Origin of the sequence: Sorangium sp. So ce185, assembly GCF_051526825.1 — a bacterium.
In the GTDB taxonomy this organism is placed as follows: domain Bacteria; phylum Myxococcota_A; class Polyangia; order Polyangiales; family Polyangiaceae; genus Sorangium; species Sorangium cellulosum_D.
The window spans coordinates 4,899,287-4,956,957 of the sequence record NZ_CP150316.1 but is presented as its reverse complement, the minus strand read 5'-3'; the positions used below and the strand labels follow the sequence as shown (position 1 = coordinate 4,956,957).

The window sequence follows — 57,671 nt, the reverse complement described above, 5'->3', positions numbered from 1 at the left end:
GTTCGCGGCGGGGCTCTCTCCGCTGCCCCTGGGTTCGCCGCCGGTGCCCCCGGGCCGCCCGGCGGCGCACGCGGGTCCGGCGGGGCACGGGGGCCCGCTGCACGTCGGCGCGGCGCACGCGAACGGGCCTGCGGGCGCGGTCGCGCCGATGCCCGAGCAGCGACCGCGCCCGGCTCCGGCGAAGGGAGGCTCGTTCGTCCGCGTGGCGCTGCTCACGCTGGTCGTCCTGGGCCTCGCCGCGGCGGCGTTCCTGCTGGTCCAGCGCTCCGGCGGCCTGCGGCTCGGTTCGCTGACGTTGCCCTTCGCGCGCCCCAGCGCGTCCGGGCCGGCGCCGGCTGCGCCCGATACCTCTGCCGGCGCGGCGGCGCCGGACGCGGCGACGGCGGCGGCGCCCGCGCCGGCCGTAACGCCCGTGAGCGGCGCCGTCGCCGACGCCGCCGCCCCGACCGAGGCGGCCGAGCTGGCCGCCGACGCCGCCGCCCCGGCCGACACGGTCGCCGACGCCGCGGTCCCCGCCGACGCCGCGGTCCCCGCCGACGCCGCGGTCCCCGCCGACGCCGCGGCCCCCGCCGATGCCGCCGCGCCGCTCCCGAGCGGGCAGCCGGCGTACGGGCCCGGCGGCGCCGCGCCCGCGCCGGCGACGCCGTATCCGTCGCCTCCGGTCGCCCCCGCGCCGCGCGCTCCGGGGACGGTGCCGCCGCCCGTCACGGGGTCGGCCGCGCAGCAGCCTCCGGTGCAGCCTGCATGGCGGCCGAACCCGCCCCGCCCCACGCCGCCTCCGCCGCGGCCGGCTGGGCCGGCCTCGCCGCCCCCTCTCGACCTGGCGCCACGGTAGCGCCGCCCGATCGGGCGCGGCTCAGCTCTTCGCCAGCGCCGCGTGTCCGCGCGGCGCCACGCGCCTCGCCGCGGCGGGCGCGCTCAGTCCTTCTTCGCCCTGTCGGCCTGCGGCCTCTCGGGGACCGGCGTCGCGCGGGACGCAGGCTTGTCGGGGACCGGCGTCGCGCGGGACGCAGGCTTGTCGGGGACCGGCGTCGCGCGGGACGCGGCTTTCTTCAGGGACGACTCCGCGAGCGACACGAGCATTGCGAGGTTCACCGGCTTCGAGAGCAGGAAGATCGCGTGCCGCCGGAGCGCGCGGATGCGCGCCTGCTGCGACTCGTCGGCGGTGACGACGAAGACGGGCGTGTCCCGGTTCAGCGCTCCCTTGGCCGAGAGCGACTCGAGCACGCTGAAGCCGTCGACCCCCGGCATGTGCAGGTCGAGCACCACGAGATCGAATTTGCGCGCGCCGAGCCGCCGCAGCGCCGGCGCCCCGCCGTTCGCCTCCTCGACGTCGCCGAGCGGGCGGAGCGCGCGGGCAAACATGCCTCGGATCGCGGTGTCGTCATCGATGACGAGGATGCACGTCACAGCATGAAGATGTTTGCACGGATACGGAAGCGTTGGAAGCCCGCGGCCCGCTCTCCGCACCGCGCGGCGCGAGCGTCCACAACGCTTCGCGCCCGGGAGTGATTCGCGCGTCCGCCGCGCGCCGCCGCATGAAAGCGCTCGGTCGCGCTCGCGCCAAAGCGCTCGGTCGCGCTCGCGCCAAAGCGCTCGGTCGCGCTCGCGCCAAAGCGCTCGGTCGCGCTCGCGCCAAAGCGCTCGGTCGCGCTCGCGCCAAAGCGCTCGGTCGCGCTCGCGCTAAGGCGCTCGGTCGCGCTCGCGCTCGGAGCCGCGGGCGCGATGTGCGCACGGCCAAGACGGACACACCGTCATCCCAGATCCTGGGCTCCGTGGCTTCGGGCGAGGCGTGGACGCCACGGACGGGCTGCGGTAAACGCGAAGCAAGACCTCACCCGCACCGCAAAGGAACGATCCATGGGCAAGTTCACCATCACGAACGAGATCAACTGCAACGTCGACACCTTTTGGAAGCTGTTCCTGGACAAGACCTTCAACGAGGAGCTTTACCGGAAGGAGCTCGGATTTCCCGAGTACACCATCACGGAGCAGGTCGAGACGGAGACGGAGATCATCCGGAGGTCGGCCGGGAAGCCGAAGATGAATTTGCCAGGTCCCGTGGAGAAGCTGCTCGGCTCCGGCTTCCGCTATACCGAGGAAGGCAAGCTGAACAAGGCCACCAAGGTGTGGACCTTCAAGCTGACGCCAAGCACCCTGGCCGACAAGATGCGCAACGAGGGCGTGGTGCGCGTCGAGGCGATCGGCGACAACAAGGTGCGTCGGATCGCCGAGATCTTCATCGAAGCGAAGGTGTTCGGCGTCGGCGGCCTGCTCGAGAGCAGCGCTGAGAAGGAGCTGCGGCAGGGGTGGGAAGAGAGCGCCGTCTTCATGAACAAGTGGATCGCTCAGGGCAGAGCGGTCCAGTAGCTCGGCCCGCCAGACGCGCCGAGCTAGCCGCCCACGTACCGGCCGGTCGGCCGCAGCGCGCTGTCGCCGCCAGGCACCCAAACGCAGGCACCGCCGGCGAGCGATCCCCGCGAGCGGCCGTCCTCTCCGCCCACCCCGCGCCTGGATGAACAGGCGACGTGCACGTCCAGAGTCAAAGCGCGCGATCTTCTGTATTGCCGCTTGCTGAGGCAGCTCACGTGAACCAGGGCCACGGCATGGTGCACGTGGTCATCATCGGTGCCGGCTTCGGCGGTCTCTACGCGGCGCGGACGCTCCGGCGCGAGCCGGTGCGGGTGACCGTGATCGACCGGCGGAACCACCACACGTTCCAGCCCCTCCTGTATCAGGTCGCGACCGCGGGCCTGAACGCGAGCGACATCGCCGCGCCCATCCGGCGCGTGCTCCGCAAGCAGAAGAACACGAGCGTGCTCCTCGCCGAGGTGACGGCGATCGATCCGGCGCGCAAGCGGGTGATCTTCGAGGACGGCGAGATCGGCTACGACAAGCTGATCGTGGCCGCCGGGGCGTCGCACTCCTATTTCGGGCACGACGAGTGGGCGCCGTTCGCGCCCGGGCTGAAGACCGTCGAGGATGCGCTGGAGATACGGCGGCGCGTCCTCCTCGCCTTCGAGGCGGCCGAGCGCGAGACCGATCCGGCGCGGCGGAAGGCCTGGATGACGTTCGTGGTGGTCGGCGCGGGCCCGACCGGCGTGGAGCTCGCCGGGGCGCTCTCGGAGCTCGCGCGGCACACGCTCGTGCGCGAGTTCCGGCGCATCAACCCGCGCGACGCGCGCATCGTCGTCGTCGAGGGCGCCGGGCAGGTGCTGCCGTCGTACGTCCCCGAGCTCGGCGAGAAGGCGCGCGCGCAGCTCGTGGCGCTCAACGTGGAGGTGCGGACGCGCTGCCTCGTCACCGGGATCGACGAGGACGGGGTCTCGATCGGCGACGAGCGGATCGAGGCGAAGACCGTGCTCTGGGGGGCCGGCGTGGCCGCCTCGCCCCTCGCCCGGAGCCTCGGGGTGCCGCTCGACCGGGCAGGGCGCGTGCTGGTGGAGCCGGACCTGACCGTGCCCGGCCACGAGGACGTCTACGTCATCGGCGACCTCGCGTCGCTGAAGCAGGAGGACGGGAAGCCGGTGCCAGGCGTGGCGCCGGCGGCGATCCAGGAGGGGCGCCACGCCGCGCGCAACGTCGCGCGCGCCGTTCGGGGGCAGCCGCGGCTGCCGTTCCGGTACCGCGACAAGGGCTCGATGGCGACGATCGGGCGGGCCGCCGCGGTCGCCGACTTCGGCAAGGTGAAGCTCTCCGGGTTCCTGGCGTGGCTCGCGTGGCTCTTCGTCCACGTCCTGTTCCTCATCGGCTTCCGCAGCCGGTTCCTGGTGCTGTTCTCGTGGGCCCTGTCGTACCTGACCTACGAGCGCGCCTCGCGGCTGATCACGGGAGAGACCCCGCGGCTCCTCGAGGATCACCCCGCGCCGTCACTCGAGCCGCGCAGGGACGGCGGCGCGCTCGGGGCCCAGCCGCTGGAGCACGCGCGCACACGCGCCTAGGCGCCGCCCGACGCGCCCACCGCGGCGCCGCCCCGACGCGCCCGCCGCGCGGCCCGCTCCGCCCGGGACCGCGCGCGGAAGAGCGGCGTCCTGCGCTCGTCTGGACCTTTGCGCGCGAGCTGCGTTAGCGTCGTAGACCATGCACATCCATCCCGGACAGGGCGGCTCCGCGCACCCCTCGCGAGCCCTCCTCGCCAGCGCAGCATCCCTCGCCGCACTCCTGCTCAGCGCACCCGCCGCCTTCGCGCAGTCGGCGGACGACCCTGCCGGCGCGCAGCCGCAGGCCGCGCCCTATGGCGCCCCCCCGCCGTACGGCGCACCTGCCTCCTACGGGCAGCAGCCCGGCTATTACCCGCCGCCTGGGTACCCCCCTCCCGGGTACGCCCCGCCGCCCGGATACGCCCAGACCTCCACCGGGTACCCGGTCGGCCCGAGGATCATGAACTACGAGGAGGGGCAGGCCGTCCCCGAGGGCTACCACGTCGAGGAGAGGGCGCGCCGCGGCCTGGTCATCGGCGGCGCCGTGACGTTCGGCGTCACGTACCTCCTCTCGGCCATGGTCGGGCTCGTCGCGGAGAGCGCGGATCGCGCGACCGGCGGCACCGGGGAGAGCTACATCCCGCTCTACATCCCCGTCGCCGGGCCGTTCATCACGATCGGCACCGCCGACGCGAAGGGCGGCGGGATCTTCGTCCTCATGGTCGACGGGCTGGCGCAGGCCGCCGGCGTCGGCATGTTCATCGGCGGCCTCGCCGCGCCGCAGCAGAAGCTCGTCCGCAACGACGTCTCCCTCTCCGTGAAGCCGATCGTCACCGGCGACACCCTCGGGCTCGGCGTCTCCGGCTCGCTCTGAGCGCGCGCCGCCGCCCCGGCGTCACGGCGCGACCGGCGGCGTCTCGTCCATCGTCTTGACGGCGCGCTTGGCCCGGCGGCGCACGTCGACGTGCAGCGACTCGTCGAAGTTGATGGCCGAGAACGCGGCGCGCGCCTCGATGTTCTTGCCGAGGGCGGCGTAGGCCTCGGCCTCGTTCCAGCGCAGCTTCCAGTCGCGCTTCGAGAGATCCGAGAGCTTCGCGGCGTCGGCGATGATCTCCTGGTACCGCTGCTGCTTGCCGAGCTCGCTCCAGTACTCGGCGCGGAGGTCGTCGTCCCCGGGCGCGAGCGCGACAGCCGCGGCGAAGCCGGCGAGCGCGTCGTCGATCCGGCCCGCGACGAGCTCGGCGCGGGCGAGCGAGCGGCGCGCGCCCGCGCTGTCGGGGTGCGCGGCGACGAAGGCGGCGAGCGCGGGGATCGCCTCGTTGACCTTCAGGATGTCGGCGGGGTCGCTCGGCCAGAACCGGAGCGAGAGCGCGGCGAGATCGCCGGGGTCGCTCTCGAGCGCGCGCTCGATCGCGGCGGGCGCCTCCTCGCCGCGGCCGGCCTGGGAGAGGCATTTCGCGAGCTCGACCCACGCGCCCGACGACGACGGCGCCGTCTTCACGAACGCCTCGGCCGCGGCGAGCGCCTCGTCGGTGCGCCCGAGCGCGCGCAGGGCGGCGATCCGCGCGAGGTGCGCCCGCTCGACGCGGTCGCCCTCGCCCGCGACGGCGACGGCGCGGTCGGCGGCGGCCAGCGCGATGTCGTGGCGGAGCTCGCGCTCGTGGTAGGCGAGCTGCTCGAGGTAGAAGGCGCTGTCGCGCGGCGCCGCGTCCCACTGGCCGGTCAGGTAGTCGAGCACCGCGTCGGAGCGCACGTAGACGAGCGAGGCCGCGTCGCGCGGGTTCTCGTAGATCGGCACGAGGACCCCGAGCTGCACCATCGCGTCGAGCGCCGGCTGGCAGTCGGGCTTCGCCTCGAGCGCGAGCACCATCTCGTCGAGGGCGGCGTCCTTCTTCTGCATCGCCAGGTGCACCTGCCCGACCGCCACGTGGTAGTCGGCGTCCCCCTGGAACGTCTTCCGGATCGCCTGGAAGCTCTTCAGCGCCGCGGGGTGGTCGCCCATGTTGGCCTGCGCCGAGGCGAGGTTCAGCCGCGCGGCGTGGTCGTCGGGGTCCATGGTGACGATGCGCTTGAGCGCCGAGATCGCCTTCTCGTAGTCGCGCTCGCCGAAGGCCTTCTGCGCGCGCTCCCAGACCGGCGCCTTGTCGAGGAAGGCCTCGAGCTGCGAGACGAGCGCGCTGTTCTGCTTGCGCCAGACGCCGCTCTTGCCGGCCTCGGAGTTCGTGAGGAAGTCCTTGATCCACTTGCGGGCGGCGTCGATGCTGAGCCCTTTGTCGGCGAGCCCCTCGAACTCGCCCCGGGGCACCGGCATGCGCGCGGGGAGCCCCTGCCGGCGCGCCGTGTTCTCGTCCAGGCCGATCAGCACCCAGTCGCTTTGCTCGCTCATGATCCTAGGACGGTAGCCGCCGTGCCCCGCCGGGATCAAGCGACGTCTCGGCGCAGCGCGCCCGCGCGAGAGGCGCGTCAGGAGTAGAGCCAGGCCAAGAGGACGAACGCCATGAAGGCCGCCGCGGCGACCGCGAGGGCGAGCGCGCGCGGCACCCCGAGGAGCATCGGCCGGAGGCTGGCCTGGAACGCGACCGAGTCCACGGAGCTCGGCGGGATCGGCGGCGCGTCAGGGCCGGACGCGCCGCCCGGGGCGGCGACGGCGGCGGCCGGCGCGCCCGCAGCGCCGCCGCTCGCGCTGGCCGCGATCGCGAGCTGCGGGGCCGCGACGGCCGGCGCCGCGACGGCGTCGAGGGGCGCCGCAGGAGGGGGCGCGCCGAGGTCCGGGGGCCGCGGCGCCGCGGGGGACCCGAGGTGCTCGAGGCCGAGCTGGGCAAGGATGGCTTGCTGCTCGTTGCCCCACGCGACCGGCAGCGCGGTCGCCTCGGGCGCGAGCGTGAGCGGCGCCGACATCACCTTGTGCATCGCCCGCTCGAGCGCGAGCGCCTCGTCGAGGCGGCGCGACGCGCTCTCCGCGCCGGCGCTCGCGGAGAGGCGCAGCGCGTCGGCGGCCACCTCGGACACGTGCGCCGCCACCTTGGCCAGCGCCAGCTTGCGCTCGGCCTGCGCCACGGCGAAGCGCGCCTCCTCGCGGAACCGGATCGCCTCGGTCGTGAGCCGATCGACCTCGGCGTGGAGCTGCCTCGCGCCCTCTGGCGCGCCGCGGGCCAGAGGAGCAGCCCCGGCGTCGTGCCCCACGGAGAACGCGGCCGCGGCGGTGATCGAGGGCGGCGGCTCGGCGTACGTCGGCGTCGCCCCGGACATCGGGCGCGGCTCGGCGTCCTGCGCGGTGATGGAGCCGTACGAGGGCTGGCTGCCGCGCTGCCGCCCGCCGCTCGAGCTGCTGGACGCCGGGTCGCCGCGCCCGCGGCCGTTGCTCCCGACGACGACGGTCTTCTCGTCGGCCGTCTCGGAGGGCAGCGCCCCGCGCCGCCGCGAGCTGACGTACGCCGTGTCCGTGCCGCGCGAGCCAGGGATCGCCGTGAGCGGCGACGGCGTGACGGCGTCGCCCGCCTCGACGTCGGTCGGATCGTCCTCGCGGCCGGGCGCCGCGCCGCTCGGGCGGAGCCGGTCGGGGGCGCTCGCCCCCCGGTCCCGCGCGGCGGCGGGCCGGCGCGGGATCGCCGTCGCGGCCGAGAGCGAGGGGCGCGGCGCCTTGGCCATCCCGGCGAAGCCGCCGGAGACTGCGCGCTCGAACCAGCGCATCTGCCTCATGGCGTTGCGCCGCACGAACCGGCCGAGCGCCTCCTCGTTCCCCTCGAGGTACCCGTGGCTGCGCAGCCAGCCCTCGAGCCGCGCGAAGATCTCGTCCGCGCTCTGGAAGCGCGAGGCCGGGTCCCGCTCGAGACAGCCCATGACGATCGCCACGAGCTCCTTGTCGATCTTCGGCCGGAGCTCCCGCAGGTCGGCCGCGGGCTGCGTCGTCATGTTGCGCAAGAGCTCGTAGTCGCTCGACGACGGCCACGGGTGCTTGCCCGAGAAGAGCTCGAACAGCACGACGCCGAGCGAGAACAGATCGGAGCGCCTGTCGGCGGAGCCCCCGCGGGCCTGCTCCGGCGCCATGTACGTCGTCACGCGCCGGCGCGCCCCGACGGCCGTGGTCATCACGCGGAGCGACGATTTGGCGAGCCCGAAGTCGGCGATCTTCACCTCGCCCTGGAACCCGACGAGCACGTTGCCCGGCGTGAGATCGCGGTGCACGAGGTTGAGCAGCTCGCCGCTCGGCGCGCGGAGCTCGTGCGCCGCGCCGAGCCCGCGGCAGAGCGTCGCGCCGATGTAGACGACGAGCCGCTCGGAGAAGACCTCGCCCGTGTCGAAGACGGTCTTCATGAGCCGCGCGAGGCTCACGCCTTGCACGAGCTCGACGGCGAAGTACGAGCCCTGCTCGTCGGTCCCCCAGCCGGCGACCTCGACGACGTTCGGGTGCTTGAGCGCCGCGGTGGTGCGCACCTCGTCGAAGAACCGCGTGGCCACCGCCGTGTCCCCGGCGTAGTGCGGGTGCAGCCGCTTGACGGCGAGCAGCTCCCCTGGCCGGTGCGGACCTACCGACCTGCAGAGATCAACGCGGGTGGTCGCTCCGGACGCGATCTCTGCAAGGAACTGAAGCGAGAGCGCGGCCGGCGCGGGCTCGGGGAGCCGAGACATGCACGGTGAAGTCTAGCGGGCGACAACCCCGACCGGAAAGAGCCTCAGACGCCGGCGCGCGCCGCGGCGATGGCGGCGGGGACGCCGGAGGGGGTGGCCTTGAGGTGCACGTCCAGGTGGTCATCCTTGGTCTTCAGCGCACGAACACCGAGCACCGGCGCGCAGATGCGCAGCGCCCGCGCGACCGTCGGATTGCCGCCCACGGCGGGAATCTTGAGCAGATCCAGGGTGATCCTGTCGTCCTTGCCCTCGATCAGCGCGGCGGGCCGGTTGGGGATGAAGGAGACGAGGTTGCCGGGCTTGTTGAGATCGATCGCCCCCGAGTTGATAAGCCCGGCGATGGGCGAGCTCTCGTCCCCCATCACGTGGAGCTTGAGGTCGGCGATCCGCAGGCCGACCCGGATGGCGTCCGCGCGCACGTCGAGCTCCTCGGCGTAGACGGCGAACGAGGCCCGGATCGGCGCGCCCATGGCCTTCACGGTGAGCGCGAGGCGCAGGCCGGGGGGCGCGGCCTCGATCACGATGTCCTTGGGCGCGCGCTTCCCGCCGCTGAGCTCCCGCGCCAGATAGCGCAGCGCATCGATCGGGACGCCGAAGCGCAGGCCGAGCGCGCCGCGCAGCGCCCTCACGACCTCCTCGGGGTGAGCCTTGAGGTAGTCGCCGGCGTGGCGGAGCAGCACCTTCGGGTTGGGCTTGGGCATCGTTGGGGCAGCTACGATTGCCCGGAGTCAGGCCCGCGCGCAAGGGGCGAGCGCGATCCGGCGCGGGGTGCGTCGGGGGCCGGAGAGGCCGCTGTTCTAACGGGGCCGACTCGGTCACACTCGGGCGCGATGCAGACCAGGATCCTTCTTGTCATGGCGACAACAGCGCTCGCGATCGGCTGCGGATCGGCCGACGCGACGCTCGGGTGGACGCCGAGCGACGAGCCGCCGGGCGGCTCCTCGAGCGAGGGCGGCGGCGATGGCCAGGGCGGCGGCGACGACGACGGCGGGGGCGACGACGGCCGGGGCGGCGACGACGGCGGGGGCGACGACGGCGGCGGGGGCGACGACGGCCAGGGGGGTAACGGCGGCCACCTCGCGAGCGGCGGGGGCGGCGGTTCATCGAGCGGCGGCGGGCCGCTGGGCGCCCTGTGCGACCTGCCGCCGCGGTGCGATGCCGAGCCGCCGGATCCGGGCGAGGAGCTCGCGTGGGATCACGTGTCGTCGTACATCATCGCCGGAGCTGGGAGCCCCAACCACCGCGGGCGCGATCTCTTCCTGACCCCGGATGACCCGCAGTGGATCATCGGCAAGTTCGCCTACGGGGTCACGGACAAGGATCTGAAGGGCGAGCGGGTCGACATCTACCTGCTCCGCGGCTGCGGCGGCGCGTGGGAGCGCCTCGGCGCGGCGACCACGACGGAAGCGGACTCGACGCACCCCGAGGTCGAGGGCGTGAGCGACGCCGGCGGCCGCGTCTACTTCCAGATCCCGGCGGCGCAGCGGCTCGGCGTGGGCAGGCACCGGATCCACATGGTCGTCCGCGGCGACCTGTCGAGCGCCGATCTCTTCATCGAGGTCGTCCCCCGCGGCGCCCCGATGTTCGTGAGCGACGTCGACGGGACGCTGACCGGCACGGAGACGGAGGAGTTCACCTCGCTCCTGCTCGGCCAGCTGCCCGACGCGCACCCGCACGCCGCGGCGGCGTTCCACCGGCTCGTGGAGAAGGGCTACCGCCCGATGTACCTGACGGCGCGACCGGAATGGCTCGTCCAGCGCACCCGCGATTTCCTCGAGGCCTACGGCTTCCCGCCCGGCGTCGTGCACACCACCCTCGGCCTGACCGGCGCGATCGGCGACGCCGCCGCGGAGTACAAGACGGCCGAGCTGGAGCAGCTCTTCGAGCGGAGGGAAATGGTGCCCGCGTGGGCGTTCGGCAACACGGAGACCGACGCGGAGGCCTACCACAACGCCGGCGTGACGCCCCTCACGCGGCGCGTGTTCTACCAGTTCGACGACGACCTCCTCGGAGGCCGACGCATCGACGACTACGGCGATCTGCTCGCCGAGATCGACGAGCTCCCCAGCCTCTGCGACTGATCCGGCGCGTCAGCCGGGCGCCTGCTCGGTCTGGGCGCCGCCCGCCGGCGGCTCCGAGGCGGCCGAGGCGCCGGCCGGCGCCTCGACGCGACCACCGATCGACCGGAGGAGCTCGCTCACCGCGGCGTGGGTGCGATCGCGCAGGTCGTTCACCCGCGCCCCCTCGCGCCCGTCCGGGCGCACGGCGATCGGCGCGCCGACCCGGACGCGGACGATCCGCATCGTGCCGTCGCCCATGTCGATCGCCCCCTTCTTCATGAGCAGGTGCGTGCCCTCGATGACGACCGGCACCACGGGCACGCCGGCGCGGACGGCGGCATAGAAGCCGCCGTTCTTGAACTGCCGGAGCACGCCGTCCTCGCTCCGCGTCCCCTCCGGGAACACGAGCAGCGGCTTGCCGTTCCGGAGCACCTGCTCGAATCGCGCGATCGCCTCGACCGCGGCGCGCGAGCCGACCGTGCGATCCACCGGCACGTGGCCCGCGAGCTTGAGGTGCCAGCCGAGGAACGGGATCTTCATGAGCGAGCGCTTGGCCGCCCACTTGAAGTCGCCCGGCAGCACCGCGCCGAGCACCAGGATGTCGAGCACGCTCTGGTGGTTCGAGCAGTAGACGAAGACCCCGGGGGGGACGTTCTCGAGGCCGCTCGCCTGGATCTCGATGTCGAGCCCGCGCGCGCTCGCCTGGCACCAGCGGCGCATCGCCCAGAGGCTCGCCGAGCGCTGCGGCGTGAGCGGGCCCAGCGTCAGCGACACCGTGCCGTAAGCCATGGTCCTGAGGGAGAAAGGGACCCAGTGGCGCGTCGCCAGCCAGGCGCTCTTGAGATCCATCCTACGGCGCTTACCACTCTCCATATCGGGCGAAAACGCGTAGGGTGTTGCGCACCCGCGCCGCGCGCCGGCGTCTTCGCACGGCGTTTCGAGCGCGCCTCTGGGCCGCTTCCCCGCCGCTCTGCCGGACGAGGCGGGTGACGCGCGGCGGCTCGCCGGTCCGGCCCGGGCGCGCGTCGCGCGACGCGGTCGCCCGAGCGGCGCCCTCGCGGCTTACGGCTCGAGCGGCGGCGTGAGCAGGCCCCAGCCGAGCGTGACCGGCCGCCCGGCGCGCTCGAACTTGACGGTGTACAGGCCTGTCTCCTCGGCGCTCTGCACCACCGCGGGGCGCAGCGCGCCGACCCACTCGGCCCAAACGCTCGCCCCGAGCTTGAGGCGCGGCTTGACCGGGATCGGGCGCAGCGCCGACTCGTCGGCGAGCAGGGCGGCGCCGCCGTAACCGAGGGCGAACCACCGCGCCGAGCTGCTGGGCAGCGACGTCAGGACGGCGCCCGACTCGGCCGGAGGGCCGCCGAGCCGCGACACGAGGAGCACGTGGCGCCACGTCTCGCCATCCTTCCATGCGGCGAAGTTGCCGGGCGCGAGCCCCTCGGTCTGCACGACGAAGCGGACGCCCTTGAGCTGCGCGAGCGGGGTCCGCGGATCCATGTCGGTGTAGCGGACCTCGATCTTGTCCTTCACGAAGCGGGTGACGACGCCGTGCTTCATCACCCCGTTCCACTCCGTGAGCACCGGCTCGTGGGGCCGGAGGCGCGGCGCGTCGGGCACGGGGACGACGTAGCCCGGGTGGACCTTGTACGACGGCCCGCCCCGCCCCTCGACGATGAGATCGTCGCCCTCGAAGCCGACCACGGTGGCCGCGTAGAGCACGAGCGTCGAGCCGAGCTTGGCGCCGGCGAGCATCCGCTCCGAGACGGTGAAGACGCGGCGGCCTGGATCGAGCTTGAGCGGGGACGCCGGGAGGCCGAGCGGGTTCGACGCGTGCGCCGCGCCGGTGGGCGCCTGCGTCTCCGCGACCGCGGGCCGCGGCAGCGCCGCGAGCGGAGCGACGGGCGGGCTCTGGGAGGGCGTCGGCGCCGGGGGCGACGTCGGCGCAGGCTCGCACGCCGCCGCGAGGCCAGCGGCCAGGAGGCAAGCGAGCGCGCAAGCCGCGCCGCGGGCGCGCGGCGCCCCGGCATCGAGGCGTCGCGCCGCGCTCGTGTCGCGATCCTTCGCGGCGGCGGGGCCCAGCCTGCGGGACCCGGCCCCGAGGCCGCCGGGACATCGGTCAGCCATCGGGGGCGAGCATGGACCGCGAAACGGGCGGCGGCGAGCAGAAAGGGACGAACCGTCGCGCGGAGCCGGGTCGGCTGTCCGCGGGCACGGGCGGCGCTCTCCTCGTGACGCGCGCGGCGCTCTCCTCGCGACGCGCGGCGCTCTCCTCGCGACGCGCGGCGCTCTCCTCGTGACGCGCGGCGCTCTCCTCGTGACGCGCGCGGCGCGTCCTGCGCTAGCCTGCGGCGCGATGAAGCGCGCCTTCAGCGTCGATGAGCTCAAGCAGACCGCGCCCCGCCTCGCCGTGGAGCGCCGCGCCGTGCGTTTCCAGGACGTCGACGCCGCCGGGATCGTCTTCTACCCGCGGGTCCTCGAATACTTCAGCGACGCGTACATGATCGCGCTGAGGGAGCGGGGCATCGATCTGCCCGCCCTCATCGCCGGCGGCGCGATCAAGCTGCCGCTGGTCCACGCCGAGGCCGACTACCTGCTGCCGCTCCGGTTCGGCGACGCGATCGAGGTCGAGGTGCTCGCCCCGAAGCTCGGCGACACCTCGTTCACGGTGGGCTACCGCGTGACGACCGCGGGCGGGATCGCCGCCGTCGGGCAGACGGTGCACGTGTGCATCGACGGCGCGCGCTTCGTCCCGTGCCCGCTCCCGGACGATCTGCGCCGCGCGCTCGGGTGATCGCCGCGAGCGCGGCTGCCGGCACCGCGCTCTCCCGCTACCGCGCCGGGAACGGCGCGAGCGCGGCCGCGAGCTGCGCCGCCGCGCCGAGGCGATCGAGCTTGCCGGCCGCGGTCAGCGGGAGCGCCGCGACGGCGCAGAGGCGCCGCGGGCGCTTGTGCGGGGCGAGCCGCGCCGCGACGACGGCCGCGAGGTCGTCGAGCAGCGCGGGCGAGAGCGCGGCGCCGCCCGGCGCTGCGGGCGCGGCCTGGTCGGGGACGATCGCCGCCGCGACGACGTGGCCCCACCGCTCGTCCGGCACGCCGAACACCACCGCGCCCGCGACGCCGGCGCAGGACGCGAGGACCTGCTCCACCTCGGCGGGGTAGACGTTCTCGCCGCCGGTCACGATGAGATCGCTCCGGCGCGCGGCGACGTGGAGCCGCCCGGCGGCGTCGAGCGCGCCGAGGTCGCCGGTGCTGAACCACCCGCCCTCGTCGACAAGGAGCTCCGGCGGGCGCCCCGGGCCGCGGTAATAGCCGCGGAACAGCACCGGGCCGCGGATCTCGATGCGGCCCACGCCGTCGCCGCCGGCGCCCTCGACGCGCAGCTCGACGCCGTCGATCGGCGCGCCGGAGCCCGGCTCGCGGGCGCGCGGATCGCGCGGGCGCTGCACGGTGACCTGCGAGCACGCCTCGGTGAGGCCGTAGGTGGTGAGCGCCGGGACCCCGCGGCGCGCGCACTCGTCGAGCGTCCTCTCCGGGGCGCCCGCGCCGCCGACCAGCACCGCGCGCAGCCGGGCGAGGACGTTGTCGCGATCGGCCTCGAGGAGCGCGAGCAGCATCGTCGGCACCACGGAGAGCAGCGTCGCGCGGTCGCGGACGATCGAGGCGAGCACCGACGCGGGGTCGAAGCGGGGCGCGAGGATGACGGCGCGCCGCGCGAGCAGGCAGCGCGTCACGATCGAGAGGCCGCCGACGTGGCAGAGCGGCAGGCAGAGCAGCCAGCGATCGTCGTCGCGCACGCCGAGGTTGGCCGCGCTCCCCGCGGCGGCGGCGAGGAACGCGCGGCGCGGCAGCACCGCGCCCTTGGGGCGCCCCGTGGTGCCCGAGGTGTAGACGATCGCGAGATCGCCGGCGGGATCCGGCGGCGGGACGCCGGCCGCCTCGGCGGCGCGCGGCGCGCGATCGGGGAGCGCGGCGAGCTCCGGCCCGGCGTCGCGGAGCAGCGCGGCGAGCGCGGGCTCGCGCAGCACGAGGTCGGGGCGCGCGTCGTCGACGAGGACGCTCGCCTCGCCGTCCGTGAGCCGCGGGTGAATCGGGACGATGACGGCGCCGAGCGCCAGCAGCGCGTGGAGGACCACGACCGTCCCGATCGCGTTCGGGGCGACGAGCGCCACGCGAGCGCCCTGACCTATCCCGGCGCGGGCGAGCCGGGAGCACACGGCCGCAACCGCGGGCGCGAGGTCGCCGAAGCGGAGGACGCCGCCGGGGCCGACGCCGAGGCCGGGGAGGTCGATCTCGCGCGGCGCGTCCGCCTCGGAGCCGCCGTGGACGAGCGCCGTCCGCACGGCGACCGCGGGGTCGCGCGCGGCCTCCAGGAGGCTCAGGCCGTCCATGGTCCGACGCCGAGCCCAGGCCGATCGCTGGCCACGACCAACCCGCCCTCGCGGAGCTGCGGGATCCGGATCGCGGGCCACGCCGCGAGGCCCGCGTGCACGTCGAGGCCGCACGCGAGCGGCGGCCGCGGCAGCGCGAGCGCGAGCTCGCACGCGGCCGCGAGCGCGACGGGGCCGTCGAAGAGGTGAGTCACCACGGCGCCGAGGCCGCGCTCCTGCGCCCTCCGGCCGAGGTCGTGCGCGCGCAGGAGGCCGAGCACCGCCGGCTTCAGGATGAACGCGGCGCAGCCTTGCGCGTCGAGCAGGCGCTCCGGCATGCCCTCAAGGGCGAGCGACTCGTCGGCCGCCCACGGGACCGCTTGCGCGCCGAGGCGGTGGAGGAGCTCCGGCGCGACCGGCTGCTCCACGAAGCGGGGCTCGAGCGGCGCGAGGAGGGCGAGCCGCCGGGGCGCGTCGTCGAGCGGCCAGGCCGCGTTCGCGTCGAGCCGGAGCTCGATCGACGGGTGCTCCCGCCGCAGCGCGCGCAGCGCCTCCAGATCGCGGGCGAACCCCTCGTCTCCGCGCGAGCGGAGCTTCACCTTGATCGCGCGGACGCCGCGCGCGACGAGCGCGCGCGCGCTCCCCAGCATCTCCGGCAGGGCGGCCGACGTCGCGAGCAGCCCGTTCACCCGAACCTCGGCGCGCCGCCGGTGGCCGCCGAGGCACGCCGACGCCGGCAGCCCGAGGCGCTGGCCCACCAGGTCGAGCAGCGCCGTCTCCAGGGCGAAGCGCGCCGCCGGCAGGCCGCGGTGCCGCGACGACAGCGGCTCGAGCGCGCGCAGGATCGCGGGCGCCGCCGCCGTGGCCGCGTCCCCGTCCGGCAGGTCGATCGCGCCGAGCGCCCCGGGCAGCTCGGCGAGCGCGCGCTCGACGTCGTCGGCCGTATCGGGCGAGAAGCCGGGGAGCGGCGTGGCCTCGCCCAGGCCGACGCGCCCCTCGTCGTCGATGAGCGACAGCACGAGGCCCCTGCGCGCTCCTTCGAGGACCCGTGGCGCAAGGCTGGCGGCGGCGACGCGCATCACCCATGCAGCTGGGCCGCGAGGCCCAGCGAAAAGAGCAGCGCGTAGGCGAGCAGCAGCTTCGCCGTCCCGGCGAGGCACTCGTTGAGCGGCCGGCCGTCGGTGGTCGCCAGCACCCGGAGCAGGCGCACGGCGCGCGGGAACGTGGCGAAGACGAGGAGCGTCCACCGGCGGCCCTCGCCGACGGCGAGGGCGACGGGCACCGCGTAGGCGACCGCGAGGAGCATCGCGTATTCGAGGACGCCCGCCTTGCGGCCGAAGCGGACGGCGAGCGTGCGCTTGCCGGCGACGACGTCCGTGTCGCGATCGCGGACGTTGTTGACGACGAGCACGGCGGTGGCGATGGCGCCGACCGGCACGGCGGCCGCCCACGCGAGCGGCGGCACCGAGCCGAGCTGGACGAACGCCGTCCCGCAGACGGCGACGAGGCCGAAGAACACGAACACGAAGACGTCGCCGAGGCCGTGGTAGCCGAGCGGGTACGGGCCGCCGGTGTACGCGATCCCGGAGAGGATCGAGGCGACGCCGATCGCGACGATGGGCCACCCGCCGACGAGCGCGAGGTGCACCCCGAACGGCAGCGCGAGCACGATCGTGACGAGCAGCCCGACGCGCACCTGCCGCGGCGTGAGCAGCCCGGCCTGCACCGCGCGGGTGGGGCCGAGCCGCTCGTGCGTGTCGGCGCCCTTCTCGTGATCGAAGACGTCGTTCGCGAAGTTCGTGGCGATCTGGATCAGCATCGCGCCCGCGAGCGCCGAGAGCGCCGGGCCGATCCGCATGCCGCCGAGCGCGTAGGCGACCGCCGTCCCGACCATCACCGGCGCGAGCGCCGCGGTGAGGGTCGCCGGCCGGCACGCGAGGAGCCACGCCCGGAACGACCCGGGGCGCACGCCGCCCGCGGCCGCCGCGCCGGCCGCCTGCGAGGCCGCCGCCGCGCTCACGATCCCCTCCCCTGCTCGCGGGCGCCGCGCGCCCCCGCGGGGGCGCGACGGCACGAGCGCGGCGCGCTGTCCTCGCCGGGCGCCTCGCGCGCGGGCGGCTCGGGTGCGGGGCTTCTGTTCGCGTTGCTCTGGCTCATGACCGTGGATCCCTCTCGGCAAGCTCGGGGTTCTCGGCGCGCGCGCCGCTCATGAAGGCTCGAGATCGGCCGCCGCCCCTTCCGCCGCCGGCGCGCTGCTCAGCGCGGCGACCTCGCGGCGGACGTCGGACCAGAGCCGCGCGACGCGGGCGGCGCCGTCGTGAGGCGGCACCACCGCCTCGATCAGCGTTGCGCCGGGCCGCTGGTACGCGGCGGCCAGCGCATCGGCGAGCCCGCTCGCGGTGCCGGCGCGCTCGTACGCGATCCCGAACATCGCCGCCGCGGGCGCGAAGTCGAGGTGCTGCGGCATGGTGAAGCCCCGATCCAGCAGATCGGCGCCGCGCCTGGCGACGGGGAGGTGCTCGAAGATGCGGCCGCCGTCGTTCTGGACCACCACGACGACGAGGGGCGCGCCGCCGTCGCCCGCTGCCCGCGCGGCGAGGAGCAGCCCGGTCAGGTCGTGCAGCAAGCTGAGATCGCCGAGCAGCAGCGTGACCGGCGCGGCCGCGACCGCGCGGGCGCCGGCCGCCCCCGACACGAGGCCGTCGATCCCGCTCGCCCCGCGCTGGTGCAGGACGCGCAGCGGGCGCGCCGACGGGGGGCAGTACGTGTCGAGATCGCGCACCGGCATGCTGTTGCCGATCGCGAGCAGCGATCCCTCCGGGCACGCGCTCGCCACCGCCCGCGCGACCGCGCCCTCCGTGAGCTCGTCCCCGGCGCACGCGCGCGCCGCCTGCGCCGCCGCGGCCTCGCCGGCGCGCGCGAACGTCGCGGCCCAGCCCCGCCGCCCGCGTCCGAGGTCCACCGCCGCCCCGCCGAGGCGCGCCGCGAGCGCCTCGCACACGTCCGCGGGCTCGGCCATGACGAGGGCGGCCGCGGCGCTCGTCGGATCGTTCCAGCCGTGCGCGGCCACCACGAACCGGCGGCAGCCGGCGTGCTCGGCGATGTAGGTCGCGTACCCGGCCGACGTCGGCGGGGCGCCGAGCTCCAGGATGAGGTCGGGCGCGTTCGCCGCGCGGAACTCGGGCGCGCGGAGGAACGCGTCGAACGAGGCGGGCATCACGACCCCCTCGGCGAGGCCGCCGAAGTAGATCTGGCTCGTGCCCTCGGCGAGCACCGGGAACCCGGTCGCCCGCGACAGCGCGAGCACCGCGCGGCGCGCGCGGGCGTCGTCCTCGCGGCTCGGGGCGGGCCCGCACACGATGAGCCCCCGCTCGGCGCGCGCGCACCGCGCCGCGATCTCCTCGATCGCGCGCGCGTCGACCCCGGCGCGCGCCGGCACGACCCGCGGCCCGCCGCGGCGCATCAGCGCCTCCCACTCGGCCTGCCACGGCTCGGGCCCGGCCACGTCGACCGGCTCGAGCGGCTTGCGGAAGCGCGCGTTGATGTGGACCGGGCCGGGCGTCGGCGCGAGCGCGCGCAGGGCCGCCTGCGCCGCGATGCGCGCCACCGCGCGCAGCGCGAGGGGCGACGGATCCGGCAGCCCGAGCTCGGCGAAGTGGCGCACGTGGTCCCCGAAGAGCTTCATCTGATCGATGGTCTGCGAGGCCGCCGCGTCGGCGAGCTCCCACGGGCGGTCGGCCGTGATCGCGAGGAGCGGCGTGAAGCTGTGGTGCGCCTCGATGATCGCCGGCAGCGCGTGGGCGCCGGCGGTGCCCGAGGTGCAGACGAAGGCGCTGGGCCGGCCGGTGACGCGCGCCTGCCCCAGCGCGAAGAACGCCGCGGCGCGCTCGTCGACGACGCTGTGGCAGCGCACCTCCTCGCTCTCCATCGCCGCGATCGCGAGCGGCGTGGAGCGCGATCCCGGGCAGAGGACCACGTCGCGCACCCCGGCCTGCGAGAGCGCGCGGACGAACAGCTGCGCCCAGGCCGAGTGGAGGTTCGAGCCGCTCATCACCGCCTCCGGAGGCCCGCGCGCGCGCGCACCTCAGGCCCCCTCGGGCGTCGCGACGAACAGGCACACGACGCCCATCGTCAGCGGCTCCACGCGCAGCACGCGCAGCCCCGCGCCCCGCATCAGCTCCGCGAACTCGTCCGGCGGAGGGAACCTCGCGATCGAGTCCTGCAGGTACCGGTACTCGTCTCGCCCGGAGATCGCGCCGCCGACGTACGGCACGACCGTGTGGATGTGGAAGCGCGCGAGCTTGCTCATGATCCCGCCGCGCGGCTCGCTGAGCTCCAGGATCGCGATGCGCCCGCCCGGCCGCGTGACGCGCGCCATCTCGCGGAGCGCCCGGGCGCGGTCCGGGACGTTGCGGATCCCGAACGCCATCGAGATGGCGTCCACGCTCGCGTCGCCGAACCGCAGCTGCTCCGCGTCGCCGACCTCGAGCTCGACCCGCCCGGCGAGCCCCGCCGCCTCCACCTTCCGGCGGCCCACGCCGAGCATCCCCTGCGACGGGTCGACCCCGACGACCTTCACGTCGTGCGCCCGCGCGATCTCGATCGCGAGATCGCCGGTGCCGGTCGCCAGGTCGAGCACCGTCGCGCCGGGCGCGAGCTCGAGCGAGCGCACCGCGCGCCGCCGCCAGCCCTGATCGAGCCCCAGCGAGATGATCCGGTTCAAGAGGTCGTACCGCTCGGCGATCCCGTCGAACATCTCGCCGGTGCCGAACCGGCGCCCGCCGCGCGGCGCCTCGCCCTGATCCGTGTGGCTCATGTCCCGCCCTCCGCCTGCTGCACCGCGCGCGGCGCCTCGGCCCGCTCGGGCGCGAACCGCTTGCCGTCGCCGGGCGGCGCGGCCGCCTCGCTGCCCCCCGGCGCCGTGACGGCGAGCGCGCGCTTCCGCTCGTGGAGCCGCATGTGGCCCCGCTGGATGCCCTCGCTCGCGAGCGCGCGCAGGGCCGCCAGGTTCGAGGCGAGCCCGACGGAGGCCAGCACCACCGCGAGCTCGCGCGCGCTCTTCGCGCCCACGAGCTGCAGCGCGGCGCGCACGCCGGCGTGCACCTCGGTCGAGCCGCCCACCGTCCCGACCGCGAGCGGCAGCTCCGCGCGACCCACGAGCCCGCCCGGGACGCGCTCCCACGTGCTGAGCGGCCGGTACCGGCCGCTCATCGACGCGTACGCGTGCGCGCCCGCCTCGATCGCCCGGAAGTCCTGCCCGAGCGCGACCGCGGCCGCGTCGAGCCCGTTCATGAAGCCCTTGTTGTGGGTCGCCGCCCGGTACGGATCGAGCTCCGCGAAGCGGCTCGCCCGCGCGATGCCGGTCGCCACGTCCGCGCCGCCGAGCGCGTCGTCGGCGACGGTGGCCGTCACCCGCACGAGGCGGCGGACCGTCAGGTTCGACAGGATCCGGAGGCCGATCGTCCCGCCCGCGATCCGCTGCACGAGCGGCGCCACCGCCTCGGCCACGGTGTCGACCAGGTTGGCGCCCATCGCGTCGCCGACCTCGACGTAGAAGTGCACGACGAGCACGCCGAGCTCCGCCGACAGGACGCGCACCTCGAGGTCGCGGCAGCCGCCGCCGCGCGCCACCATCCTCGGGATCGCCGCGTCGCCGGCGGCGAGCAGGCTCGCGCGCGCCGCCTCCAGCCGGCCCGCGGCCGCCTCCGCATCGGGCACGTCGTCGAGCTGGACCTGCGCGGTCATGATCGGCGGGTCCGCCTCGCCGGAGAAGCCGCCCGACAGGCGGACCATGCGCGCCGCGTTCGACGCCGCGGCGATGACGCTCGGCTCCTCCACCGCCATCGGCACCAGCACGTCCCGCTGGTTCACGCGGAAGTTCAGCGCGAGGCCCAGCGGGAGCGCGTGCGTCGCGATGACGTTCTCGCACATCCGGTCGGCCACCGCCGTCGGCAGCCCGCCCCCGCTCGCGAGGTGCGCGAGCGCGTCCTCGTCGAGCAGCCCGAGCGCCTGGATCGCGCGGAGCCTGTCCTCCAGGCACCGCTTGTAGAACCCGCTGATCCGGCTGGAAACGTTCTGGCTCATCGGCTGCCTCCGCGCGCCGCGCGCGCTCGCGGGAGCGGCGCGCGCCCTCCGCCTTGCATCGGAAAATACGCCATCGCCGCTCACCGCCTCCGCCGGGGCGTCGACATCGCGACCCCCTCCAGCGCCGCCTTCGCCGGGCTCTCCGGGAGCGGCTCGATGCTCCGCACCGCGTCCCCGCAGAGCCGGGACGCGAGCTCCAGACAGTCGTCCACGACCCGCTTCTCGACCATGATCTGCGCGATGCGCCGGCTGAGCTCCGGCGGGGCCGCCGCCTCCTCCGACGCGCAGTGCGCCTCGAGGGCGGGCGTGAGCTCGCGGTCGCGCTCCATCGCGAGCAGCAGCGGGTACGTCATCTTGCCCTCGCGCAGGTCCGTGAGCAGCGCCTTGCCGGTCGTCTCCGGGTCGCCCGCGAAGTCGAGCACGTCGTCGACGAGCTGGAACGCGACCCCGAGGCTCGTGCCGAAGCCCTCGAGGGCCTTGCAGAGCGGCTCGCTCACGCCGCCCGCGCGCGCGCCGGCGAACATCGCCCAGCGGAACAGCGAGGCCGTCTTGCCGTCGACGATCTGGAAGTACTCGCTCGTGCTCGTGCGCACGCGGCCGCGCGACGCGAGCTGGAGCGCCTCGGCGACGACCATCTCCTTGACCACCTGGAGCACCCGCTCGAGCACGTCGGGCATGCCCACCGCCTGGACCTTGCAGAGCGCGTCGAGCAGGAGGTAGTCGCCGCCGAAGATCGAGGCGGCGTTGCCGTAGATGACGCGCGCCGCGTCGGCGCCGCGCCGGCGGTCGCCAAGATCGACGACGTCGTCGTGCAGCAGCGTCGCGTTGTGGACGAGCTCGACCGCCACCGCGAAGGTCCGCGCCGCCTCGTTGAAGCCGCCGCCGATGTGGGCGGACAGGGCGACGCAGATCGGCCGCAGCCGCTTGCCGTTCAGCCCGAGCAGGTGCCGCGCGCTCCGGTGCGCCGGCGTCTCGCCGTCCAGCCCGACCTTCGCGAGCTCGCGCTCCACGTCCGCGAGGTCCCCGTCGAGCAGGCGCCTGAGCTCCGCGAGGCGCGCGGCGAGCGTGTCGAGCCCTCGCGCAGCGCACATGCCTCCGAGGCTCGAGACGACATCGCTCCGCTGGACCGTCCCAGTAAACGTTGTTGTCGCAGTCATCCCATCTCCACCTGGAAGCACGAGCGCCCGCGCTCCCCGCACCGCGCGGGGCAACGTGGCGTCCGAGCTCTCCGAAATCACGCGCCCGCTAGGCGCCTCGCCGGGACCGAACGGCCCGGATGGGGAACCGGACCAGGTCCCCGAACCGCGAAAAATCGACGGTCCTGCTCTTGATGAACCCGTCGAGCGCCGTCTGCGCGACGATCACGAACGAGAGGAGCCGCTCCACCCGATCGAGGCTGAACCGGGTGGCGTCGGTGGGAGGCAGGCTCTCGAGCAACGCCGAGGCACGCTCGAGGCGTTCCCTCACGGAGTCGGCGAGGAGCCGCTCGCGCTCGGCGAACACTTTGGAAATCATCTTCCAGAAGTCCGTCTCGGCCTCGAAGAACTCCTTCCGCTCTCCCGGTTTCCATACCCTTCGTACTACACCCCACCTTTGCAATTCTGTCAGCGACATACTCATCGCACCGGATGAAACCTGCAGCCGTTCGCCGATCTCGGCGGCGGACAGGGCGCCGCCGGCGATGAACAGGACGGTCCAGATCCGCCCGAGCACGCGGCGGAAGCCCCAGTGCTCGATGACGTCGCCGATCGCTTCCGCCGCGAGCAACTCCGCCTGGCGCTGGATGTCGTTGGGAGGGCTCATGAAACTTTCAAAATTCTTTGAAGGAACTGTGTGGGCCAACCTGGGGCGGCGTCAAGACATTCCCGACCGTCCTCAGCACAGAACGGACGAGCCCGGCCGTGCAGCGGCGTGCTCGACGCCGCTCCAGACCTCGCGATGCGTGTGGGGGGATGGGTGAATCGCTCGGGGACGGCGCTAGCTCACGCCTGCATCCGGGCCACGAGATCCCGGTTCTGCCGGAGCAGCGCCTCGGGGACGCGCGCGCCGAACGACTCCAGGAACGCCTCGCGATCGCGCGCCTCCTCCAGCCACGCGTCGCGGTCGATGGCGAAGAGCTCGCGCATCGCCTCCGGGTTCAGGTCGAGGCCGCTCGTATCGAGCTCGCCGTCGGCCGGCATGATCCCGATCGGCGTCTCGCGCCCCTGCGCTTTCCCGTTCACGCGCCCGTGGATCCAGCGGAGGACGCGGAGGTTCTCCCCGAAGCCGGGCCAGAGGAACTTGCCCGACGCGCCCTGGCGGAACCAGTTCACGTGGAAGATCTTCGGGAACCCCGGGCGTCCGTGGCCGAGCTCGACCCAGTGCCGGAAGTAATCGCCCATGTTGTATCCGCAGAACGGGCGCATCGCCATCGGGTCGCGGCGGACGACCCCGACCTGTCCCGTGGCCGCGGCGGTCGTCTCCGAGGCCATCGTCGCGCCCAGGTAGACCCCGTGCGCCCAGTCGCGCGCCTCGCAGACGAGCGGCGCGAGCCGCGCGCGCCGGCCGCCGAAGACGATGGCCGAGATCGGCACGCCCGCCGCGGCGTCGAACGCCGGCGAGATGGACGGGCACTGGCGGGCCGGCGACGTGAACCGGCTGTTCGGGTGCGCCGCCGGCTCCTTGCTGTCCGGCGTCCACCGGCGGCCCCTCCAGTCGGTGAGCACCGGCGGCGCCGGGCCGTCGAAGCCCTCCCACCACGGCGTCCCCTCCGGCGTGAGCGCCACGTTCGTGAAGATCGAGTTCTGGGCCAGCGTCGCCAGGGCGTTCGGGTTCGTCCTCGAGCTCGTGCCGGGCGCCACGCCGAAGAAGCCGGCCTCGGGGTTGATCGCCCACAGCCGGCCGTCCGGGCCGATCCGGAGCCAGGCGATGTCGTCGCCGACCGTCCACACCTTCCAGCCCTTCTGCGACGCCGGCGGCACGAGCATGGCGAGGTTCGTCTTCCCGCACGCGCTCGGGAACGCCGCGCAGATGTACGTCACCCGGCCCTCCGGGTCCTCCAGGCCGAGGATGAGCATGTGCTCCGCGAACCAGCCCTCGTCGCGCGCCATCGTGCTCGCGATGCGCAGCGCGAAGCACTTCTTCCCGAGCAGCGCATTGCCGCCGTACCCGGAGCCGATGCTCCAGATGAGCCGCTCCGCGGGGAAGTGGCACACGAACCGCCGCTCCGGGCTCAGGTCGCCGAGCGAGTGCAGCCCCCGGCAGTAGTCCTCGGAGCCGCCGAGCGCCTCGAGCGCGACCCGGCCCATCCGGGTCATGATCCTCATGTTGGCGACGACGTACGGACTGTCGGTGATCTCGACTCCAACCTTCGCCGACGGCGACCCCACGGGGCCCATCAGGTACGGAACGACGAACATCGTCCGCCCCTTCATCGCCCCGTCGAACAGCCGCCCGACCCGCTGCGAGGCCTCCTCCGGCGACATCCAGTTGTTCGTCGGGCCCGTATCCTCTCTATCGCGCGTGCAGATGAACGTGAGGTGCTCAGTCCGGGCGACGTCGGTCGGGTCGCTCCGGTGAAGATAGCAGTTGGGGTATCTCTCCTCGTTGAGCGCGATGAGCGTGCCGTCGCTCAGCATCCCCTGGATCAGCGTCCGGTTCTCCGCCTCGGAGCCGTCGCACACGACGACGCGATCGGGCCGCGTCTGGCGCGCGACCTCGTCCACCCACGCTGAAAGATTCCGGTTTTGCATACAGCTCGGAGCCTAGCCCGAGCGAGATGCCCCGCCAAGGGACAGTGCCGCTGGAGTATTGCAATGAATCTGGACGATCTGGCGGATTGCAAGTGAATCAGCAACCGGCCGGCGCGGCGCCGCCGCGCGGGGTCAGTTCGCGCGAGGCGAAGGCAGGGACGTTCGGCTATGCTGGAGACGTGCAGCGTGTCGTCGACCTCCCTGAGCGGGGCAGACTGATCGTCGCCACCGACTTTCAGGGCAATGTCGCGGATTTCGAGCGGATCGCCGAGATCTTCGAGCAGGCGGCGGCCGGCCCTGACGGCGCGGTGCTCGTCATTACGGGCGACCTGGTCCACGGGCCCGAGCTCGACGAGGGTGAATGGCCCGACTACCTGGGTTCATTCTACCGAGGCGATTCCGTGACCTTGTTGAAAAAGGCGCGAAACCTCGCGGACCGGCACCCGGGCAAGGTCCATTACCTGCTCGGCAACCACGAGCACGCGCACGTGGGGGGTCCGGTGGTGGCGAAGTTCTTTCCAGACGAGGCCCAGCGGCTCGAGGAACTCCTCGGTCCGGAGGACACGCTGGCGATGCGGAGCTGGTTCCGCGGATGGCCGTTCGTCGCCGTCGCGCGCGCGGCCCGGCTGGTCATGCTCCACGCCGCGCCGCACGCCCGCATCCAGAGCCGGGAGGACCTGGACCGGCTCCCGCTCGACGGCTTCCTCGACGTGCCGCTGTCGGAGATGAGTCTGCAGGGGACGCTCGGCGCGCTGCTCTGGGCGCGGAGCACCTCGAGCGAGCGCGCCCACGCCTTTCTGCGCGCGCTCGACCCGGACGCTCGCGTGGCGGTGTTCGGGCACGACGTGGCGCGCTCCGGGTACGCGATTGAGCGCGAGCCGATGCTCTGCCTGTCGACGAGCTTCGGCTGCTACGACGGCGACAAGCTCTACCTGGAGTGGGATCTCGCCGAGCCCGCGGAGAGCGCGACCGACGTCGCGTGGCGCGGGCTCCGGTCGCTGTACCCCGAGGCGCCGCGCGTCCACAGCGAGCCCTGAGCGCCGCGGCGAGCACGCCGCGGCGGCAGGCGACGGTCAGGCGGCGGGGCCGGGGGCGATCTGCGCCGGCGGCGCGGGAGGCTTCGGCGTGGCGTTCGCGTGGCGGCGGTCGGCGAGGATGCCGACGACCGCGAGGATCAGCAGCACGAGCTGCGCGCCCAGCGTCTCGACGGTCGGGAAGATGCCGAGGGCGGGCACGCTGCCGAAGGGCAGCGGGTGGACAGGCACCTTGCCGGCCATCTGGAGCGCGGCCACGCCCTGCCCGGCGAAGATGACCGCGAGCGCGTAGAGGAGATAGCTGGAGACGCGGAAGAAGACCTGCGGGGGCGCGAACCTGCCGGCGCGCGTGTACGCCGCGACCAGCACGACGAGTACCACCGTGCCCACCACGGCGCCCGCGACGGCCGCGCTCGCGGACGCGTTCGAGGCGAGCAGGGCCTGGTAGAAGAGCACCGTCTCGAACGCCTCGCGGTACGCGGCGAGCAGCGAGACGCCGAAGAGCGAGAGCGCCGCGCGCCGCGGCGAGATCTGCTGCTTCAGGAACTTCATCCAGCGGGCGACCTCGCGCTTCGCGAGGAGCGAGTAGCTCACGTAAAAGAGCACCGCCGTCGCGAGGAGCGCCGTCACCCCCTCGATGAGCTCGCGCTGCGCCCCGGAGATCGCGACGAGGCGGGCCGAGGCGATCCACGTGAGGATCCCGAGCCCGATCGCGGTGATCCAGCCGAAGTGGACGAAGCGCCGCTTGTCCGCGAGCCCCGCCTGGGCGGCGAGGCCGAGGAGCGCGGCGATGAGGAGCGCGGCCTCGACCCCCTCGCGCAGGATGATGCCCGCGCTCGAGAGGGCCGTCGAGGCGAAGCTCTTCGGCGCCGACGCGGGCGACAGGAGCGACTCGGCGCGGCCGACGTCGCGCAGCAGCGCGTCCATCGCGGCGCCCAGCTCGGCCGGGGACGCGCCCCGCTCGAGCTGGCCGCGGAGCTCCATGCTGCGGGACTCGAGCGCCGCGGCGAGCGAGGCGTCGGCGGCGCGGACGGGGGCCTCGATCGGCTCGATCCCCTCGAGGTACGCGTCGATGAGGTGCCCGCGGGCCGCGTCGCGCTCGCCCCGCGCGATCGCCTGCCGCGCGCGCTCGATCTTCACGCGCACGAGGCCCAGCGGGGAGCGGGCGGCGCGATCCTCGTACGGCGCGCGGAGGCGCAGATCCGCGAGCACCGCGGCCTCGGCGTCGGCCGGGACGCCGGCGCTGCGGAGCTCCTCGCGCAGATCGGCGTCCGTGCGCGCCGAGAGCTCGGCGAGCGTGAAGGCCGGCGCGACGCCCGCCGGCGCCGGCGCGACGCCCGCGTGGCGCAGGGCCAGCACGTAGAAGGCGAGATCCCAGCGGTCGGCGTCGGAGAGGAAGTTGAACGGGACCATCGCCGTCCCGTCGACGCCGAACCGGACCGTGCTCACGACGCGGTACGGGGCGATCGCCTCGCCGCGCTCGGGGTCGTGGAAGTTCACGGGGCGCGGCGTGAACGTGGCCGCGCGGGCGGTGTCCGCGCGCCCGGTCTCGCCGTGGCACGTCGCGCAGTGCTCCTGGTAGAGGCTCTTGCCCCGCGCCGCGTTCGGCGCGGCGCGCGGCGCCTCCTCGATCTGGAAGGCGCCGACGAGCTCGGCGCGCAGCCCCGCGACCAGGGCGACGACGTCCGCGGGCGGCGCCTTCCGATCGAGCAGCTCGCGGAGCTTCGCGATGCGCGCCGCGAGATCGAACTCGCGCCCGGCCGGGATCGACGGCTGGATGCGCGCCGCGATCTTCGCGCCGTCCGCGGCGAGGGACAGCTGCTCGGCGTACTCGTCGGGCACCGTGACGACCCCGTTCGCGACGGAGCCGCCGTAGTCGGCGCCGATGTAGCCGAGGATGTGCACGAGCCGCTGCGCCTCGACCTCCGGCGGATCGCCCTGATCCGCGCGGGCGAGCGGCGCCCCCAGCAGCACGGCAGCCAGGCACAGGATGGCGAGCGTCCACCGGCCGCGCGTGAACTTGATAGTCATATTCAGAAAATACCGTGGCCTGTACGCCGGGATCAAGGCGAAGGCGGCGTCGATTGGATCGAGATGGAGCGAGCGTCCGTCGGCGGCGGAGCTAGCGGTCGAGCTCCTCGACCAGGGCGGCGACGCCGGCGTCGATCTCGGCGTCGGTGAGGTACGGCGCCGGGCCGATGCGGACCACGTCGCGGCGCGCGTCGACGAGCACGCCGCGCGCGCGGAGGCGCTGCACGACGTCGCCCGCCCGCGCGGCGCGGACCGCGACGAAGCCGCCGCGCCGCTCGGGCTCGCGCGGCGAGACGACGTCGCCGCCGCGGCCCGCGGCGTCGAGGTGGCCGAGGATGCGCCCGGTCTGCCGCAGCGAGATCGCGCGCAGCCGCGGGACGGTGAGGCCGAAGCGATCCCAGTGCTCGAGCACGGCGGCGGCGCGGTAGAGCGCGCACGGGTCGAACGTGGAGCCCGCGAAGCGCGCGCCCCCCGGCGCGTACCCGACGCCGCCGCCGCCCGCGAGCGCGCCGAAGTCGGCGAACCAGCCGGTGAAGGCCGGGCGCAGCGCGCAGCCGCGCGGGGCGCGCATCCAGCAGAGCCCCTCGCCCATCGCCGCGTACTTGTAGCCGCCCGCGACCGCGAAGACGTGAGGCGCCGCGCTCCCCCACGCGATCGGGACGACGTTGAAGGCGTGGTAGGCGTCCACGAGCGGGACCGCGCCGATCTCGGCCGCGCGCGCGACGATCTCGTCGAGCCGCGGCACCACCGTGGCGCTCTCGAAGAGCACGGCCGAGATCGCGAGCATCGCGGTGCCCGGCACGAGCGCGGCGAGCAGCCGATCGGCGAGCGAGCGGCGCGGCTCGACGCTCACCCACGCGACCTCGACGCCGTCCTCGCCGAGGCGCGCGAGCTGGCGCCGGAGCGAGTGGAACTCGCCGTCGGTGGTGACGATCCGCGGACGATCGCGCCGAGGGAGCGACGAGATCAGCCGGTAGACGAGCTCGTGCGTGTTCTGGCCGAAGGCGATGTCGTCGCCCCGATCGAAGCCCATTCGCTCCAGGATCGCCGCCCCGACCGCCGCGCGCTTCGGGAACACCGCGTCGTCCCACTTGTCATCGACGAGCCGCGCGGCGTCGTCGAAGCACGCGGCGAGCGCGTCGCGCGCCACGTCGGGCCACGCCTGATGGGAGTGGCCCGTGAGCAGGATGCGCGGCGCCTCGCCCTGGGCGGGCACGAGGAAGCGCGAGTACGCCGCGCGGAGCGCGCCGAGATCGAACGAGAAGCCCTGCTGTTCCACGTCTCCCTGCATTCCAGCTCTTCGGTGCGGCCCCGCGCGACGGACGCGCAGGGCGCGGGCTCCGCGCGCGGTCCCGCTTAACCCACTTCGAGGTTCACTTCCACCGGCTCGATCCGCGTCGTCCCGCGCGCGGGCGGCGCCGAGCGCGCCCGTTGCGTCCTCGGCGAGCGCGCGGCGCGCGCCGAGCGCGCCGTCGCGCCCGCCAACGGCCCAGGCGGCCGGGCGCGAGAGAGCCCGGGCCGCCCGCGCGTCGCGCGACGACGGCGCCGGCGCGCCGGCCTCGTCCGCAGCGTGGTCACCCCGGGCGGCGCAGCGGAAAGCGCGGCGAGGGCGCGCCCCAGGCCGGTCCGATCATCGTAGGGGGAGGTGGCTCAATCGGAGCCCGGCGGAGCGCGCGCGCTCCGGATCGAGGTGGGAGGTTCCATGACGCGCGAGGATTGCGGCGGCGTGGGAGGGGGGCCGGCGCGCCGTCGCGCTAGACTGCGCCACCTGTCGATGCGACCGCGCGCGGAATACCTCGAAGGGCTCGTCGATCTCACGTCCCACGACGACCCGAACGTCCGGCGCGCGCTCTTCCGGCAGACGATCGCCTCGCTCGCCCTCGTCGACGCGCTCGACGGCTCGACGCCGCTCGACTCCCTCAGCCCGGATGGCCTGCTCCGGAGCGTCCAGACCGCCATGGCCGACGGGCTGCTCGACGATCTGAGCTGGCTCGCGCCGGCCGCCGCGAGCGTGGCGCTCTACGAGATCGCCGGCGCGCTCCCGCTCGGGCCCGAGCGGCGGGAGCTCGGCCGGCGCGTGCTCAACCAGCTCTACGCCGGCAACGCGGCGACGTTCGTCGCCCTCGCCACGCGCATGGCGGCCGGCTCGGCCCGCGGCCTCTCCGGGGCGGGCATCCGCGCCCGCGTGATGCTCTCGCTCTGGCTCCCCGCGGGCACGGACATCCCGGTCGATCCGCTCGCGCTGCTGCTCGCCTCTCGGCGCGAGCTGTCGCGCGACTGGATCGCGGCGCCCTCGACCGGCTCCCTGCCCGAGCGGCGCCTCGCCGCGCGCCTCATCGAGCGCGCCGCCCGCGAGGCGACCCGCCGGGCCATGCAGGGCGACGACCTCCCGCTCCGGCTTTTCCGCAACGTGAGCGACGGGCGCCGGCGCGATCTCGACCGCAGCGCCGACGGGATCGCGCTCGCGTGGCAGACGCTCCTCGCCGATCGCGAGCCGCTCGTGTGGCGCCACGTCGCCGCGGCGCGCGGCCTGCTCGCGGGGGTGCTGCCCGACTTCGCCGAGGAGGTGCGCGGCCTGCTCGCCCACGATCTCTCCCCCACCGAGTGGCGGCGCGGCGCCGCGTCGCTCGCCGCGAGCGTCGCCGTGGATCCGGACGGCGCGCTCGGCCGCGCCGTCGAGCTGCTCCGGAGCCCGCTGCTCGCGCAGGACCCGGGCATCGCCACGGCGATGGTGTGGGGGCTCCCCGTCGGGGCCGACGCGGAGCCCGAGGCCGCCGACGCGCTGCTCGACGAGATCGCGCGCGCGGCCCCGATGGCGACGGCCGAGGCGATCGTCGAGCTCCGGCGCGACCTGCGCGGCGTGACGAGCCGCGGGGAGCCGTTCGGCGCCCGCGCGGCGGCGCGGTGCGCCCGCGCGCTCGAGGACGCGATCGAGGCGCCGCCCAGCGCGCACGCCCGCGACGACGGCCTCGCGGCGCTCGCGCGCGTCGTCCACCGCGATCTCTCGATGGACGGCGCCGGGGTCGCGCTGCTGCGCGGCGCGCTCGACGGCGCCGTCGCGGCGTTCGTCGAGACCGGGCCGCGCGAGGCGCACGGCCGCGCGCTCGAGGCGTACGCCCTGGCGGCCGAGGTCGTGGGCGCGCTCGAGGAGATCGAGCTCTGCGAGCTCGACGACGCGCAGAGCGCCGCGGCGCGCAGGGCCGCGGTGGGGCTCGTGCGCGAGCTCGACGCCGAGCTGCTCGGCTCCGGCCTGCTGAAGGGCCTCCTGCTCCTGAACCGCCGGCCGAGCGAGGACTCGACCGGCGTCGCCTCGCTGGACGACCTCGACGAGCGGCTCGCGCGGTGGCTGCTCCGCGCCGAGGGGTCCCGCGCGAGCGCCTCGCCGCCGCTGCACGTGACCGTGCACCAGCGCAACCTCCGCGCGCTCATCCACCTGATCGACGGCGAGAGCACCGATTTCGGCGGCGAGCCGGAGCTCAAGGCGCGCGTGCTCTCCCGCTGGACCGGCGCCATCGGCGTGCTGCTCGACCGGCTGCGCGCCGACCGCGGCTCGTCGCTCCGCCGCGCCATCGCCGCGTCCGTCGCCCGCGGCCTCGACGCGCTCGTGCGCGAGGGGGCGGCCGACGCGGCCGACATCTTCCTGCACGCCGCGATGCGCGGCGGCGACCCCGACGACCTCGACGTGCTCGGCCAGGCGAGCATGCACCCGGACGTCGCCCAGCTCCTGCGCGCCTACGCGCGGTTCGCGCGCGGCGGGCGCGAGGGCGGCGCGCGCGCGCCGGACGACGAGGACGCCGCGGTGTCGCTCCGGTCGACGCGGAAGGGGGCGCTCGACGCGGAGCTCGCCGAGGCCGAGCGCGCGCGCGGGGCGCTCGAGCGCATCGCCGCCCTCGACGCGCTCGTCACCGCGCTGCCGGCGGGCGCGTCGCAGCGCACCGAGATCGTGCGCGGCGCGCTCGCCCGCCTCGCGCGCGCGCTCGGGGCGGTGAACGCGGCCCGCGCGCTCAGCGTGCTCACCGCGGCGGCCGACGGCGACGCGGACGCCTCGCCGCTCAGCACCCTGGAGGACGCCCTGACGCGCCTCGGGCAGCTGACCGCCGGCGCCCGCCGCCGCTGCGGCGACCACCCCCCCTCCCCGCCCTCCGGCGCGACCGAGCCGCTGCGCCTCGCGATCGAGGTCGCGCTGCAGGAGGAAGCGGACGCGGAGCCGAGCGTCGCCGCGCCCGTCGAGGCGCTCGTCTCGGCCGCGCGCGCGAGCATCCCGGCAGCGCTCGCCGACGTGGTCGCCCTCGTCGTGCCGCGCGTCATGCAGCTCCCGGTGCGGCGGCCGAGCGCGCCGGGCGGGGTCGCCCGGTCCGAGCAGCCGCTGCCCGCGTGGCTGCCGAGCCGCCGCACCCTCGGCGGCTTCTACGTGCACCGCCAGCTCGGCGGCGGCTCGCTGGGCACGGTGTTCATCGTCACCCGCACCGAGGAGCGGCACGATCCGTCGGCCGAGCGCTTCGCCCTGAAGGTGCCCGAGTACGATCACACGGCGGCCCGGAGCGTCTCGGAGGCCGACTTCCTCCGCCTGTTCCGGGAGGAGGCGGGCGCGCTCCTCTCGCTGCCCGATCACCCGAACCTCGCCCGCTTCGTCACGTTCGACGCGGGCGCCCGCCCGAAGCCGATCCTCGTGATGGAGCTCATCGAGGGCATCCGCTGCGACAAGCTGCTCGACGCGCGTGGCCTCACCTCGCGGAGCGCGGTGGCGCTGCTCGACGGCATCCTCGCCGGGCTGGAGGCCATGCACGCGGTCGGCGTCGGGCACCTCGACATCAAGCCGACCAACGTGATCCTGCGCGGGGGGCGGGAGCCCGTGCTCGTCGACTTCGGGCTGGCCGGCCGTCACATCCGGCCCGGCTGCGCCACCGGCTGCTACGGCGCCCCCGAGATCTGGGGCGTCGTTCCGCCCGGGGCCACCGCGACCCCGCTCACGGCCGACATCTACAGCTTCGGCTGCCTCGCCTACGAAATCCTCACCGGCAAGACGCTGTTCGACGCGCCCACCGAGGTCGCCCTCATCACGGCGCACATCACGCACGACGGGCTCCCCGCGCCGGTCAAGCGCCTCGCCGACGACCCGAGGACCGCCGACATCGCGGCGTTCATGTACGCATGTCTACGACATAACCCGCAGGACCGCGCGACCGCGTCGTCCCTGCGCGAGATGCTCCTCCGCATCACGGGCCAGCTCGCCGACATGAGGTGGCCGCTCGACGAGGTGCGGGCTCCGCGGCACAGCGCCGGAGGATCCCGGAAAAATCATACAGGAGATTCCTGACATCTTTTTCCTCCGAATCCTGTGGGCGCAAGGGGGGATTTCGGCGGTAGGCTCTCTCTTGGCGGCGCGTTCGGGGGGGCCGCGTATCAAGGCCGCCATGGCCCCCGGGTCAGCGCTGCTCGATTCTCATCGACGTTCCGGCGCACCCCGGCGGCCAACCTATCTCGAGCGCGTCGGATCGCTGGAGTCGCGCCGCGCGATGCTCTAAGGGCGGCGTCGTTGATCCCCCCGCTGGAACCGCCTCGCGACGAAGCCGAGCTCCGGTGGCGGGCGTCCGCGCTCGCCGGCCTGACGCTCGCGGACCTGGCGCGCGCGCTCGGGCGCGCGGTGCCCCGCGGCGGCGTGCGCACGAAGGGGGCCGCCGGCGCGCTCGTCGAGCGCGCGCTCGGCGCGACCGCCGGCTCGACGTCGAGGCCCGATTTCCCCCACCTCGGCATCGAGCTGAAGACGATCCCCGTGGACGGGGCCGGGGCGCCGCAGGAGTCGACGTTCGTCTGCTCGATCTCGCTGTCGGACGCCGATCGCGCGGAGTGGGAGACGTCGCGCGCCCGCGCGAAGCTGGCCCACGTGCTCTGGGTGCCGATCGTCGCCGCGCCGGGCGTGCCGAGCGAGGAGCGACGGCTGGGCGCCCCGCGGCTCTGGCGCCCGACGGAGGCGCAGGAGCGCGTGCTGCGCGCGGACTTCGAGGATCTGATGGGGCTCATCGGCATCGGCGCCGTCGAGGGGCTCACCGCGCGCGCGGGGCGCTGGCTCCAGGTGCGACCGAAGGCCGCGAGCGGGCGCGCGAGGACGCTCGCGTTCGGGCGCGACGGCGAGCTGATCGCGGCGCTGCCGCGCGGCTTCTACCTGCGCCCGGGCTTCACCGGCGCCATCCTGAGGGATCCGGCCGCGATGCCGGCGTGATCGGCGCGCGGGCGCGCGTCACTTGCAGGGGATGACCTTCTTGGTGCCGTCCGGCATCGTCGCGAAGCACGTCTCCATCGAGAGATCGTTGTTCACGGTCGATACGGGGCGCGCCGGCTCGGGATTGCTGGCCGGCGCCGCGTCGGTCGCCCCCGTCGTGCGCGGGCGCCCTCGCCCGCCGGCGTTCCCGCGCTGCGATTTGCCCGGCGCAGCGCTCGCCGCCGCCGTGCCCGCCGCGGACGGCCCGGCCCCGGCGTCCGCCGCGGCCTCGGTCGCGCCGCTGCCCGCGTCCGCTGCGCCCGCGTCCGCTGCGCCCGCGTCGCTCGCGCTCGCGCCCGCGTCGGCGGCCTCCGGATCGCCCACGGGGACGACCTTCGGGATCGCGGCGGCGGTGTCCGTCGGCTGGGGCGACGGCGGCGCCAGATCGGCGGGCGCCGCGGTGTCGCCCGGCGCAGACGCGGGGGCGGCCGGGTCTCCCGCTCGGAGGCCGAGCTGGCTGCGCTGGAAATAGAGCGCGCCCCACGCGCCCACGACCACAGCGACGGCCCCGACCGCCACGTAGAGCAGCGTGCGCCCGCGGCGCGGGGCCTCGTCCTCGGCCGGGGGCGCAGAGCCGGCGGTGCGCGCCGCCTTGTCGGTCACCGACGGGCCGCCGCTGCTCGTGCGCGAGGCGCGCGACATGGTCCGCGACATCGCCGCGCGCGAGGCCGGCGGAGGCAGATCGAGCTCCAGGGCGTGCTGGCGCAGGATCCCCGCGATGGTCGTGCGCGTGCCCGGCGCGGCGTACGGCGCGAGCGCCTGCACGAACTCCGCGATCGTCTGGTAGCGATCTTCCGGCTCGCGCGCGATCGACTTCTCGATCACCTCGACGAGGCCCTCCGGCACCTCGGGGCGGAGGTCCTGGAGCGCCTCGGGCGGCGACGTGTAGATCTTCGCGCACAGCTCGGGGAAGCTGTCGGCGACGTACGGCGGCCTGCCGCCGATGATCTCGAAGAGGCACACGCCGAGCGCGTAGATGTCAGTGCGCGGATCGACGCTCTTCGACGAGCGCATTTGTTCGGGTGACATGTACAGCGCCGACCCGAGGATCGTGGTCGTCTGCGTGAGGGAGACGTTGCCCGTGTCGCCGGTGAGGATCTTCGAGACGCCGAAGTCGAGCACCTTGATGAGCGGGGCGCCGTCGGGGCGCTTCGTGAGGAACAGGTTCGCCGGCTTCAGATCGCGGTGGACGATCCCGAGCGAGTGCGCCTCCGCGAGCGCCTCGCACGCCTGGACGATGTGATCGATGCACTCGCCGATCGCGAGCGTGCCCGCCTCGTGCGCGTGGCCGGCGAGGTCCACGCCGTCGAGGAGCTCCATCACCATGTACGGCTCGCCGCTGTCCAGCGCGGCGACGTCGAGCACGCGCACGACGTGGTGCGTCTGCAGCTTGGCGACCGTGCGCGCCTCGCGCATGAACCGCTCCGCCGCCTCGGTGTACGACATGAACTCCGGGAGCAGGAACTTGATCGCGACGCGCGTATCGAGGTCGAGGTGCAGCGCCTCGACCACGAGCCCCATGCCCCCGCGGCCGATCGTCCGCTCGACGCGGTACTTGCGCGCAATCACGGTGCCAGGCGCGATCGTGTAGACGTTGTCGGCCTTGGGTTCCCCCGCGCCGAGCGGAAACGCAGCCGTCTCCGGGCCGACGGAGTCCTCCCCTTCGGTCGAGTCCGGCTCACCAGAGGAGCGCGCCATCGAGCTAAGGTATACACGTCGCGCTTCTCCGAAGCGATTCCCCTCACGCCGCAGGAATGCAAAGCGTTGCGAAAAAATGCCTCCGACGTGGGATGAGCGCGCGGAAGGGGTGGAAACGAGCGCGCTTCAGGTCCTGCCTGCGCTCATGACGCACCGCGGGCGCGGCGCCCCGACACCGCTCCGGCGCAGCGCCCGCGGCGAGCGGGCGCCGACGCACCCTGCCGCTGTCTCCGGGCCGGCATCGACCCGCGGTCGCGCCAGGTCGATGGAGGTTGACAGCGAGCTCAGCGGGTACGCGCCGGCGGGGTCCGGGAGCGGCGCATGTTCGCCGTCGAGGAGGTCCGGTGCGGCCCCTCGGTGCCGTGCGCCGGCGTCTGCCGCGTGGCCTTGAGGTTGCCGAGATCGGCCTCGATCTCGACGCCGAGCGCGCGGCAGCGCCGGATGAGGCGCTCCAGATCGACCCCCGCCTCGATCAGCAAGCCCGAGGGGGGCGACGGATCGACGAACATCTCGGCCGCTGGCCTCCGCGTGCGGAGCAGCTCGCGGATCTCGGGATCCTCGATCCAGAGGAAGCCGGAGGCGCCGACGAAGCTCGCCTTGCCGATGACCACGCTCGCCTGGATGAGCATGCGCGAGATGGTGTCCGGCAGCGGCGCGACCGCCTCGATGCGCGAACGCAAGGCGTCGCTGTCGAGCCCCACGGACAGCGCGCGCGCGATCGACGGCGGGGTGAGCAGGAGATCGACCTGATCGCCGACGCGCCCGATCTCGGCGAAGGCCGAGAGCCCGAGCACGGCCGAGACCTTGGCGCTCGCGCCGACGCGCAGCGCGTGCGCCTCCACGAACTTGCTCTTGCCGTTGTCCGAGCTCGGCGCCGAGCCCGCGAGCAGCGCCCGCCCGCGCGGCGTGAGCCGGAGCGCCAGATCCGCGCTGGCCACGTCCTCGGCCCCGCCGAGGTCGATGATCCCGAGCGCCGGCAGGGACTCCAGCGCGATCCGCCGCGTGATCTCGGGGACCTCCGGCGCCTCGACCGAGGCGCGCTCGGCCCAGCGGCGGACGAGCCGCTCGACCCCGGCGATCCGCTCGTCGGCCGCGAGGTAGCCCTGCAGCGACTGCCACGGCACCCAGCGGCCCTCGCCGAGGTCGTGCAGCGCGTCGAGCACCATCTCGCGGAGCGCGCCGATCGGGCTCGCGTCGCGGTTGTCAGACGCGACCCGGAGCACCTCCCGCTCGGCCCGCGCCTCATCCCACGCGCCGCCGCGGCGCCACGTCGTGAACAGGAGCGGCGTCAGCTCCTGCACCTGGAGCGAGCCAGGCGGCGTGGCCGGCGACGCGGCCGAGGCGTCCCAGAGCCCGACCGCCCGCGACAGCGCGGCGACGAGCGCGACGCTCTCGACGTCCCGCCCGAAGCGCTGCCCCAGCCGGACGAGCAGCGACCGCGGCGTGCCGACGCCGGGGCGCACGTCGCTCCCCGGCTCGCGCACGCAGTAAGCGAGCGCCAGGGCGAGCATCCCCGGATCCGACGCGAAGCGGGCGCGCCGCGGGGCGTGGTCCTCCTCGAGGACGAACGACCGGATCTGCTCCCGCCGCTTCTCGCGCATCCGGCGGCGATCCGCGCCCACGATGGCGGCGACCTCGGTGGGCACGACATGGCGGTTCGGGTGGATCGGGATCAGGAAGGCGCGGCGCTCGAGCGCGAAGCCAGCGCCGCGCCGGCTCGCCGTCACCCCGCTCGCGCTGCGGAGGCGCATCGGCTCCCGCTCCAGATCGAGCAGCTCCTGCGTGTCGACCTCGCCGCCGACGGACTCGATCGCCTCGAGCAGGCGGCGCTCGACCGGCGCGAGGCGATCGATCTCCTCGCGGAGCCGGTCCGGATCGCTCAGCGTCTCCCAGGCGACCTCGAGGGACAGCGCGATGGGCGGCGTGGCCGGGCGGCCGAGGTAGTGCGTCGCGATCGCGCTCATCGTCTCGAACGGCGCCTGCGCGAGAAGCGCCCGGATCGCCCGCGGGTCCTCGCTCTCCCAGCTCTTCAGCTGGACCAGGAACGCCGCGGGGAGCACGAGCTCGATGCCTTCGTCGGTCTTGCGCGCGTAGACCACGCCGCGCGCGATGAGCGGCTCGAGCCCGGCCGGGAGCGAGGGGACGACGAGCACGCCGCCCGCCTCCGCGATGCGGTGGAGCAGCTCCCGGCTGGCGGTCGGGAGCCGCGACGGATCGCGTACGTCGGGGAGGCCGACGAGCGCTCGAGCCGCCTGAGAGGGCGCGTCGATGCGCTTCGCCGCGTCGATGCGGATCCCCATGCGCGTGATGAGGCCCTTGAGCTCTGACTCCGGGAGGGCGCGGAGGATCGCGTCGAGCCGCCTCGGCGACTCGTCGAGCTCAGCCTCATCACTGCTCGCCATGCCTCCCGATTCGCGTGTCACCCGACCTAGCTCCTCATCTGCAGGATTCCCCCGCCCCGACTGTCGTCCGTTGGTCGTGGTCATGCGTTCGACCTATCTCCCGAAGTTCCGATGACCCACGTTAACCAGCGGAATAGCCAGCCTCCTAACGTACACCAGGATGCTCGTCCAGCTTCAAGAAATCGAGCACTTTCCTCCTCCGTTCACAATTTTCTCCGTTCACAATTTCGTCGCGGGCCTCGGCGGCGTTCTCGCTCGCGCCTCGTTCGGTTCTCGCTCGCGCCTCGTGGTTCTCGTTCGCTCGTTCGCGGCGTCGTGCAACACCATCGCCGGATTCCGGCTCAGGATTCCTGATGCTCACCGCCGCTTCGCTCTCCGCCTGAGCCGTCTCGAGGTCTTGTGTCGTACGGCGGAGCCGCACGCAATCGCACGACCTCGCACGCACGCGCATGCGCCGGTTGCGTTCGCGCGCCGCGGCGCGCGATGCGCGGCGCGACACGTCTCTACGTTACGCTCGACGTCGACCGCGACATTCCGCGCCGGCGTGACTGCCCCCCGCCGGGAGGATTCCGTCGCGCGCGCCACGGTCGCCGGGGAGCCGACCGGGTCGCCCCATCGCCCGCGAGGAACGCTCCCCGACGAGCCGCGCTTGCCTTCCCGTAGGCTCGCGTGGGAACGTCGCGTACCTCCTTGATTTCCCGCCCCTGTCCGATGCGCATCATGCTGTGCTCCACGCCGCACGCCCGGAGCGGCGCGGCCTCCTCTCCGCGCACACGCCCGCAGCTGGGCGCCATCAGGCGGCTCCTGAGTGACCCGCCGCCCTTCGCGCCCATGGGGTCGCGTGGAGAACCATCGTGATCCTTCGTGACCCGGTCCACGGCCTGATCGAGTTCGAGAGCGGCGAGGCGGCGATCGTCCCGCGCCTGCTCGGCGCCCGCGAGGTGCAGCGGCTGCGGCGGATCCGGCAGCTCGGGCTGACCTCGCTGGCGTACCCGGGCGCCGAGCACACCCGCTTCTCGCACGCGCTCGGGGCCGCTCACGTGATGCGCCTCCTGATCGCGAGGTTCCGCCAGATCGATCGCGACCTCCCGTTCTGGCAGAGGGTGACCAGCGATCGCGCGCGCGACGCGATCGCCGCAGCGTTCTTGCACGATCTCGGCCATGGCCCGCTCTCGCACCTGTTCGAGGAAGCCATGCCGGGCGCGCTCCACCATGAGCGCTGGACCGAGCGCATCCTGCTCGACCCGGCCTCGGACGTGCACCAGGTGCTCGTGCGCCAGGATCCATACCTGCCCCAGCGGGTGGCCGACCTCATCGGCGGTCGACACGAGCTGCCGTACCTCGCCAAGGCGGTGAGCGGGACCTTCGACGTCGATCGCTGCGACTACCTGCTGCGCGACGCGCACGCGACGGGCGTGAGGTACGGCGAGTACGATCTGCCGTGGCTGCTGCGCAGCCTCAGGTTCAGCGACGTCCAGGTGGAGATGCCCGGCGGCGGCGCCGCTTCTGCCCCGCCCGCGCCCGCGCTCGCCATCGACGGGACGAAGGGGATGCGCGCCATCGAGTCGTTCCTCCTCGCCCGCTACTTCATGTTCCAGCAGGTCTACTTCCACAAGACCACGCGGAGCGCGGAGTGGATGATCGGCGCCATCCTCCGGCGCGTCGTGGCCCGCCTCGCCGCCGGCGACCGGATCCCCGAGGTCCCCGCCGCCGTCGCGGCGATGGCCGTCGGCGAGATGCCCATGCTGGAGCAATACCTGGAGCTCGACGATCAGGTCCTGCTCGGGGCCATCCACGCATGGGAGAACGCGTCCGATCCCGTGCTGTCCGATCTCGCGCGCCGCCTGCGCGCGCGCTCGCTCTTCAAGTCGGTCGAGCTGTTCCCCGAGCCCGGCGAGACGCCCGCCGGACGCGACGAGCGGCGCGCGGCGGCGCTCGCGACCGTGCGCGAGATCGCGCAGGGCGCCGGGCTCGACCCGGAGGTGTACGTCGGCGTCGACGTCGCCGAGGACACGCCCTACGCCGAGGACGAGTCGCTCCCGGTCGTTTACCCGAGAGGACGCCCGCGGCGCCCCGCCGAGGTGTCCTTCTTGCTCGAACGGCTGCGCAACGAGACGATGACGCGCATCCGGATCCTCTTCGCGCCCGAGCTGCGAGATACCGTGCGGGAGGCGCTGGTACGCTGATGACCACCACGAACACGGCAGCACGGGGATCGGTCGAGCCCGCGCGCGCGCTCCGCCCGGCGCGCGAGCGCCGCGCCGCCGCCAGGGCGCTCGCCGGCGCCGCGGCGCTCGCGGCGCTCGCGGGGGCATCCGCGGCGCGCGCGGACGGCGGCGGCGCGGCGCGCGCGGACGGCGGCGGCGCGGCGCGCGCGGACGGCGACGGCGCGTACGGCCGCCTCGACGGAGACCTCGATCTGCGCGCGGGCGCGGGCGCCTCGTTCGCCAGCGGGGGCCCAGCGCTCTGCGCGCACGGCGCCGCCGCCTACCTCTCGACCGCAGGCCTGTACGCGCACTACACCGACGCGCTCGGCGCGCAGGGAGCGACCGTCGCGCGCTCGATCGCGGGCGGCGTCTTCATTCAACCGCTGTTCCTCGGCCGGTACGCGAGCGACCTCGAGCTCGGCGCGCCGTGGCTCGACCTGCTCATCGACTCGGTCGCGCTCGGCGTGGGCTCGTTCTGGGAGGCCCCGCCCGGCGGCGGGCTCGCGTCGGAGCCCGGGCTCGAGCTCTCGCTGTCGCTCGACGTGCCGCTCCTGGGCCGCGCCACGGGCCCGTTCCTCGGCGTGCGGGGCGCGCTCCGCTGGGGCGGACCGGCGCTCGCGGGCGACGCGAGCCCGCGCGACGAGCAGCGGGCGCTCGTGTCGATCGCGCTGAGCTGGCACCACGTCGTCTCCGCGCACATCGTCGACGCCGGCGACCGCGCCCCCGCCCAGGTGGCGGCGAGGCGAAGCGAGGCCGGCGCGGGGGGCCGTTGAGCGCCGCGCTCGACGCGCTGCGCGCGGCGCTCGTGTCGGCGTTCCGCGCCGGGCTGGCGGAGCTCGATCCCGCGGGGCTCGTCGAGCGCGCGCTCGACGCCGAGGCCGGCGCGCGCCGCGGCCGCGTGGTCGTGATCGCGGCCGGCAAGGCGGCGCTCGGGATGGCCCGGGGCGCGCTGCGCAGCTGGGGAGACGGCATCGCCGGAGGGCTCGCGGTCACCGTCGCGGACCCGGCCACCCCAGCGCGCGATCCGCCTGTCGCGCAGGTCGACCCCGAGGAGGCGGCGCTGCGCCCGCTGCGCCTGATGCGCGCGGCGCACCCGATCCCCGACGCGCGCAGCGTGGAGGCGGCCGAGGCAGCGCTCGCCGCGGCGACCGCGCTCGGGCCCGGCGATCTCCTGCTGGCGCTCATCTCGGGCGGCGCCTCGGCGTTGCTCGCGGCGCCGCCCGAGGGCGTGTCCCTCACGGACAAGCAGGCCCTCGTGGCGGCGCTCCTGGAAGGGGGCGCCCCTATCCAGGAGGTCAACCTCGTTCGCCGGCACCTCTCGCGGATCAAGGGCGGGCGGCTCGCCGCTGCGGCGGCGCCGGCGCGCGTGCTGACCCTGCTCATGAGCGACGTCGTGGGCGGGCTCCCGCACGACATCAGCTCGGGCCCCACCGTCCCGGACCCGACGCGCGTGGAGGACGCGCTCGCCGCGCTCCACCGCCGGGCCCCTCGGCTCGCGCGGCTCGCGCCCGCGCTGAGCGAGTCGCTGAAGCCGGCGGACGCGGGCCTCGTCGAGGCGCGCGTGCTCGCCGATCCGGACAAGCTCGCCGAGCGCGTGGCGGCCGCCCTCGCCGACAGCGCGGGGCTGCGCGCGGTCGCCGCCCCGGCCGAGGACGGCGACGCGCGCGCGATCGTCGAGCGCCGCCTCGCGCTCGCGCGCGCGCTCGCCCCGGGCGAAGCGGTCGTGATCCCGTGCGAGCCGACGCTGGCGCTGCCGGCCCGGCGCGGCGCTGGCGGCCGCGCGGGGTGGATCGCGCTCGCGGCCTTGCGCGATCTGCCGCCGGACGTCGCGCTCCTCTGCGCGGCGTCCGACGGCGCCGACGGCAGCTCCGGCGCGGCGGGCGCGGTCGTCGCCCGGCCTGCGGCCGCCGCGATGGACGATCGCGCGATCGACGCGGCGCTCGCGGGCTTCGACGACGCCGCCGCGCACCGCGCCCTCGGTACGCGCGTCGAGACCGGCCCGACGGGCCACAACCTCACGGACCTGCACATCGTCGCGCGCGCGAGCTGATCGTCGGCGCGCCAGGCCCGCGACACGTGCGCGCGCTGACGCGGCTGCGCGCCTACGCCGCTGCGCGCCGCCCCCCCCCCCCGCGCGCCGCTCGCCGCGTTGCCCGGCGCGGCGCGCGCCGCTCGCCGCGCGCCGCTCACCGCGCTGCCCGGCGCGGCCTCACTGCGGCTCGGCGGCGGCCGCGGTCGTGTCGCCCATCGCCTCGCGCACCGCGAGGGCGAGCGCGCAGCTGTTCGCCTGCCGCTGCCGCGCCTCGAGCACGCTCCCCTCGACCGACGGCGTTCCGCCGATGAGATGGCCGCTCGCCTCGCGGCGCACCCGCAGGATGGGCTTGCCGTCCGACAGCCGCCACACCCCGACCCGCGCCATGTGCGGCACCCCGAGCAACGCCTCGGTGCTCGTCGCGCCCTCGGCCGGCTCGTCGAGGACGACGAGGTAGTACTGCGCCCGCGTCAGCAGCTCCGCCGCGAGCGGCACGTCGTCGCGTATCGTGTCCTCGAAGCTCGACTCCAGGAGCCGCAGGCGCAGCTCGCTCGACGCGTCCTGCGCGTCGCGCACCCACTCGTCGGAGAGGACGTGCATCGTCCGGTAGGCGACGCGCAGGTTGAACGGCTGCGCGGGCCGCGAGCAGCGCTCGGCCTCGTTGCAGTACTCGCCCGCAGGGCAGTCCCGCGTGCGCTTGCACTCCGCGCCCGCCAGCGGGTTCGGGTTCGGCACCCGCAGGAGGCACGCGGTGAACGCGTCGCGCAGCGACTGCTGCGCGTTCTTGCGGACGGCGTCGACGCTCGCCGCCTCGTCCACGCGGAGGCGCAGGTAAATGCCCGCGAGCTCGCGGAAATTCCACGCCTTGAGCGCCTCCCGATCCACGAGCTCGGCGCCCGCGCTCCGCGCCAGATCGAGCGTCCAGCCCTCCACGCGCTCGCGCATCGGGAACCAGCGCGGGCCGAGCTCCACGGCGACCGCGCGCTGGCGCGCCATCAGCTTCTGTCGTGCGCTCTCGATCTGCCCCTGGGACCACTTCCAGTGGAGGATCGCCGAGACCGCGAGGACGAGCGCCGTGTAACCCCAGAACTTCCCCCGGGGCCAGCGCATCTTCGAGCGCGCTTCCCGCGCCCTGTAGACCGAAGGCAAGCCGCGTTCGCGGGGCGGCTGTTCAGACGACATACGAGAGGCTCCACGCTGGAGGCACCGGTGCGATCACGCGCGCGCGGCGGCCTCCTCCACACGGGCTGCGCGGAGGGGAACGCCGCGCCGAGCGCGCCGCCGTTGCCACCACGTCCGATGGTGACCGGGACCGCCGGGCATCGCCCGGCGCGCCCCTTCCTTCTGTGCTCGATAGGTCAAGAAGCGAGGATCACTGCGACTTCGGGAGCTTGCTGACCATGAAGCTGACGTTCGGGTAACCGGCGAACGCCGCGGTCTGGAACACGCTCTTCACGACCAGCGCGGGCACGTTCTGATCGACCTGGAGGATGCACACGCCCGGGAACGGCTTGTTCGGCTGCACCTGCTTCCACAGCTCGCGCTTGTTCTTGAGCAGGTTGAAGAGCTCGTCGATCTTCTGGAGGCGCCCGAGCTCCTCGATCGCGCGCGTCGAACCGGCCAGGGCGCCGTCGACGAGGATCTGGTTGCCGTTCACCGCCACCATCGGCGCGTCGATGACGTCTTCGACGTTCTCCGCCTTCGGGAGCTTGACGTTCTTGTCGACGGCGATCTCGCCCGACGCCGAGAAGGACATCAGGAGGAAGATCACGGTCACGACGAGGAAGTCGATGAAGCTCACGAGGTTGAGCCCCGCGTTCGGGCTGCGTGCGCCGTGCCCCGACACCTTGTTCCACACGAACCGCAGCGGCACGCCCTTCATCAGCCGGCGGCCCGGCTGGTGGATCACGTGAGCGTGGGGGTTCTTGTGGTGCTTCGGATTGAACCTATCCATGTGCGCGCTCCTGCCTCAGCGGACCGAGAACGTCATGTTGAACACGGGGACCTGCTTGTTCCCCTCCGGCAGCCTCATCTCGCGCTTCGGCGCGTAGAGCGCGTCGAGCACCGCGACGATCTCCTTGAAGGGCGTGCGGTTGTCGGTGTGGAGGATCGCCTGGTCGAGCTTCTTGTCGCTCGGATCCCGGTGGCCGCCGTGGGTCTTCCACTCCTCCTCGATCCGCTTCGCCAGCTCCGGGTAGCGGATGATCTTGGAGCTCGGGTCGCCGAGCTCGACCGGCGCCTTGTTCACCTTGACCTCGTTCACCACCGTCGCGCCCTGCTTCCACACGAGCCCGAACTCGCTCTCGCCGATGTGCAGGTTCAGCACCTTCTCCGGCGTCTGCGGGGTGAGCTCCTTGTTCGGATCGGGCGGGCCAGGGACCTGGGCGTCCGCGTTCATCCGTGAGTTGGTGACCCAGACCGCCGTGATCAACAGGAATGCAATCGTGACCATCAGCAGGTCGATGAACGGGATCATGTTGATATCGCTGTTCGTCGACCGCTTCTTGCCGCCACCGTCGCCGACGTCTACGCCGCCCATATTGCCTTCCCAACGTGAGCCGGAGCTCACTTATCCAAGTTGTTGCGGGAACACCCTGCTCGCAGCTCGCGGAGGGCCACCATGCTGGGTCTGACTTCGTCGCTCTTCTGAAGTTCCCGGGGCCCCGCCGGCGCGAGCCGCACGGGGCTTCGAGGCGCGAGAGCGGGCCCAGGCGGAAGCGCGCGGGACGCGCTCGACGACCTGGGCCCGCCGAGGACCATCAGGCAGCCGCCTGACCGACCGCTGCGACATTCACCTTCTGGCGGTTCGCGACGACGAGGTTGAGGATCTGCACCGACGCCTCGTTGATGTCGTCCTCGATGTGCTGCGTCTTGCCGTTCAGCACGGCGAAGCCGATGAGGCCGATGATCGCCACGCCAAGGCCGAAGGCGGTGCAGTTCATGGCCTCGGAGATGCCGAGGGCGAGCACGCGGGCCTTCTGGCTCGGGTCGACCGACTCGCCGGCGACGGAGCCGAAGGACTTGATGAGACCCGTCACGGTCCCGAGCAGGCCGGAGAGCATCGCGAGGTTCGCGAGCAGCGCGAGGTAGGAGGTGCGCGCGCTGATCTTCGGCAGCTCACGAAGAGCCGCCTCGTCCATCGCCGCCTGGACCTCCTCGTCCGGACGGTTCACCTTGACGAGACCGGCCTGGACGATGCGGGCCAGCGGGGCGTTCGCCGCGGAACACATCTTCACAGCCTTGGCGACATCGCCCGCGAGGATGCACTTCTGCATCGTCGCGAGGAAGACGTCCTTGTTGATGGACGAGCCGAACAGGTAGAGGGCGCGCTCGACGATGATGCCGATCGTCAGGATCGACCAGAACAGGATGGGCCACATGCCCCACCCACCCTCTTTGAAAGCTTCATACGCTCCGTGCATTGCTTCTGTCCTCCAGTTCGCCTCGCGTCCCCGGGATGAGGTTTCGCGCAACTCGATCGGTTCCCTATGTCAGACTCGTGTTGCCGAGGGGCGGCAGTCTTTCACTCACACGTAAGAACGGATGAGAGGCCTATTCTGCTTGGCGGCGCTGGCCGTGGACGGCTTGCTCCTGTCGCTCTCTGGCGAGATGCCCACGGGACGCTAGCCGAGCGGCGCTGACCTCTGCAAGAGTCCTGATCGTCTCTTCTGGTCCCGGCGCCCGGCGCCGTCCCAGCTCTCTCACCTGTCGTCCAAGACTGACTTCGCGTCGTCACGCCAGGGGCCCGTGGTGGCTCTGGGCGCGGCTCCCCGTTCACCGCAGAGCGTGCCGCCATCCGGCCAAGCTACGCCGATGCACCCGGGGGACTCGCGCATCTTCGCGATTGAGACCCGGCGCCGTCAAGAGAGATTTGGCCACACGTGAGCGCTCTGATGCGGGCAAAACTTTACAACAATCGCAGGGTTATGTCACCATTCGCCGGGCGCGCGGCGCGCCGGCCCGCAGCGGATCCCGCGAAGCCTGGGGAGACGCGGCGCGCGGCCCGACGGCCGACGGCCGACGGCCGACGGCGCGACAGCGCACCGCGGCAGTGCGAGCGGCATTACCCCGAGAGGATGCGCAGTGACGCAGCGAGCAGGCGAGCGCTGGACCGGTAGAGCACGGCCGCCTGGCCGGGCGCCGGCGACGGGGACGAGTCAGGGAGCTCCGTACCCTCCGGCCTCGATCGGCCCGCGCCGCCGCGCCGCGGCCGGCGCGCTCGCCGCGAGAGGCGCCGCTGGTTCTCCGGGGATTTGCGGCGATCCCGGCCTCTCGCCGCCCGGCGCGGCCGCATCGCCGAGCTTGCGCACGGGATCGGGCGGCAGTTATAGTCGCCGCGCCTAGAGATTGTCGGGCTTCTGACGACGCTGAGAAAGGGACTTCGAGGATGCGTCATCTGCTGATGTTGGCGGCCGAGGGTGGTGGCGAAGGCGGGATGTGGGAGGCCATCAAGCACAATCCGACCTTCCTGATCGCGAACCTGGTCGTCTCGGCGGTCGTGGTGACGATCATCATCGAGCGGACCGCGTTCCAGCTGGGACGCTACCGCGTGAACTCCAAGGAGTTCTTCGCGCAGGTCAAGAAGCTGGTGGCGGCGGGCAACATCGATCGCGCCATCAAGCTCTGCGACGCCAGCGATTACCCGATCCTGCAGCTCGTGAAGGCCGGCCTGACCCACGCGAACAAGGGCGCGGACGAGATCGACGCCGCCCTCAGCGAGAAGCTGTCCGAGCTCAAGCCCGCCGTGGAGAAGCGCATCGGCGCCCTCTGGTCGCTCGCGAACATCGCGACGCTGATCGGCCTCATCGGGACGGTCTCCGGCCTGATCAACACCTTCGCCTCCATCGCCGCCCAGGGCCTCTCGCAGGCCGACAAGCAGCGGATGCTCTCGAACGGCATCGCGGAGGCCATGTACAACACGGCGTTCGGCCTCGCCATCGCCGTCGTGTGCATGATCGCGCACGTCATCCTCCACACCCGCTCCAAGAACATCCAGCACGATCTGGAGGCGACCACGGAGCGCGTCTTCAACCTGCTCACGATCAGCAGCAAGCCTGGCTACTAGCCCATGGCGGACCCGCAAGACGTCCCGCTCAGCTCGGCGCAGCGATCGAAGATCCGGCGCCTCTCGCAGCCCAAGGAGCCCGAAGCCGGGGAGGAGGCCGGCGAGCTCAACGTCGTTCCGTACCTCGACATCATCACGAACATCCTCATCTTCGTGCTCGCCAGCGTCTCGGTGACATTCGTGTCGTCGATCGACACGACGCCGCCCTCCATCGGCGGGGGCAAGGTGCGCAGCGAGCTCTCCAGCAAGGCGTTGAACCTGTCCGCGTTCATCACCAGCCAGGGGATCTCGCTGAAGACGTCGAGCGGCAACATCGCGACCGGCTGCCAGGACGTGGGCAGCGGGGTCACCGTGCCGAAGACGACGAACGACAGCTATGATTTTCCCGCCCTCACGGCGTGCGCGAAGCGCCTCAAGAACGCCCGCCCCGAGTTCAAAGAGGAGACGCAGGTGACGATCACGGCGAACCCGGGCATCGACTACAAGACGATCATCGACGTGATGGACGCGCTGAGGAGCGACGCGGGGGAGGAGCTGTTCCCGGAGGTCCACTTCGGAGTCGCCCGATGAGCGCCGAGCAGCCCCCCCCGCCCCCGCCGCGACCGAAGGCGAGCATCGTCCGCTACAAGGCGGCCCTCCGGAAGGCGATCCGCAGGAACCGGCGGGAGCCGGAGATCGACTTCCTGAACATCACGGCGATGCTCGACCTGATGACGATCATCCTCGTCTTCTTGCTGAAGAGCGTAGGGTCGTCGGCGGCATCCATCCCGCAGTCGAAGGACCTCACCCTGCCGAAGTCGGTGATGCAGTCCGAGCCCTCCCAGGAGGGCGTGGTGGTCATCGTCTCGAAGTCGCAGATCCTGGTCGGCGAGGATCCGACCCCGATCGTCCTCTTGCCCAACCGCGAGCAGCTCGCCCAGTCCGGCGTCGACGCGAAGTACAAGCGCAGCGGACCGAACGATCTCTATATCGTGCCGCTCGCGAACGCCCTGTCCCACGCGCGCGAGACGGACAAGGCCATCCGCGCCGCGAAGGGGCTCGATCCTTCGTCGTCCGAGGCGATCATCGTGGCTGACGCCACCACGCCCTACCGCCTGCTGATCGAGGTCATGTTCACCCTCGGGCAGAGCGAGTTCGGCAAGTACCACCTGATGGTCCTGAGCGGCAACAAGCGGTAAGCCGCCCCCCTGCCCTTCCGGTAAGCCCGCCGCCGCCGATCGGCTTGCCCTCGCGCCCTCGCGACGCGCGCTCGCGAGCGGCGCGCTCCCCTCGGAGCGCGCCGCGGACCGGTCAGTCCACCGCGAACAGCTCTTCCAGGTCGGCCTTGGTGAGCTTCTTGGCGCCGCCCGCGTCCTCGCTGAGGACGGAGGCGACGAGCTGGCGCTTCTTGTCCTTGAGCAGCAGGATCTTCTCCTCGATCGTGCCCGCGGCGATGAGCCGGTAGGCGGTGACCACCTTCGTCTGCCCGATGCGGTGGGCGCGGTCGGTGGCCTGCTGCTCGACGGCCGGGTTCCACCACGGATCGAAGTGGATCACCGTGTCCGCCGCGGTGAGGTTCAGGCCGGTGCCGCCCGCCTTGAGGCTGATGAGGAAGACCGGCACGCTCGGGTCGTTCTGGAAGCGCTCGACGCGCTCCGGCCGATCCTTCGTGGAGCCGTCGAGGTACTCGTAGGCGACGCCGTCCTCCTTCATCGCCTTCTCGATGAGCTTCAGCATCATCACGAACTGGCTGAAGACGAGGACCTTGTGCCCGCCCTCGACCGCGTTCGCGATGAGCTCGCGGACCGCGACGAGCTTGCCCGAGTCGTCGTCGCCGAACTCGCGCGGCAACCCGAGCAGCCGCGGATCGCAGGCCGCCTGCCGCAGGCGGGTGAGGCCGGCGAGGATCTGCAGCTGGCTCTTCGCGAGGCCGACGCGCTCGACCTCGCCGAGGACCTGCGCCCGCACCTCGCGCGCGACTTGCAGGTACAGCGCCCGCTGCTCGCCGGTGAGATCGCAGATCTGATCCATCTCGATCTTCTCCGGCAGATCCTTCGCCACCTCCTGCTTCGTGCGGCGCAGGATGAACGGGTGGATCGCGGCGCGGAGCCGCTGCGCGGTCTTGTAGTCGCCCGCCTCGATCGGCCGCGAGAAGCGGGCCTCGAACTTGTCGAGCGAGCCGAGCAGGCCCGGCGAGACGAAGTCGAAGATCGACCAGATCTCCGACAGCCGGTTCTCGATGGGCGTGCCCGTCAGGGCGAGCCGGCGCTTCGCGCGGAGCCGCTTGGCGGCGGCGGCGGTGGCGCTCATCGGGTTCTTGATGTGCTGCGCCTCGTCGAGGATGGCGTAGCTGAGGTCGAGCTGCGCGAGGAAGTCCTCGTCGCGCCGGAGGAGCGCGTAGCTCGTGATCACCACCTCGGCGGCCTTGACCTCGTCGATCTGGTCCTTGCGATCGGCGCCGTGCCAGAGGGCGACCGAGAGCGACGGCGCGAACCGGGCGAGCTCGCGCTCCCAGTTCGTCACGACGCTCGTCGGGGCGACGATCAGCGCGCGCATGTGCTTCTCCTCCTGCTTGACGGCGAGCAGGAGGGCGATCGTCTGGACCGTCTTGCCGAGGCCCATGTCGTCGGCGAGCACGCCGCCCGAGCCGATGTCATGGATGAACTTGAGCCATGACAGGCCGGCCTCCTGGTAGGGGCGGAGCGTCGCCTTCAGGTTGCGGGGCCGCTTGGTGCTGCCGATCTCGTCGATGTTGCTGAGCTTGTGGAAGAGCTCGCGCGCGGCGGCGGTCACGTTCGAGCCGCTCGCGTGCTGGAGCAGCTCGTGCACCCGGCCGGCCTGCGCGAGCGGCAGCCGGCCGTTCCTGCCGGCCGCCATCATCAGCTCGACTTCGCGATCGAGCATCGCGCGCACGGCGTCCGGATCGAACGCGGCGAACGACCCGTCCTCGAGGCGGACGTAGCGCTTGCCCTCGGCGAGGCAGCGGCGCAGCTCGTCGCGATCGACGCTGACGCCCTCGCTCTCGAAGCTGAGCTTGACGTTCAGCCAGTCCATCCCCGAGGTGACCTTGGCGAAGACGCCGATCGGCCTGCTGCGCACCTGCGTGTCGACGAGATCCTCCGGGACGAAGAGGTCCCAGTCGTCGGGGAGCTCGGCGAGGCCCTCGGTCCAGAACGTGAGCGCCTGATCGCCGTTCGCGATGAAGCCCTGGCCGGTCTCGTCCGGCTTGAGCCCGAGGGCGAGCAGCTTGCTCGCCGCATCCTGCTGCGCGGCGATGTCCACGCGGATGCAGCGGGCGCGCTTCATCCCCTCCTCGGGCGGCTGCACGAGCACCGGCGGCGAGATGCCGTCGGCGCGCACGGCGACCTCCGCGTCGCCGTACGCGGCGAACAGCGTGACGCGCGCCTCGATCAGCGAGCCGCCCGCGCGCATGCGGAACGTGGGCACGAGGTCGACGACCTCGGCGATCTGGTTCAGGTCGGGCAGCTCGGCGCCGACCTCGAGGGCGATCTTGGGGAGCCCCTGCATAATGATGCGGGGCAGCTCGCTCATCGGCTCGCCGATGGTCGGCGAGCGGAGCAGGCGGCGCATCGCCGCGGGGGAGACGCGCTTGTCGATGCGGCGCGCGAGCCCCTCCTGCGTGTCGATGTGCCAGCCCGGCCAGCCCTCGAACCACCCGCCTTGCAGGAGCGAGAAGCGGCGCTTGTCGTTCCCCCGCTCGAAGCTCGCCTTCACGATGATGGTGTCGCCGCCGACGGTCTCGAGATCGAAGCGCGGCCGCAGGCTGTCCTCGCCGAAGCGGAGCTGCATCAGCGCGGGCTCGAGGAGCACGCGCTGGCCTTCCAGCAGCGGGAGCAGCTCGGCCACGTCCTCGCCGCGGATGTCGACGGCCGGGTGGCGCGGGTTGCCGCTCTCGAACCGGGCGAGCAGCCGGAGCGCGTCGCGGTCGGGCGTCGGGTAAAGCGCCTGCCAGGCGAGCGCCGCGGACGGCAGCACCGGGACGCGCGCCTCGGCGTCGAGGACGGTGACGGTCAGCGCCCCCTGGCGCACGTGGAGGCGGAACTCCACGCGGCGGGCGCCGGTGACCCCCTCGGGCGGGAGCCAGGCGCCGATCCCGGTCTGCTTGGCCGTGGCGTCGAGGACCGGCGCCGTGAGGGTGACGGCGGAGCCCGGCGGCCCGTGGGTGCCGACGACGGTCGGGACGGGCACCGGCGGCGTGATCGCCAGCCGCCCGCGGCGGTCGCGCCTGCGCACGCGCTTCAGGGCGTCCCCGCCGGCGTGGGCGGTCTGCGGGACGAGCGCCGGGATCGGCGGCTCGCGCCGGGGCTGCGCGCCGCGAGCCTGGTCGCGGATGCTGATGAGCAGCGCCGCGACGTGCTTGCAATGCTGTCCGGCCTTCTGGAATGCCGGACAGGAGCACTGGGACTGGATTCCATCGGGTGAGAGCTCGACCTTGACCGGATACGGCTCGGAGTCGGCGGCGCGGACGGTGCCGCTCGCCATCGTCTCGTTGATGGAGATGTCCTCGACGACGCGGCGGCGGAAGTACTCGAGCCCGCGGAGGAAGGTGCGGGCGCCAAGGAGCCTTCGCAGGCCACGATCGCTGAGGGTGGAGAGTGCGTCGGAGATCGGAGGCGGCACGTCGTGGGCTCGGGATACATGCGGCGGCAATTCGCCGGGATGGGTCGGGTGGACGGGACCCCTGGCGGAGCCCGCTGGATGAAGAACCGTCATCAGATGAAGAACGGCAAGAACACGATGATCACGGCGGGGAGCATCTTGATGAGCACGTGGAGCGCAGGACCGGCCGCGTCCTTGAGAGGATCGCCGATCGTGTCGCCCACGACGGCGGCGCCGTAGGTGGGGTTGTCCGCCCGCGCCCCCGTCTCATCGACGAGGTAGCGCCCACCGTGCGCGCCGGTCGCGATGTACTGCCTCGCATTGTCCCAGATCGCCCCGGTATTCCCTAAGAAGAGCGACCCGAGGACGCCTGCGACCGTCCCGGCCATGATCAGGGCCGCGACTGAATCCGCCGCGACCAGAGGATTATCTTCCGTCCTTGCAAAGCGCAAGGCAAGTCCCACGACGACGGGCGCCACCGCCGCGACGAGGGCCGGCGCGATCATATGGCGCAGCGCCGCCCGGGAGACCATCTCGACGCACGGCTCGTGGTCGCCGACGAAGCCCGGCGGCCGGGCCCGGGCCTGGCGCTTCACCTCGTCGAGGACGCGGCGGCCGGCCTGGAGCACATTCCGGATACAGCGGCCGGCCAGCCAGAAGACCAGGAGGATCCCGACCAGCGCGCCGAGGTAGACCTCGGGGCGGTCGAGGCGCACGACCATCGCGGCCGTCTCGCCGCTGCTCGCCGCGCTCGACGTCAGCGCGCGCCGCCGGGACTCGTCGAGGTAGCCGGCGACGAGCAGCAGCGAGGCGAGCGCGGCCACCCCCGCCGTGTACGCCTTCGTGAGCGCCTTGGTCGTGTTGCCGACCGCATCGAGCACGAGCGTCCGCCCGCGCACGTCCGGCCGCTCGCGGGCGACCGTCACGGCGACGATGCCGCCCGCGTTGTCCACGATGGGGCCGAACGCATCCATGGCGAGGACGTAGCCCGCGGTGCCGAGCATCCCCATCGTGGCGACCGCGGTCCCGAACAGGCCCCCGCCGGCGAGCCCGGAGCGGGCGCCGAGCAGGTACGAGCCGAAGGTCGCGCCGACGACGACGAGGAGCGGGAGCACCGAGCTCTCGAGGCCGATGGCGAGCCCGCGCAGCACCGCCATCGCGGAGCCGCTGCGGGCGGCCTCGGCGAGCTCGCGCACCGGGCGGTGCCGCTGCTCGGTGTAGTACTGCGTCACGTGCAGCACGCCGATGCCCGTGGCGATGCCGAGGACGCCGCACGCGAAGAAGACGACCCAGTGGGCGCCGAGCAGCCACTTGGCGGCGCCGGCGATGCCGACGGCGTGCAGGATGGCCGTGACGTAGAGCCCCCGCAGCAGGGCGTTGAAGGCGTCCTCGCGGTCGTCGGTCTTGACGACCATGACGCCGAAGAGCGTGGCGATGAGGCCGAACGCGCGGCTGACCAGCGGGAAGAGCACGACGGCGAGGGCGCTCGGGAGCCCGGCGTTGTTGCGGAAGAGCATGGCGCCGACCACCATGGCGCCCGCGTTCTCGGCGACGGTCGAGGCGAAGACGCCGGCCGCGCGCCCGGCGCAGTCTCCGACGGTATCGCCGGCCAGGTCGACGATCGTGGCCGGGTTCTGCAGGTCGTCCTCGTCGAGGCCGACCTCGGCGCCCGCGAGGTCGGCCCCGAGGTCGGCCGCCTTGGAGAAGGTGCCGCCGCCGAGCTGCGCCATCAGGGCGGCGAAGGAGGCGCCGAGAGGATAACCGGCGATGACCCAGGGGATGGTCGGCGCGAGCGCGAGCGCCTCGGCCGGCTCGGCCCCGAAGCCGCCGCGGAACGCGAGGACCGCGGCGAACAGGCCGCCGAGGCCGAGCAGGCTCATGCCGACGACGAAGAGCCCCGACACGGCCCCCCCGCGCAGGGCGATCTGCAGGGCGAGGTCGAGGGAGCGGCGGGCGCCGCTCGCCGCGCGCACGCTGGTGCGGGGCGCGATCCAGGTGGCGACCCGGCCCGTGGCGACGGCGCTGGCGGCGCCGACCGCGAACGAGAGCGTCAGCCAGACCCCGAGCTCCAGCGCCGGGACCGGGTTCTTCTCCCCCGCGCTCCGGAGCAGGCCGTACGCGAGGAAGATGGCGCCGCCGAGCATCGCGGAGACCGCGGCGATCACGCTGCTCTGGCGGCGAAAATACGCCTCGGCGACGCCCTGGATGATCGCGGCCACCCGCTGCATCTCGGGCTCGACCGCGGGGCGCGCGACGACCCAGCGAGCGAGGTAGACCGCAAAGGCGAGCCCGATCAGGCCGCCGCTGAGGATGAGCGCAAGCTCCGTCATGACGGGCGGACCGGGCGCGCACCGTGGACGCGCTACCTCGGCCGGTGAGGGAGAGTGCGGGCGGTGCCCGCGGAAGCGCCGCAGGAAACCGCGCTGCAGCGGCGCACGCCTTCCCTACTCCGGCCGGGTGGGCCGCGCAAGCGAAGACGACGCGCGCCGTCCGGTCATTTCACGACGTTCGCGTCGCGCCCGAGGGCGTGGTCCAGCCGGGTCTTCGCGACCAGCGCCCCGACGCGCGCGTTGAGCTGCAGCAGCCGCGCCGTCGTGACCTCTCTCTCCGAGTCCACGAGGTCGGTGCTCGTCGCGCGCCCGGCCCGGAACAGCTCCGATTTGACGCGCATCGCCTCCACGGCCGCCGCGAGCTGCCGCTCGGCGGTCTCGATGCTGCGCGCGGCCTTGCTCACGTCGGTGTAGGCCTGGGCCACTTCCATCCGGAGCCCGTCGCGCAGCACGGCCTTTTGCTCCGCGACCTGCGCCGTCCGGGCGCTCGCCTCGGCGGAGGCCGCCGCGGTCGTCGCGATGTCGTTGAGGACCCACGTGGCGCGGGCGCCGGCGGCCCACGTCAGGTCGAACTCCTCCCGCGCCGGGAAGATGCGCTGGTTGGGGTTCGCGTACGTGACGTCGGCGACCGCGTCCAGGCGCGGGAAGTAGCCGGCCCGCGTGAGCTGCTCCGACTTCTTGAGCGAGTACAGCGTCTCGTCGAGGGCGCGGATCTCCAGCCGCTTCGAGAACGCTTCCTCCTGCAGCGTGGGGAGCGGCTGGTTCGGCGGCTGCGCGGCGACGCTGCCGGTCATGACGTCGATCCCGACCGTGAGCGGCCTGCCCTGCGCCGCCGCTCCGAGCGCGATCCGGATCTGCTCGTCGGCGACGAGGAGCGTCGCCTGGGCCTCGCTGAGCAGCTGCTCCGCGTTCGCCACCTGCGCCTCGAGACGGAGCACGTCCGCCCGCGAGAGCAGCCCCACCTCGAACGTGCGCTGCGCGTCCACGAGGTGCGCCTTCGCCTGGGACACGGCCTCGTCCCGGACGACGACGAGCCCCTTCAGCCCAACCCAGTTGAAGAAGGAGATCTTCGCGTCGGCGGCGATCTTCAAGGCCTCGGCCTGCACTTCGAGCTTCTTCGCGGTCTCGGAGTGGGACGCCGCCGCATATCCCTGGGAGATGCGGAGCACGTAGTCCGAGATGGGCACCGCCAGGCTCGCCGACAGCGAATACTGGTTGAGGATCTGCGCGCCCAGGCCGAACTGCGCCAGCTGCGGGTCCTGCTCCACCTCGGACAGGCGCATGTAGCTGCCTGTGAGGGTGATGCGCGGAAAGAAGTTCACCGCCGCCTGGTCGACCCGCGCGGACGCGGCCCTGAGCTCGGCCTGCTTGGCGCGAAGCGACGCGTGCGTCTGCAGGGCGATCTTCGCGAACTCGTCCGGCGTCAGCCCTCCGGGCTGGGGGGCGAGCGCGGTGGCGAGCGGATCGGCCTTCGGCGCCGGCAGCTGCGCCGCAGCGACGGGAGCCTGGGGGGGCTGCGGCTGACCGGCAGCGGGAGGCGCGGGCGCGGGCTGCGGGGCGGCCGGGGGCGGAGCGGCCGGCTGCGCCGCGGCGGGCGGTGCGATGAGCCCGAGGGCGAGCAGCCCGGCGAGCGTCGAGGCCAGCGAGATGCTGCGTCGAGACGAGGGTGCGGTGCTTTTCATGACCGGTGGGTCACTTATGGGCGGTGAAAGCACCCGTCAAGATCGCAGGCGATCGCGCGCGTCACGCCTCGGCGATCGCTCGCCTCGCCCTCGCGCGAACGTGACCGGGCAGCCGGCGCGCTCGGCGCACGGCGCGTGTCGCCGCGCGAGCGCGCATGAATCCGAGGAGGCGCCCGGCGCGGGCCAAGACCGCGCTGGCGACGTGGTCTGACGTGTTCGTCATGCCGTGCCGCAATGGGCCAGGACAGCCGGGACATCACGGCCGACTCCGGGGAGGGAGCCCCGCGTCCCAAAGACGGTTCGTACCGTCCACGCGCGCTCTGTGGATGGCAGAAATCCGTCGCTTCCCCGGAGGCAACGCTTATTGCGGCGCACTATCGAATGGAAGAACATCTCACCAAGTGGCCGCCATCTTGCTTGGCGGCGACCGGAGGGCCTCACATGCATAGACTGCTTGCATCGCGCCGCAGCTTCTCCCCGATGCTCGCCATCCTCGCGACCGCATCATCGTTTGCCGCCTGCGCACCATGGGAGCTCGGTGAGGACGAGCCCCCCCAGGTCGATGATCCCAGCAGCGTCGCGATCGCGGCGGAGCCGCCCCCCGCCATCAGCGGCGGGACGCTCGCCGTGAGCAAGAGCGCTGCGCGGGCGGTCGCCGCGGACCCGGATCGCGACCGGGTGTGGGTCGTGGATCTCGAGGGGCAGCGGTTGCTCGCGGAGATCGCCCTGGAAAAGGGCGACGAGCCAGGCCGGGTCGTGGAGGACGGCGCGGGGCGGTTCCACGTCGCGCTCCGCCGCGGCGGCGCGGTCGTCACGATCGACGCGGACAGCGGGAAGATCGTCGGCCGGCGCGCGGTCTGCGCGGCCCCGAGGGGGATCGCGTACGACGCGAGGACCGACGCGCTCCACGTCGCGTGCCTCGGCGGCGAGCTCATGACGCTCCCGGCGGCCCGCGGAGCCGCGACGCGCCACCTGCAGCTCGACCGCGACCTGCGCGACGTGGTCGTGGACGGGGATCGCCTCCTGGTCAGCAAGTTCCGCTCGACGGAGCTGCTCACCGTCAGCGCGGACGGCAGCGTCGCGGAGCGCCAGAAGCTCCCGCATTTCAACCTGTTCGGGCAGGAGTTCGCGCCGACCGTCGCCTGGCGTACGGTCGGCCTGCCGTCCGGCGGCGTCGCGGTCGTGCATCAGCGCGCCCTCGTCGCGCCCGTCGAGGTCGTCGAGGGGGGCTACAGCTCCGGCGGGTGCGACGGGAGCATCGTGCACAGCACGGTGACCGAGGTCGGGGTCGCCGGCACCACCGAGCGCCCGAGGATCTCCCCTGCTTTCCCGTCCGCGACCCTCCCGGTCGATCTCGCGGTGTCGGCCGACGGCATGTCGTACGCCGTCGTCGCGGCAGGCAGGAGCGAGGTCCTCATCACCAGCTCGACGATGTTGAACGCGAACGCGAACATGGACTTTGGGGACGGGGCGGGCTTCAACAACGGCGAGGGGACCTGCATCGATGCGGAGCAGCGGGTGGCGGTGGACGGCGAGCCCAC

42 protein-coding genes (2 of these 42 running past the window's edge) are annotated in these 57,671 nt (G+C 73.6%); 16 read left to right on the top strand and 26 right to left on the bottom strand.

Going from position 1 to position 57,671, the window contains the following annotated elements:
- Positions 1 to 835 carry the 3' end of a protein kinase domain-containing protein gene (locus tag WMF26_RS18225; protein ID WP_438001349.1) on the top strand. 1,397 nt of this gene lie to the left of the window's left edge, so 835 of the gene's 2,232 nt are visible here — the last part of the coding sequence; its start codon lies beyond the left edge, outside the window; it ends in the stop codon at positions 833 to 835.
- Between the two features lie 83 nt (positions 836 to 918).
- Here WMF26_RS18225 and WMF26_RS18220 read toward each other — a convergent pair whose 3' ends face one another.
- Positions 919 to 1,410: a response regulator gene (locus tag WMF26_RS18220; protein WP_437338271.1), complete on the bottom strand. Its 492-nt coding sequence runs from the start codon at positions 1,408 to 1,410 to the stop codon at positions 919 to 921.
- Between the two features lie 450 nt (positions 1,411 to 1,860).
- Here WMF26_RS18220 and WMF26_RS18215 point away from each other — a divergent pair, with 450 nt between their 5' ends.
- The 3 genes from WMF26_RS18215 (at position 1,861) to WMF26_RS18205 (ending at position 4,794) form a co-directional block, all read left to right on the top strand.
- Entirely contained in the window at positions 1,861 to 2,370 is a 510-nt protein-coding gene (locus WMF26_RS18215; RefSeq protein WP_061628829.1) for a DUF2505 domain-containing protein, read from the top strand.
- Between the two features lie 236 nt (positions 2,371 to 2,606).
- Complete coding sequence (locus WMF26_RS18210; protein WP_438002419.1) at positions 2,607 to 3,941, top strand: NAD(P)/FAD-dependent oxidoreductase; 1,335 nt, start codon at positions 2,607 to 2,609, stop codon at positions 3,939 to 3,941.
- 139 nt (positions 3,942 to 4,080) lie between these two features.
- Positions 4,081 to 4,794: a hypothetical protein gene (locus WMF26_RS18205; protein WP_437338269.1), complete on the top strand. Its 714-nt coding sequence runs from the start codon at positions 4,081 to 4,083 to the stop codon at positions 4,792 to 4,794.
- 21 nt (positions 4,795 to 4,815) lie between these two features.
- Here WMF26_RS18205 and WMF26_RS18200 read toward each other — a convergent pair whose 3' ends face one another.
- From WMF26_RS18200 to WMF26_RS18190, 3 genes are all read right to left on the bottom strand, one after another.
- On the bottom strand, positions 4,816 to 6,306 hold the full coding sequence (locus tag WMF26_RS18200) for a tetratricopeptide repeat protein (protein ID WP_438001348.1): 1,491 nt from the start codon (positions 6,304 to 6,306) through the stop codon (positions 4,816 to 4,818).
- Between the two features lie 77 nt (positions 6,307 to 6,383).
- Entirely contained in the window at positions 6,384 to 8,549 is a 2,166-nt protein-coding gene (locus WMF26_RS18195; protein WP_438001347.1) for a serine/threonine protein kinase, read from the bottom strand.
- A 44-nt stretch (positions 8,550 to 8,593) separates the two neighbouring features.
- Positions 8,594 to 9,250, bottom strand: a complete 657-nt coding sequence (locus WMF26_RS18190; RefSeq protein WP_438001346.1) for a hypothetical protein — start codon at positions 9,248 to 9,250, stop codon at positions 8,594 to 8,596.
- A 153-nt stretch (positions 9,251 to 9,403) separates the two neighbouring features.
- On the opposite strand from WMF26_RS18190, the gene WMF26_RS18185 reads away from it, so the two are divergent.
- A complete protein-coding gene (locus WMF26_RS18185) occupies positions 9,404 to 10,630 on the top strand; it encodes a lipin/Ned1/Smp2 family protein (RefSeq protein ID WP_438001345.1) in 1,227 nt (408 codons plus the stop codon).
- A 9-nt stretch (positions 10,631 to 10,639) separates the two neighbouring features.
- On the opposite strand, the gene WMF26_RS18180 is transcribed toward WMF26_RS18185, so the two are convergent.
- Both WMF26_RS18180 and WMF26_RS18175 read right to left on the bottom strand, forming a co-directional pair.
- Complete coding sequence (locus WMF26_RS18180) at positions 10,640 to 11,458, bottom strand: lysophospholipid acyltransferase family protein (RefSeq protein WP_438001344.1); 819 nt, start codon at positions 11,456 to 11,458, stop codon at positions 10,640 to 10,642.
- A gap of 213 nt (positions 11,459 to 11,671) precedes the next feature.
- Positions 11,672 to 12,733 carry a hypothetical protein gene (locus WMF26_RS18175; protein WP_438001343.1) on the bottom strand — a complete coding sequence of 354 codons (1,062 nt, stop codon included), beginning with the start codon at positions 12,731 to 12,733 and terminating at the stop codon, positions 11,672 to 11,674.
- A 229-nt stretch (positions 12,734 to 12,962) separates the two neighbouring features.
- Between WMF26_RS18175 and WMF26_RS18170 the strand changes: the two genes are divergently transcribed.
- A complete protein-coding gene (locus tag WMF26_RS18170) occupies positions 12,963 to 13,400 on the top strand; it encodes an acyl-CoA thioesterase (protein WP_437320544.1) in 438 nt (145 codons plus the stop codon).
- Positions 13,401 to 13,437: 37 nt separating this feature from the next.
- On the opposite strand, the gene WMF26_RS18165 is transcribed toward WMF26_RS18170, so the two are convergent.
- The 9 genes from WMF26_RS18165 to WMF26_RS18125 form a co-directional block, all read right to left on the bottom strand.
- Entirely contained in the window at positions 13,438 to 14,997 is a 1,560-nt protein-coding gene (locus WMF26_RS18165) for an AMP-binding protein (RefSeq protein ID WP_438001342.1), read from the bottom strand.
- Complete coding sequence (locus tag WMF26_RS18160; RefSeq protein ID WP_438001341.1) at positions 14,985 to 15,995, bottom strand: mandelate racemase/muconate lactonizing enzyme family protein; 1,011 nt, start codon at positions 15,993 to 15,995, stop codon at positions 14,985 to 14,987. The genes WMF26_RS18165 and WMF26_RS18160 overlap by 13 nt, the downstream gene beginning before the upstream one ends.
- 59 nt (positions 15,996 to 16,054) lie before the next feature.
- Entirely contained in the window at positions 16,055 to 16,996 is a 942-nt protein-coding gene (locus tag WMF26_RS18155) for a 1,4-dihydroxy-2-naphthoate polyprenyltransferase (protein ID WP_438001340.1), read from the bottom strand.
- A 186-nt stretch (positions 16,997 to 17,182) separates the two neighbouring features.
- Complete coding sequence (gene menD / locus WMF26_RS18150) at positions 17,183 to 19,027, bottom strand: 2-succinyl-5-enolpyruvyl-6-hydroxy-3-cyclohexene-1-carboxylic-acid synthase (protein WP_438001339.1); 1,845 nt, start codon at positions 19,025 to 19,027, stop codon at positions 17,183 to 17,185.
- Between the two features lie 33 nt (positions 19,028 to 19,060).
- Positions 19,061 to 19,792 (bottom strand): bifunctional demethylmenaquinone methyltransferase/2-methoxy-6-polyprenyl-1,4-benzoquinol methylase UbiE, encoded by a 732-nt coding sequence (gene ubiE / locus WMF26_RS18145; RefSeq protein WP_437947390.1) that lies wholly within the window; start codon positions 19,790 to 19,792, stop codon positions 19,061 to 19,063.
- The gene (locus WMF26_RS18140) at positions 19,789 to 21,060 is read right to left on the bottom strand and encodes a hydroxymethylglutaryl-CoA reductase, degradative (RefSeq protein ID WP_438001338.1); all 1,272 of its coding nucleotides are present in this window, start codon (positions 21,058 to 21,060) and stop codon (positions 19,789 to 19,791) included. Before WMF26_RS18140 ends, ubiE begins: the two co-directional genes overlap by 4 nt.
- An 80-nt stretch (positions 21,061 to 21,140) precedes the next feature.
- Positions 21,141 to 22,151, bottom strand: coding sequence for a polyprenyl synthetase family protein (locus WMF26_RS18135; RefSeq protein ID WP_438001337.1), 1,011 nt, complete (start codon positions 22,149 to 22,151; stop codon positions 21,141 to 21,143).
- Between the two features lie 154 nt (positions 22,152 to 22,305).
- Positions 22,306 to 22,863 (bottom strand): GbsR/MarR family transcriptional regulator, encoded by a 558-nt coding sequence (locus tag WMF26_RS18130; protein WP_020735596.1) that lies wholly within the window; start codon positions 22,861 to 22,863, stop codon positions 22,306 to 22,308.
- A gap of 179 nt (positions 22,864 to 23,042) precedes the next feature.
- Positions 23,043 to 24,791 (bottom strand): phosphoenolpyruvate carboxykinase (GTP), encoded by a 1,749-nt coding sequence (locus WMF26_RS18125; protein WP_438001336.1) that lies wholly within the window; start codon positions 24,789 to 24,791, stop codon positions 23,043 to 23,045.
- A gap of 92 nt (positions 24,792 to 24,883) precedes the next feature.
- Here WMF26_RS18125 and WMF26_RS18120 point away from each other — a divergent pair, with 92 nt between their 5' ends.
- Entirely contained in the window at positions 24,884 to 25,828 is a 945-nt protein-coding gene (locus WMF26_RS18120) for a metallophosphoesterase (RefSeq protein WP_438001335.1), read from the top strand.
- 36 nt (positions 25,829 to 25,864) lie between these two features.
- Here the strand turns inward: WMF26_RS18120 and WMF26_RS18115 are convergent, their stop codons facing one another.
- Both WMF26_RS18115 and WMF26_RS18110 read right to left on the bottom strand, forming a co-directional pair.
- Positions 25,865 to 27,856, bottom strand: coding sequence for an FTR1 family protein (locus WMF26_RS18115; protein ID WP_438001334.1), 1,992 nt, complete (start codon positions 27,854 to 27,856; stop codon positions 25,865 to 25,867).
- A 91-nt stretch (positions 27,857 to 27,947) separates the two neighbouring features.
- The gene (locus WMF26_RS18110) at positions 27,948 to 29,135 is read right to left on the bottom strand and encodes an aminotransferase class V-fold PLP-dependent enzyme (RefSeq protein ID WP_438001333.1); all 1,188 of its coding nucleotides are present in this window, start codon (positions 29,133 to 29,135) and stop codon (positions 27,948 to 27,950) included.
- 495 nt (positions 29,136 to 29,630) lie between these two features.
- Here WMF26_RS18110 and WMF26_RS18105 point away from each other — a divergent pair, with 495 nt between their 5' ends.
- Together WMF26_RS18105 and mutH are read left to right on the top strand one after the other, a co-directional pair.
- Complete coding sequence (locus tag WMF26_RS18105; RefSeq protein ID WP_438001332.1) at positions 29,631 to 33,173, top strand: protein kinase domain-containing protein; 3,543 nt, start codon at positions 29,631 to 29,633, stop codon at positions 33,171 to 33,173.
- Positions 33,174 to 33,392: 219 nt separating this feature from the next.
- A complete protein-coding gene (mutH, locus tag WMF26_RS18100; RefSeq protein ID WP_438001331.1) occupies positions 33,393 to 34,076 on the top strand; it encodes a DNA mismatch repair endonuclease MutH in 684 nt (227 codons plus the stop codon).
- Positions 34,077 to 34,094: 18 nt separating this feature from the next.
- Here mutH and WMF26_RS18095 read toward each other — a convergent pair whose 3' ends face one another.
- Together WMF26_RS18095 and WMF26_RS18090 are read right to left on the bottom strand one after the other, a co-directional pair.
- The gene (locus WMF26_RS18095) at positions 34,095 to 35,813 is read right to left on the bottom strand and encodes a serine/threonine protein kinase (RefSeq protein WP_438001330.1); all 1,719 of its coding nucleotides are present in this window, start codon (positions 35,811 to 35,813) and stop codon (positions 34,095 to 34,097) included.
- Positions 35,814 to 36,097: 284 nt separating this feature from the next.
- The gene (locus WMF26_RS18090; protein WP_061627911.1) at positions 36,098 to 38,215 is read right to left on the bottom strand and encodes a hypothetical protein; all 2,118 of its coding nucleotides are present in this window, start codon (positions 38,213 to 38,215) and stop codon (positions 36,098 to 36,100) included.
- 854 nt (positions 38,216 to 39,069) lie between these two features.
- On the opposite strand from WMF26_RS18090, the gene WMF26_RS18085 reads away from it, so the two are divergent.
- The 3 genes from WMF26_RS18085 to WMF26_RS18075 are packed head-to-tail and all read left to right on the top strand — an operon-like array spanning position 39,070 to position 42,472.
- Positions 39,070 to 40,401, top strand: coding sequence for an HD domain-containing protein (locus WMF26_RS18085; RefSeq protein ID WP_438001329.1), 1,332 nt, complete (start codon positions 39,070 to 39,072; stop codon positions 40,399 to 40,401).
- Entirely contained in the window at positions 40,401 to 41,195 is a 795-nt protein-coding gene (locus tag WMF26_RS18080) for a hypothetical protein (RefSeq protein ID WP_438001328.1), read from the top strand. Before WMF26_RS18085 ends, WMF26_RS18080 begins: the two co-directional genes overlap by 1 nt.
- The gene (locus tag WMF26_RS18075) at positions 41,192 to 42,472 is read left to right on the top strand and encodes a DUF4147 domain-containing protein (RefSeq protein WP_438001327.1); all 1,281 of its coding nucleotides are present in this window, start codon (positions 41,192 to 41,194) and stop codon (positions 42,470 to 42,472) included. The genes WMF26_RS18080 and WMF26_RS18075 overlap by 4 nt, the downstream gene beginning before the upstream one ends.
- A gap of 159 nt (positions 42,473 to 42,631) precedes the next feature.
- On the opposite strand, the gene WMF26_RS18070 is transcribed toward WMF26_RS18075, so the two are convergent.
- The 4 genes from WMF26_RS18070 to WMF26_RS18055 all read right to left on the bottom strand — a co-directional run bounded on the left by WMF26_RS18070 (position 42,632) and on the right by WMF26_RS18055 (position 45,834).
- Complete coding sequence (locus WMF26_RS18070; protein ID WP_437947377.1) at positions 42,632 to 43,564, bottom strand: hypothetical protein; 933 nt, start codon at positions 43,562 to 43,564, stop codon at positions 42,632 to 42,634.
- Between the two features lie 262 nt (positions 43,565 to 43,826).
- Positions 43,827 to 44,408, bottom strand: coding sequence for an ExbD/TolR family protein (locus WMF26_RS18065; protein WP_020735583.1), 582 nt, complete (start codon positions 44,406 to 44,408; stop codon positions 43,827 to 43,829).
- Positions 44,409 to 44,423: 15 nt separating this feature from the next.
- Positions 44,424 to 44,993, bottom strand: coding sequence for a biopolymer transporter ExbD (locus WMF26_RS18060; RefSeq protein WP_020735581.1), 570 nt, complete (start codon positions 44,991 to 44,993; stop codon positions 44,424 to 44,426).
- Between the two features lie 220 nt (positions 44,994 to 45,213).
- Entirely contained in the window at positions 45,214 to 45,834 is a 621-nt protein-coding gene (locus tag WMF26_RS18055) for a MotA/TolQ/ExbB proton channel family protein (protein ID WP_231864858.1), read from the bottom strand.
- A 1,022-nt stretch (positions 45,835 to 46,856) separates the two neighbouring features.
- On the opposite strand from WMF26_RS18055, the gene WMF26_RS18050 reads away from it, so the two are divergent.
- From WMF26_RS18050 to WMF26_RS18040, 3 genes are read left to right on the top strand one after another with little or no spacing between them, the layout of a single operon-like run.
- Complete coding sequence (locus WMF26_RS18050) at positions 46,857 to 47,519, top strand: MotA/TolQ/ExbB proton channel family protein (RefSeq protein WP_236644648.1); 663 nt, start codon at positions 46,857 to 46,859, stop codon at positions 47,517 to 47,519.
- Between the two features lie 3 nt (positions 47,520 to 47,522).
- Positions 47,523 to 48,089 carry an ExbD/TolR family protein gene (locus tag WMF26_RS18045; RefSeq protein ID WP_020735579.1) on the top strand — a complete coding sequence of 189 codons (567 nt, stop codon included), beginning with the start codon at positions 47,523 to 47,525 and terminating at the stop codon, positions 48,087 to 48,089.
- The gene (locus WMF26_RS18040) at positions 48,086 to 48,697 is read left to right on the top strand and encodes an ExbD/TolR family protein (protein ID WP_438001326.1); all 612 of its coding nucleotides are present in this window, start codon (positions 48,086 to 48,088) and stop codon (positions 48,695 to 48,697) included. The genes WMF26_RS18045 and WMF26_RS18040 overlap by 4 nt, the downstream gene beginning before the upstream one ends.
- A 112-nt stretch (positions 48,698 to 48,809) precedes the next feature.
- Here WMF26_RS18040 and WMF26_RS18035 read toward each other — a convergent pair whose 3' ends face one another.
- From WMF26_RS18035 to WMF26_RS18025, 3 genes are all read right to left on the bottom strand, one after another.
- Entirely contained in the window at positions 48,810 to 52,139 is a 3,330-nt protein-coding gene (locus tag WMF26_RS18035) for an SNF2-related protein (protein ID WP_438001325.1), read from the bottom strand.
- Positions 52,140 to 52,231: 92 nt separating this feature from the next.
- Positions 52,232 to 54,448 (bottom strand): sodium-translocating pyrophosphatase, encoded by a 2,217-nt coding sequence (locus WMF26_RS18030; protein ID WP_437338244.1) that lies wholly within the window; start codon positions 54,446 to 54,448, stop codon positions 52,232 to 52,234.
- Positions 54,449 to 54,612: 164 nt separating this feature from the next.
- Positions 54,613 to 56,130 (bottom strand): TolC family protein, encoded by a 1,518-nt coding sequence (locus WMF26_RS18025; RefSeq protein ID WP_438001324.1) that lies wholly within the window; start codon positions 56,128 to 56,130, stop codon positions 54,613 to 54,615.
- Positions 56,131 to 56,571: 441 nt separating this feature from the next.
- On the opposite strand from WMF26_RS18025, the gene WMF26_RS18020 reads away from it, so the two are divergent.
- Positions 56,572 to 57,671: the 5' portion of a cytochrome-c peroxidase gene (locus tag WMF26_RS18020; protein ID WP_438001323.1), read on the top strand. 742 nt of this gene lie beyond the right edge of the window; only the first 1,100 of its 1,842 coding nucleotides appear in the window; its start codon is at positions 56,572 to 56,574; the stop codon falls past the right edge of the window.

Bases quoted from the DNA above. Each gene is read 5' to 3' on its own strand.
- WMF26_RS18215 (WP_061628829.1), top strand. From the start codon at position 1,861: ATGGGCAAGTTCACCATCACGAACGAGATCAACTGCAACGTCGACACC.
- WMF26_RS18210 (WP_438002419.1), top strand. From the start codon at position 2,607: ATGGTGCACGTGGTCATCATCGGTGCCGGCTTCGGCGGTCTCTACGCG.
- WMF26_RS18205 (WP_437338269.1), top strand. From the start codon at position 4,081: ATGCACATCCATCCCGGACAGGGCGGCTCCGCGCACCCCTCGCGAGCC.
- WMF26_RS18200 (WP_438001348.1), bottom strand. From the start codon at position 6,306: ATGAGCGAGCAAAGCGACTGGGTGCTGATCGGCCTGGACGAGAACACG.
- WMF26_RS18195 (WP_438001347.1), bottom strand. From the start codon at position 8,549: ATGTCTCGGCTCCCCGAGCCCGCGCCGGCCGCGCTCTCGCTTCAGTTC.
- WMF26_RS18190 (WP_438001346.1), bottom strand. From the start codon at position 9,250: ATGCCCAAGCCCAACCCGAAGGTGCTGCTCCGCCACGCCGGCGACTAC.
- WMF26_RS18185 (WP_438001345.1), top strand. From the start codon at position 9,404: ATGGCGACAACAGCGCTCGCGATCGGCTGCGGATCGGCCGACGCGACG.
- WMF26_RS18180 (WP_438001344.1), bottom strand. From the start codon at position 11,458: ATGGATCTCAAGAGCGCCTGGCTGGCGACGCGCCACTGGGTCCCTTTC.
- WMF26_RS18175 (WP_438001343.1), bottom strand. From the start codon at position 12,733: ATGGCTGACCGATGTCCCGGCGGCCTCGGGGCCGGGTCCCGCAGGCTG.
- WMF26_RS18170 (WP_437320544.1), top strand. From the start codon at position 12,963: ATGAAGCGCGCCTTCAGCGTCGATGAGCTCAAGCAGACCGCGCCCCGC.
- WMF26_RS18165 (WP_438001342.1), bottom strand. From the start codon at position 14,997: ATGGACGGCCTGAGCCTCCTGGAGGCCGCGCGCGACCCCGCGGTCGCC.
- menD (WP_438001339.1), bottom strand. From the start codon at position 19,027: ATGAGCGGCTCGAACCTCCACTCGGCCTGGGCGCAGCTGTTCGTCCGC.
- ubiE (WP_437947390.1), bottom strand. From the start codon at position 19,792: ATGAGCCACACGGATCAGGGCGAGGCGCCGCGCGGCGGGCGCCGGTTC.
- WMF26_RS18140 (WP_438001338.1), bottom strand. From the start codon at position 21,060: ATGAGCCAGAACGTTTCCAGCCGGATCAGCGGGTTCTACAAGCGGTGC.
- WMF26_RS18135 (WP_438001337.1), bottom strand. From the start codon at position 22,151: ATGTGCGCTGCGCGAGGGCTCGACACGCTCGCCGCGCGCCTCGCGGAG.
- WMF26_RS18130 (WP_020735596.1), bottom strand. From the start codon at position 22,863: ATGAGCCCTCCCAACGACATCCAGCGCCAGGCGGAGTTGCTCGCGGCG.
- WMF26_RS18125 (WP_438001336.1), bottom strand. From the start codon at position 24,791: ATGCAAAACCGGAATCTTTCAGCGTGGGTGGACGAGGTCGCGCGCCAG.
- WMF26_RS18115 (WP_438001334.1), bottom strand. From the start codon at position 27,856: ATGACTATCAAGTTCACGCGCGGCCGGTGGACGCTCGCCATCCTGTGC.
- WMF26_RS18105 (WP_438001332.1), top strand. From the start codon at position 29,631: ATGCGACCGCGCGCGGAATACCTCGAAGGGCTCGTCGATCTCACGTCC.
- WMF26_RS18095 (WP_438001330.1), bottom strand. From the start codon at position 35,813: ATGGCGCGCTCCTCTGGTGAGCCGGACTCGACCGAAGGGGAGGACTCC.
- WMF26_RS18090 (WP_061627911.1), bottom strand. From the start codon at position 38,215: ATGGCGAGCAGTGATGAGGCTGAGCTCGACGAGTCGCCGAGGCGGCTC.
- WMF26_RS18080 (WP_438001328.1), top strand. From the start codon at position 40,401: ATGACCACCACGAACACGGCAGCACGGGGATCGGTCGAGCCCGCGCGC.
- WMF26_RS18070 (WP_437947377.1), bottom strand. From the start codon at position 43,564: ATGCGCTGGCCCCGGGGGAAGTTCTGGGGTTACACGGCGCTCGTCCTC.
- WMF26_RS18065 (WP_020735583.1), bottom strand. From the start codon at position 44,408: ATGGATAGGTTCAATCCGAAGCACCACAAGAACCCCCACGCTCACGTG.
- WMF26_RS18060 (WP_020735581.1), bottom strand. From the start codon at position 44,993: ATGGGCGGCGTAGACGTCGGCGACGGTGGCGGCAAGAAGCGGTCGACG.
- WMF26_RS18055 (WP_231864858.1), bottom strand. From the start codon at position 45,834: ATGTGGCCCATCCTGTTCTGGTCGATCCTGACGATCGGCATCATCGTC.
- WMF26_RS18050 (WP_236644648.1), top strand. From the start codon at position 46,857: ATGTTGGCGGCCGAGGGTGGTGGCGAAGGCGGGATGTGGGAGGCCATC.
- WMF26_RS18045 (WP_020735579.1), top strand. From the start codon at position 47,523: ATGGCGGACCCGCAAGACGTCCCGCTCAGCTCGGCGCAGCGATCGAAG.
- WMF26_RS18040 (WP_438001326.1), top strand. From the start codon at position 48,086: ATGAGCGCCGAGCAGCCCCCCCCGCCCCCGCCGCGACCGAAGGCGAGC.
- WMF26_RS18030 (WP_437338244.1), bottom strand. From the start codon at position 54,448: ATGACGGAGCTTGCGCTCATCCTCAGCGGCGGCCTGATCGGGCTCGCC.
- WMF26_RS18025 (WP_438001324.1), bottom strand. From the start codon at position 56,130: ATGAAAAGCACCGCACCCTCGTCTCGACGCAGCATCTCGCTGGCCTCG.